Source organism: Paenibacillus glucanolyticus NBRC 15330 (assembly GCF_004000885.1).
Taxonomy (GTDB): domain Bacteria; phylum Bacillota; class Bacilli; order Paenibacillales; family Paenibacillaceae; genus Paenibacillus_AQ; species Paenibacillus_AQ glucanolyticus.
Genome location: NZ_BIMC01000021.1, coordinates 1 through 57,671 on the forward strand (window position 1 = coordinate 1; position 57,671 = coordinate 57,671).

A 57,671-nucleotide genomic window follows, 5' to 3' on the forward strand; every position below is an offset into this window, starting at 1 on the left:
GCTAACGTATCAACGTTTGCTTGTGTTACATTGACGTGTTCCATTTGTTCAGTTTTCAAGGAACTTGTTGGCTGCTTTGCCGATTAATCTCAATCAGCAGCGCAGGTTTATATCTTATCAAGTATTCAACTTGATGTCAACACTTTTTTTCGACACCGTTCGACAAGCTTCAAAAGCTTTCGTCAAAAGCGACAGTTAGTAATATACCATGCTGAAAGTGATATAGCAAGCTTTTTCATATATAATTATGCTACTTTTCTCATAACAACGTATCTATACGTATTTCGGTGTTTTAAGACTCCAAACTCCCCCCATTTATCTTTTATCCTTTACCAAAACCAATCGAATTTCAGACTCGCATTATTCTTCATTTCATCTCGAAATGTCATTGATTTCCTATTCAAAAGGTTTTAAGGTTAGTTCATCGCTTTTCTACAGCCCGACTACTTACATAAGAAAGGAGTTCGCCAAATGGCAGACAAAAGCATAACTCTCCAGAAACCCAAGGATACGCCAAGCCCTGCCCATGGAGAGGCACAACAGGCCACGGTATATAAAATACTGCTCGCTATCAGTTTTGTACATTTGTTCAATGATTCGATTCAGTCCGTGATTCCTGCTATTTTTCCTATATTAAAGGATAATCTCTTCCTTACCTTCACGCAGATTGGCTGGATCTCCTTCGCCATCAACTTTACGTCTTCCATTATCCAGCCGGTTATCGGCTACGCCGCGGATCGAAGGCCGACACCGATTCTGCTTCCGATCGGCATGTGCTTCACGTTTGCAGGCGTGTTCATTCTGGCCTATGCGCATACCTATGTCCTGGTGTTGTTTGCCGTTGTCCTGATCGGGCTAGGCTCTGCGACCTTCCACCCTGAAGGAATGCGGGTCGCCCATATGGCTGCAGGCATGCGAAAGGGACTGTCTCAATCCATTTTTCAGGTAGGGGGCAATGCCGGTCAGTCGCTGGCTCCACTACTTACGCGATATATCTTCGTACCGTTTGGACAGTTTGGCGCGATCGGGTTCACCTTCGTTGCCGCTGCGGGCATCCTCGTGCAATCTTATGTTGCCTATTGGTATCACGGTATGCTGAAGGCAGGATACACGTTTAAAAAGAGAGCCGCCGGGCGCATGCTCGATCCCGCCCGCCGTAAAAGCATTCGCAACGCAACGCTGGTGCTCGTCGTCCTTGTGTTTATCCGCTCCTGGTATGGCGCAGCCATCAGCAGCTATTATGCCTTCTATCTCATGGATGCTTACCAGATCAAGCTGGATAATGCTCAGATTTATATTTTCCTGTTTCTCGCTTCAGGAGCCATAGGCACTTTCTTCGGTGGACCTCTGGCAGACCGGTTCGGACGCAGAAACATGATTATGTTCTCGATGATTGGTACAGCTCCGATTGCTCTGATCCTTCCATTTGTCTCCCCGTTCTGGGCGGCCGTTCTGCTCGTGATCGGTGGGTTTGTACTTCTGTCGAGTTTCTCGGTTACCGTCGTCTATGCTCAAATGCTGCATCCGGGCAATATTGGCACGGTCTCCGGACTGATTACCGGGTTCGCTTTTGGCATGGGCGGTATCGGTTCGCTTGTACTCGGTAATCTTGGGGATGCCTGGGGAATCGGAAATGTCATGATCTCAATTGGTTTTCTGCCTCTGCTCGGTCTCCTTGCCCTGCTTCTTCCTGGCGATGACAAGCTGGACGAATGGTCCAGAGAATAACCCTCATATCGTAAAAAAGACACTCATCAACTGCACAGTACGTGCATGGTGAGTGTCTTTTTATTTGATTTTTCTAACGAGTTTGACGAACCAGTACAGAAATATCCATGGCAGTACGTACTTCGTCAGCCATTCGATGCTCATGCGAAGATCTTCCGCTTCCCTCCCGGGCTGAGTCAATCCACTTAAAACCCAAATGATTATAAACAACGGGAATAAGAGTATGGCCAGATAGCCGAATGTTTTTTTACTCTTCATGTCTATCCCTTCCGATTAAAGATTGACTAATCCATATAAAATATACCATGACACAATGAGAATATATAACCATATTTTACAGTTTAAAAAAGAAAGGAGCTGGCCCGGTTCTTTTTAAGACCCAGGACAACTCCCGTCGATTCTACCCTATCTTACTGCATATAATCACTAGCTCGTAGATCATCAGATTTTATTCAAATAATCCAGCAAGCGATACACAATCACGGATACCTGCGCCCGAGTGGAGGTTTCGTCTGGAGCAAAGCGGTTGCCGCTTACGCCCTTAACCAGACCCTCCTTCACAGCAAAGGCTACAGCCGCACGTGCATCCTCCGAAATCAGATTCGCATCGTTAAATGACAAGGAGCCTGCTTCGAAATCAATCTTCAACGCTTCAGCAATCATGACTACCATATCCTCACGGGTTAGCGGATTCTTCGCACCCGCTTCTGTGCTGCGTGTCTCCCAATCAATGCCTGTCTCAAAAATACGATCAAGCAGCGTCGCAAATTCGGCGCGGGTCACTGCATTGTTCGGAGAGAACCGGCCTGCACCGGTACCGTTCGTAATATGCTGTGAAGCCGCAACTTCGATCTCATCTTTAGCCCAGTGGCCTACGATGTCGCTGAAGGTTGCGTTATTCTCAGCGGCTGCATAAGATCCCGGTCCGTTGATACGGAACGTGATCGATCCGCGTGACGCCGATTGCAGCAATCCTGCGGATTGCAGGTCTCCTTTTTCCGACTGAACGTAAGCTCCAACCTTACGAGTATCTTTCACTTTGGCCGGGTCATAGTTCAAGGTCAACAGAAGCGGATGTTTGAACTTCGCGGCGTGTTTAACCGTAACAATGGAAGATACAGCGCTCAAGCTGTTTCCGGATCCTGCTTTGCTCGCAGTTACCGAGACCGTTAGGCTGACTCCGCTGGTCGTTGTGAAATCATCCAAGGCATCGGCAGGCACTGTCAGGGTAAAGCCGTTACCAGTTATAACAAGAGGCTTGCCCGATGCTTTCAGTTTATCAACGGTTGCCTTGCCCAGTGTAAGAGCTACATCGCTATATTTACTGAATTCAAGCTTGGATACGTCCAGCTTCACTTCCTTGCTGTCGCCAGCAATTCCAGCTGTAACCGCTGCTTCGGACAGGGCAGCTGTTGCAGACTCGGTGCCGTCCGCATTTTTCTTCGTAGTTACTTTGGCATCACCCGAAACTTCAGGAGCTGGAGTGGATGGTGTGCCTGTGGATCCGCCACCGGATGATGAGCCGCCGCCAGGATTACCTGGATCTGGAGTGCTTGGTACATTAACAGATACCGCAGCTTTTCCTTCCAATCCTTGATGGTCCTTAACCGAAAGCTCAACGTTGTATTTACCTGAGGACAGTCCATCTAACGCAATGTTAAATGCGCCATCCTGTTCGACGTCGAAGCTGCCTTGCTTGGCAACGGTCTTGTCGGCTTTTTTGACAACATAAGTGGCATCCAGCCATTCGCTGACATCAAAATCAATCGTCCATTCGTCCATTAAAGCCGGAACAGCCGTAACATAAAGATCGTTGATGGTTCCAGTTAATGCGAGAGGGGAACCACTGGAAGCCTGCACATCAGATTTTGTGTTAATGATAGGTGCTTTGGTTTTGACAAAGAACGGAATGGTTGCGTAATCGCCGTAAACGACCCTATTAGTACCGAGGGACTTAAGATCTACCGAGTACAGACCGTCTTTAATCAATTCAATTTCTTCGGTTGTGTAATTGAAGTACTCCCCATCAAATCCGAGCGTATATTCCGTATTGGCTTCGAAAAGAAACTCATCTGCACCAAAAATCTGCCCAATCAACCCGTCACCATCTGGTCCTGATTCAGGATTCAGGCTATCGTACAAATCAATGATGACAACTTGCATAGGATTATAAAATTCGAAACCTACAGACACTTCACCAAGCTCCCCCTGTTCATTCAAAGGAAAATGCGGCAGGTAGGTTTCCGTGTCGTTATAGACCTTCGTATATTTGACACCCGTCATTTCAAGATTAAAGTATGCTACAAAAGGTACAGAATAAGTGCGGGTACCGTTTACAAAGTTAATATAGCCCTGCTGTTCCGAAACTCGGGTAATACCGGCTGGTACTTCTAGCGTTACGATCAATTCTTTCTCCCCGCTTAAGTCAAAGGAGGATTGATCCACCGTAACCGCTACTCCCGGGGTCGATTGTGTTGTATGAACCTCAACCTCAAACGCTCCGCCAATACCACCAATCTGTTCAACCTTTATTTTCTTCTGAACGGTTTGAGCCGTTGCTCCCGTAAAATTACCGAAGTTAATGCTTCCGGTAATGTTGTCCTGCTCTTTACTTGTTCCGTTTTCCAAATAAGAGGTCTTATCCAGAACCTTGACCAGAGCTTCGGCCTGAATGGTATCAACTGCCTGAATACGTCCGGCTCCTTGATCCGTGACATCATAGGAATCCGTATCCAGCACTTTGGCATTGTTCATCAGTGCGACTTTCACATCAAACGGAGTCCAGTCACTGTGTTTCTCCAAGACGAGTGCGGCAAGCCCCGCTACGTGTGGAGCAGCCATGCTTGTACCCGTTAAACGGTCATAGGATTGACTGTAATCCGCGTCTGGATCGTTCTTCCCGTAAGCCGGAACGGATGATAGAATGCTTGTTCCCGGTGCTACAACGTCAGGTTTAATATCCAGCGTCTTTTTAGCCGGACCGCGGGAACTTGAGTCATTGATCTCGTCTCCGGCCGACTTGTTTCTCATAAAATCGGAAAAACTCACTTTGAGATCGGGGTTGGCGTCGAGCAGAGATTTGATGGCATCCCCATCTTCTTTACTCATACTAAGCGTCGGAATAAAGTTAAAGCTGTCACCAAGCAGGACGCCGATCGGTCCCGGATTTTGATTAAATACGATCGCTCCGATGGCACCTGCTGCCTTGGCATTGGCAATTTTATCTACGAATGCGAGTTCTCCGCGTTTAATCAACGCGATTTTGCCCGCCACGTCTTTGCCTGCAAAGTCCTCAGGTTTACCCAGGTCCGCATAAACGAGGCCAAACTCTCCGTTAAGGACTACTTCCGGATCCTCGGCGAGATTCCAAGCCATCAGTTCAAGTTTATACGTAGCGTCTACTACGCTCAAAGGTGCATTTGTGTCTGCTGCAGGAACAGCTTCTTCTTCGGCAGATTCAACAGGGACCGCATCCGCTGCCGGAGCTTCTTCGCCTGCTGCATTCGACGGGTTCTCATCCGTCACTGCCAGTTGGGCTATATCATCTGCTTGTACACCAGGCGGTTCTTCAGGAACAGTCGGTTGTTCAGGCTGAGCCCCAGTATCTACTGCGCTCTCATCCACGCTGATTGGCGCCGCAGGCGGTACAGCATCCGTGTAAAAATGCGTGGTTGCCGAAATTTCATCACTTGGCCCTGTAGAGTTACCTACGGTAATGGCAAATGCTGATGCCCCCGGGGATCCTACGGTCCACCGGTTCGGCCCCGAGTTGCCGCTGGAAACGACTGGCGTAACACCAGCCAGCGCAGCATTATTAATAGCTACGGACGTGACGTAGTCCGGATCATTGCGGGCATTGCCAAGCGAGAGGTTAATGACATCCAGTCCATCCTGAACTGCACGGTCGATACCTCCCAGTACCCAGCTGGACTTACCACTTCCATAAGGTCCAAGAACACGATAGGCGTATATATCCGCTTCCGGAGCGATACCCACAACGTCGAATTCACCCGCATCCCGGGCTGCGATGGTGCCCGCCACATGCGTTCCGTGTTCGGTCCAGTACGTGCTTCCTCTATCATCCACCTCTGGCGGATTGGTAGGATCGTTCTCCCAATCAAGCGGTGTCGTTTCATAAGGATCATTATCGTTATCCACGAAGTCATACCCACCCTTATAAGCATCCTTCAGTATAGGGTGAACGTAATCGATTCCCGTGTCGATTACACCAACTTTAACCCCTTTACCCGTATATCCCAGATCCCATACCTCTGGAGCGCCAATGAACGGGCCTGTATCCTTCATATGCGGGCTAACTTCACCTTTTGGTCCTGCCGTTACTTCCAGATCGGGATATACCCCGAGCACACCCGGGATCTTGAGAATGTCTTCAAGTTTATTGCTGTCCATCTCCAATGCTACCCCGTTAAAAGCATAGCTATATTGGTTTGAAACCTCATGATTGATATGGTTGGTGCTCAGATTGTCAATGAAGGTCTGCTGCTGCAGTTCTACCTTCTGCTCAACCCTTGCCTTCATGGAAGAACTAAATGATTTGCCCGCTATCGAGGAAATCCCCTTCGCCAGTGCAACCGGCTCAGCAGACAATTCAACGATGACATCAACTTGACCCGTCCCCAAACTTTCCAATTGTTCATCAAGCACAGGCGTCTTGGCAAGCTCAGCCCGATCCTGCAGAATCTGCTTTAATTGCAAAGCATCTTCCGCACTTAACGGGTTGTTCAGCAGTTGCTTGGACTCCGATGGAGCAGCAGCTGCCGGAATAACCAATGAAAGCATTAATATCAAACTTAATAATATGGACAACACTCGTTTACTCAAGACTTTGCTCCTCCCTACAACTCAATTTTCTGTTATAACAACAGGGTCTTAAAACTAGCAGTAAACGACTTCACTACCACCTCTTTCTATTGGATGACTGACCCATGGTAAATAACTTCTAGACCACAAAATTAGATTCCTCCATCCTTTTCTGTATGTTTTTGTTAAAAAAAGTCGATTTCATAGGAGGTTTTGACGAATGAGAGAAAACGCAATAGATTCAAGAAAAATCAAGCTTACAAGGGAAGTAAGAGAGGTTGAATCGAGCGAGTGAAAAAAAGAAAACCGAGGCTATTGATAGCCTCGGTTTATATAGGGTTTTATCTGCTTCTGCAAGATATATCCAGATTAAGATGTTATTCGTTCAGCAAGCGCACGAACTCTTCTTCATCCTCCAGGATGTCGATGCCGAGCTGCTGGGCTTTGGCCAGCTTGCTGCCGGCTTTTTCGCCTGCGATGAGGAGATCGGTTTTCTTGGACACGCTGCCGGTGACTTTGGCACCGAGTGCTTCCAAGCGTTCCGTCGCCTCTTCACGGGTCAGCAGATGAAGCGTGCCTGTCAGCACAACGGTTTTGCCGCTGAAATAGGAATCGCTGCTGACCGGCTTCGGTGCTTCCGGCGCTTGTGCTTGAACGCCCAATGAAAGCATCTTCTCGATACTCGCCTGCGCAAAAGGGTCGGCAAAGTATCCGGCGATACTGTCGGCCACGATGCCTCCTACGTCCGGAAGCTCGACGAGCTCTTCTGCGGTCGCTGCCATCACTCGATGCAGATCACGGTAGTGATCGGCCAGCATCTTGGTCGTGGATTTGCCGGTATTCGGAATACCCAGGGCGAAGAGGAACGATGCAAGATCCCGCTCCTTACTCTTCTCGATGGCGTCCAGCAGGTTCTGTGCTTTTTTCTCGCCGAATCGCTCCAGCTTCACCAAGCTGTCAAAAGAGAGGGTATACAGATCCGCAGGCTCCCGAACGCCGAGCTCCTCATACAGCTGAATGGCGGTTTTGTCGCTGAACGTTTCTATGTCCATGGCGTCCCTGGAAGCAAAGTGCGTAATTCTCGCCACGATCTGCGGTTTGCAGCCGGTCTTGTTGTTGCAGAACAGATGCGCCCCGCGCTGCTCCAACGGGAATCCGCATGACGGACACTCCACCGGGAACAAAATCTCTTCGCCGTCGTTCTCTTCCGTTACTTTTCCAAGAATTTCGGGAATGACGTCATTCGAACGGCGGATGAAGACACGTGAGCCCAGCGCGAACTTGAGGTTCTTGCGCTCAATATCCCCGATATTGTTCAGCGTGCAATTTTGCACGGTAACACCGGCAAGCTCAACGGGCTCCACGCGCGCGAGCGGCGTGATTTTACCCGTTCGTCCCACGTTCCAGGTGACCGACTGCAGTACGGTCGTAGTTTCTTCCGCTTCGAACTTGTAAGCGACCGCCCAGCGAGGGAACTTGTCGGTGTATCCCAGCGCCTCGCGGATGCGGAAATCGGTCACCTTCACAACCGCTCCATCGATGAGATAGTCCAGCTCGGAACGGCGTTTCTCGATATCGGCCAGCTGCTCCATCACATCATCAAACTGCTCAAAGTAGAAAATGTAAGGATTGACCTTAAGGCGGTTCTCACGCAGGAAATCCATCATTTCCTTGTGGTCGGCAAAAGTGATTCCATCCGAGTAGCCTACATTATAGAAGTAAGCGTTCAGCTTGCGCTCGGCCGTCACCTTCGGACTGAGATTGCGAAGCGCCCCTGCCGCCGCATTGCGCGCATTCTTGAGCGGCTCGGCTGCGGTTTGATTGTATTTTTCCAGCACCGACAGGTTCATGATACCTTCGCCCTGCACTTCAATCGTGCCCTCATCATAAGGAATCGTCAGCGGGACCGATTTGATGGTCTTCACCTGGGGCAGTATGCCTTCGCCTACTGCACCGTTGCCCCGTGTCGAAGCTTGAACCAGTTTGCCGTCCTGATAGGTCAGGTTCAGCGTTAACCCGTCAAACTTCAGCTCCAGCGCGTAACAAGGATTCGGCAGAGGATTGCCGGGATTCTTCGTATTGTAGTCATTGACCAGCCTGACCACCCGATCATGCCAGGTACGGAGCTGCTCGATGTTCTGAGCCTTATCGAGACTCCATAACGGAGCCAAATGACGGTGCGGGGCAAAACCCTTCAGAATCTCCCCTCCCACCCGCTGGGTCGGAGAATCCGGAAGCGTCGCTCCGGTCTCTGCCTCCAACGCTACCAGCTGATCGTACAGGGCATCATACTCCTTGTCGCTCACCAGCGGCTGATCCAGCGTATAGTAGTGGTAATTATAATTGTTCAGCTCCGTGATGAGCTTCCCCATCTTTTCCTTGAAATCCATACAGGGGCAATCCTCCTTCAATAATATAAGGGCATAACAGGTTGCGTTTCGTTCATGCTGATGCTCCTAGTTCTTCCCTTATTCCACCTTCGTAATCGGCGCGAAACCGGCAAGAAGACGTTTTACGCCAACCGGTGCCGGAAAAGCAATCTGCAGCTCCATGTCATTGCCGCTTCCCTTCACCGCCACAATGGTGCCGGTACCCCATTTGCCATGGGCTACTTTGTCGCCAGCTTTAAATTCCCCGCTGCCCGAAGCAGACGCTGGTCGGGATGCGGCACCGGTTGTCATGGTCACCCGGCTCTTCGGTGCGGCTTGAGCCGAAGCCGTCGATCCACTTAGGGAGAGGTCCACGCTGCGTCCACCGCCAAAGTTGCTGCCTCCGCCTCCGCCGAAGCCACGTCCTGCATAAGATCCGCCTACACTTCCGCTTCCACCGCGGCGGTAGCGGTCATGCGCCATCTGCGTGTCTTCCTTCAGCTCCTCCGGGATTTCCTCCAGGAAGCGTGAAGGCGGGTTCGCCGTCGTGCGGCCAAAGAGTGTACGCATACGCGCACAGGACAGGAACAGCTGCTTCTCGGCACGCGTAATGCCGACATAAGCAAGGCGGCGCTCCTCTTCCAGCTCTTCGTTATCCATGAAGGCACGGCTATGCGGGAATACCCCTTCTTCCATGCCGATAATGAACACCACCGGGAACTCCAGACCTTTGGCGCTATGCATGGTCATGAGCACGACAGCGTCGTCACGGTCTTCTTCGTCATCGTTCATCGAATCGATGTCCGCGATCAGCGCAAGATCCGTAAGGAAGGAGATGAGGGACTTATCCTCATTATTCTTCTCAAACTCTTGCGTAACCGACAGGAACTCGTCAATGTTCTCAAGGCGGGATCTGGATTCGATCGTATTCTCATTTTGCAGCTCGAGCCGGTATTCGGACATCTCCAGTATTTTTTCCGTAAGCTCGGTGACCGAGAGAAACTCGACCATTCGACTGAGGGCGGCAATCATGTCGTAAAAGCCCACCAGCGCATTGCGCGTCCGTCCGGCAAAACCGAGGTCGTCCACGATTTCCAGCACGCGGAAGATCGAGATGCCCCGCTCTCCGGCTGCTGCAGCCAGCTTCGCGACGGTGGTGTCACCGATGCTTCGTTTGGGCACGTTGATGATCCGCGTCAAACTGATATCGTCATCCGGATTCGAAATCAGGCGCAGGTAGGCGAGCATGTCCTTGATCTCTTTGCGATCATAGAACTTGATACCCCCGACGATCTGGTACGGAATGTCCGACTTGATCAGAATTTCCTCGATAACCCGGGACTGCGCATTGGTCCGGTACAGGATCGCATGATCCTGATAGTTCTTGCCTGCATTGATGTTCTTGCTGATTTCCGAGGTAACAAAATATCCCTCATCATGCTCCGTATCCCCCCGGAACACCTTGATCTTCGGTCCTTCACCTTGCTCGGTCCACAGATTCTTCGGCTTGCGGCCCGTGTTCAGGCCAATCACATTGTTGGCAGCGTTCAAAATGTTCGCTGTAGAACGGTAATTCTGCTCCAGCAGAATCGTCCGCGCCTCGGGATAATCCTGCTCAAAATTCAGGATGTTCGTGATGTCCGCACCGCGCCAGCGGTAGATGGACTGATCGCTGTCCCCGACCACGCATATGCGGTGATGGCTGTCCGCCAGCATACGGCAGAGCATGTACTGCGCCCGGTTGGTATCCTGATATTCATCTACATGAATGTACTGGAATTTGCGCTGGTAGAAGTCGAGGACCTCCGGCACTTCCTTAAACAGCTGGATCGTGGTCATGATCAGATCGTCGAAATCAAGCGAGTTGTTGCTCTTCAAGCGCTTCTGGTATTCGGTGTACACCTTGGCTACAAGGGATTCAAAATAGTCCCCGGCTTTCTGTTCATACTGCTGCGGGGAGATCAGCTCATTCTTGGCCGCGCTCATGGCCGCTTGAACCGCCTTCGGCTCGAATTTCTTCGGATCGATGTTATGATGCTTCATCACGTTCCGAATGACCGATAATTGGTCCGTTGAATCCAGAATGCTGAAATTGGAGGTAAAACCAATCCGCTCGATGTCTTTGCGCAGAATGCGCACGCACATCGAGTGGAATGTCGATACCCAGATATCCTGGCCTTCGCGGCCGACCAGCTTGGATACCCGCTCCTGCATCTCGCGGGCTGCTTTATTCGTAAAGGTAATCGCAAGAATGCTCCATGGTGCGGCTTTACGGGTGGCGATCAGGTAACCAATCCGGTGCGTCAGCACCCTCGTCTTGCCTGAGCCGGCTCCTGCCATAATGAGCAGAGGTCCGTCCGTAGCTTCAACGGCCTTCCGCTGCTCGGGGTTGAGACGCTTGACCGCCTCGTGTATGTCAATGGGCTGCATATTATTTTGCCTCCTAGATTTGTAGATTCAATAAAAGAGAAATGATTGCAAACAGAAAAGATAGCCGATCCGGTCAGCCCTTCACAGCCTTAACCGTCTCAAGCGCCTGCTCGAGATCATCGTACACTACGTTGCCTACAATGATCGTATCTGAAATAGAGGCAGCTTCCAGCGCTTGCTGGGCGTTGGTTATTCCGCCACCGTAGAACAAACGGGCATTATCCAGCGATCTTCGGACCGTACGAACGGTCTCCATATCTCCAAAGGCTCCGCTGTATTCCAGGTAAACAATCGGTAAATTCATCAGCTTGTCCGCGATCTGCGCATAGGCGGCGGCCGTGCCTGCTTCAATCGAAGTCTCTGCTCCGGTCAGCTTCGCCACCGCCGCATTCTCGTTTAATACGATATACCCTTCGGTCACAACCAAGTCCCACGGAATCATATAACCATAGCATTCGATTCCTTCACGATGCCGCCCCATGATCCAGGTCGGATCCTGTGTGTTCAAAACCATCGGGATCATGTACAGATCAAATCCGGGTACAACGGCTTCCAGATCGGATACTTCCTGTACGCACGGCAGCTCATAGCGCCTTACACGGGACAGAAGATCCACGGTATTTTCATAAGTGACTCCGGTTGAACCCCCAACCATAATGGCATCGGTTCCTGACATGCATACCACATCAAGGCTGTCGTCACTGATCTCCTTGTCGGGATCCAGCTTAAACACATGCTTCCAGGATAGTATCATCTCTTTCAAGCGTCATTCCTCCACGTTCACGGGTTACTATTATACTAAAATAAGTCTATGCTAGCACGGTAATCAAGTCAATTTATGTTCGTATAAAATGCGAACATTTTTTTGGTAATTGTGATGTGTGACCTAATGGCCGCGGTACTTACTGCTGTGAAGGGAATGAAAAAGCCCGTCCGAATTCACTAGAGTGAATCCGACGGGCGGAGGAGATTATATTGGCCTCATGTTTAGAGCAGGCTAATTAGTAGTCCCGCCAGCTGTTTAAGAGACGCTATTTTAACATCGTTTTGGCTGCCAACTCTTGCTTGCATCGCAGCATCACGAGCAGAAATCAGCTCCGTCAAGCCAGGATCATCATGAATTAGCTCATCGGCATCTTCAACAGCCTCTTCAATCAGGATATCCAGCGTTGGGACAATAATGGAGATGGTTTGTGCGATTGTCTGCTGCGACCCACGGACCAGCTTAACCTTTGCTTGATAAGTAACGTATTGATTTCCGTCATTGTAATTCTCAAGAAGGATAGCACCTTGATCTTGCTTAAGATATACGCTGCCAATCACGGTTGCTGGAGTTGTCATTTCCAGATCCTCAATGATCACTAAAGTATCATCCAATAGAGGATTATTTCGATCTGTAAGATAAACAGCCTCCCCAACCGTTGTAAGATAGGAAACTCTCGACTCTAACGATAGTTTGGCCTTCTCTTCGTTGAGAAGTTCAAGCTCTCCGTCTTTAATGTCCAGCGTATCGTAAGTCGTATCCAAAACTTGATTACTGCTTACATCAATAAACTCAGTTTTAAGTGTATATCTTCCCGCTTGCTTGAACTTCAGCTCATACTGGAGTTCAAGATTGGACACATCATATCCGTTATCATTTGAACCGTGGTAAGCCTCAATCGAATTATTCAATGAATTGGTCTGGAACGGTAACAAAGCTCCTTCACTTGACTTGAGTTCAATAAGAGCCGGGTTCAGCGGACCCTCAACAGAAAAACGAAGGAAGACCTTATCTTGCGTTGGATAATACCCTGTACCCAATGTAAGCTGTAAAGCGTTATCTACTAACTGATTTCCTTCAATGGATGAGTAAAAATTATAATCGATGGCTGGCTGAAGATCGGATTGAGGCTCATCCACAACAAGTTTGTTATGATCCGTGAAATTCAGTTCCGCACCGTTAACTTCCATATCGAATACATACCAGTATAACTCGTCTCCGCTTCCACTCGGGATATGATATGTTTTCACAGGCTGACCGCTATTCCCGCTGTATATCTCAACCTTAGCAGATGAATTACGCAGCGTTTCCGATCCGTTATATCCGTTTCTGGAGTAGTTGTGAATATAGAACTGATACTTGCCGTCTACGCGCTTGCGGATTGTCGTTGTCTCTGGGCCATAGGAGTCTGTATCATCATGGTCCAGATCCGCGAACTTTTCTCCTTGATAATAATATTCCCGGTCACCAAAATAAGTGTGGAATGATCTTCCATCAGGTGTTGGTCCAAGCAGATGGGAGTCTTCATCCCGCGGCTTCTCTCCCCATGTCAACACGATGCGAATCTCATCGTTTGCCGGGATTTTGATTGCAGTCGCATCTTCATTCCGGTTAAAGCTGTCACTTAGTGAGACGCCTACTACATAAGTCGTAATAAAGCCGGCTTTTGTGAGTTGTCCAGTATATACCCCGGCTGGCAAATTAGCGGTATATCGTCCATCTGCATTCGTAAGCGTCGACGTCGCAATGCTGCCCGTTGTATTGCCTAATCCTCTGCGGAAATCAATTCTCATACCTTCCACAGGGAGTTCGTTAACATCGGTTATTGTCCCTTCAAAGCCTTCGAGTTTAATGCTGCCTGTTAAACTTGTTGTGAATTTGGAGCTGCCTGCTGCAGGAGTAACATTAAGAACCAATGTATCACCATAGTGTTCATCCAGCGAAATCGGTGTAAATGTCAGTGTCTTAGTCGCGTTATTAAACGTAAAGTCCTCCAACTGATAAACAGCACCTGCAACCGTTGCGCTGATGTTAAAATCAATTAGTTCCAGAGACGGAACTGCATTCACAAACTGTAGTACTGCCTGTCCGTTACTCAATTGAATACGGTCCGTAACCGGCGGCTGGGTAGGATTAGGATTCGTTGTATTCCCGCTCTCTCCGGTTCCAGCGTTAGATCCAGAAGTAGAACCTCCGCTACCAACGCTTACGGTAACGTTATCCGCTAACACCAGACTGCCCGGGCGCTGAGTGAAGGATACGCCAGCAGCATTAACTTGAGCACTGCCAATGCTTCCCTGACCACTCACAGACGCTGCTGCATTAAGAATCAGGGATAGAACAGATGCGGAAGATCCAACATTCAGATTCGTGCCGGAAGCATTCGCCGCAACATTTAGCTGAGCTACAGAGCCTGAAGTAAGATTTACATTCAGCGAAGCTGCTGTAACATCCACTGTTTCAAACTGCCCTGCCAAAGTCACGTTGGAGCCAGATGGAATAAGATTGGACAATAACAGATCTTTAAACCCTTCACCTGTCAAACCTGTTTCTTCCAGTATCGCACCGGATTGCAGTGTAACCTGTGACACAGAGCTGCCACCTTCGGTAACGATACGGACACTGCCGTCCTTTTTGTTCACAATAACGGTAATAAGCACGGAGTCAACCACATGAATACTGTTTTTGCCTCCGCCTTTTATGGTTGTACTTCCCTTAACCGTTACCCCTTTAAGCGTGACGTCCCCTTCACCAACGCCTTCGCCAATGACAAGATTACCTTCTATGGTCATATTTTGAAGCGTGATATCCGAGGCATTAATATGTACGGATCCCGGAACGTTCTTGGTTCCTGTAACAGGACCGTATGTACCTGCCGTATCGTAACTCGTAACTTCCTGAGATTTAATCTCTTCAAGAGCACGATCGAGTACAGTAACGACTTCAGCACGGGATGCGCTTGCTGTCGGTCTGAACTTGCCATTGCTCCCATTCATGATACCGCTAGAAGCAACGGCTCCGATCGCTCCTTTGCTCCATGCCGGACTACGATCCGTGTCTGTAAATTTATTAGCTGCATCACTTGGCTTGAGCTCCATTAGTGAACTCAAGATGACAGCCAGTTCCTGACGTGTTACCTTGTTGTCTGGTTTGAAGGTTCCATTGCTGTAACCCTTCATATACCCCTGCAAAGCTGCCACGGACAAGTCATTATAGTACCATGATGTACTTTTGACATCGCTGTATGAAATGCCAGCCTTGGTCTCGAACTGAAACGATCGATTAACGACCGCTGCCAGTTGAGCTCTAGTTATTGGAGCATCCGGATTAATCTTTCCGGTTTGATCCCCATTAAGATAACCTTGTTCATTCCATTTCTGAAGTGTCTTGCTCGCCCAGTGTCCTTCAATATCACTAGCACTGGAAGTGGTTTTTGTTTCACTCTTTGCTGTTGCAGCGTAGGCTCCACCTAACGGAGACAGTATGAGGGTTATCCCTAATACAGCACTTAAAGCCTTCTGGTAAAATCCTAGTCTGTTACCCAAGTTGAATTCCTCTCTCTCACCTAATAATTTATTCATACTATAAGACTATTTGACTAAAAATCTATCAATTTATATCATTAGACCCAAATCATAATAGTCTTTAAGTTCTAATAACATTACCACTTCCAGTAAATAACACAAGCCAATTACTGGTATAAATAAAAAAATATGTCCTTTTATAGACATATTTTTTCAAATTCTGATATATGGTTATTGGCTAATACAAGTATCTCAAGCTGTTCTGCTCTATTTCCGGCTCGGTCAGCAAATCTGAGTATACACCATAAACACCCCATTTTTCATAATTGTTAACGGTATTGGTGTCGTTGATCGTATGCACATAAGTTACGGCCCCGGCTGCCTTCAGCTTTGCCACAAAATTCGGGCTGACTTTATACTCTGGCATGGTTACGGCGTCAATCTTGTTCTCCTGAACAAAGGCCGTGATCTCGGCAGGCGAATCCTGCGTGGCATAAAGCGTATAGATAATGGATTCAAAAGGATAGATCTCGTGGACCATATCAAGCATCGGTTCATTATAAATTTGGATAACGACTCGATCCAATAGTTCCGGGTCTCGCTGCTCGGCAGCATTCACGATCTCTGTCAGCAGGTGCTCAATATCCTTATCCTCCTGCTCCTTCGTATCCGTCACAATGTACATATCCGAATAGTGCTGCATCATGTCCATAATGGCCTCTATATCCATCGGTTGATATTGCTCCAGTATCGGCGTATTGATAAATTCCTCATGGGTTAGGCGGGCAGCTTGCTTATGATCCGGAAGTTTATCCTGCTGACCGAGCTGTTGGGTCATGCTCTCCGTCCACTCATGACGCGCAACAACTTTACGATCCTCAGTCAGCATCAAGTCAATCTCGAAGACACGAGTGCCCTTCTCGTAATTGGCAAGCATCGCTTCATAAGCATTGGTATACGGCTGCTCGCCGATACTTCCCATGGCATGCGCAATCAAGCGATAGGCCGTGAATCCCTGCGGTTCTTCTTCGTTCTCATGATAAGTGAGCAACAGAATACTGATGGCGGAAATTAAAATAAGGACAGCAATGATCCGTTTCATGGTATGCCCACCTTTTGCATAGTTGTTGCTAGTTAACTACCCTTTTGAATGGTTGGCAAAACAAAAAAAGCGCCATTCGGCGGCTGCCAAATGACGGAATGTTCTTTATGGATGCGGTAGTTATAGTACGCTAGCCCTTAGCCTTCAAAAGATGAATATACCATTTCAATCCTGCATTGTGATTAAACACACTCACTTTATCCAAGACGTCAAACCATCCGCAGCTTTCGATCTCTTCGATTTTATGTTCTACCATCGTATAATCCGGATCCTGGGTGTTCTTATGAGAATAAAGCGAAGATATGATGACCCCGTCCGGGGTTAGATAACGGGCATATTCAAGCAGCTTGCTTGGTGTGCTGGGCACGTATTGCAACGATTCGTTAAATACAATGACATCATAGCGTTTGTGTGGAACATAATGATTAATGTCTGCACAATAGAAAATGTGCCTCGAAGTTTTGCTGGATGCGATTTTGACAGCCTCTTCGGATAAATCCACGCCGGTGTAATTAGATTTTTCGCCCTCCAGGAGCATATCGTACAATATTCCGGCCCCGCATCCCATATCCAGGATTCCCTCGTCCGCAATATACTTTCTTATATAACCATACACGACCGAGTATCTGGCATATTCGGTGATGTCCGATAAATAATCCCACATGCGGGATCGGTACTCCTCGTCCCATTGCTGCTGGTTGCTTTCGATGAAATCCTGAACCTTCGCATTTTCCATTGGGATTCCCTCCTAGTATTGGATCTTTAGCTTCCACTTGCTAATACAATGACTGGATTGAAAACACGACAAATCGAAAAAATTTAGCGAACTCAAGAAAATCCTCTTCAGGCACGCGGTATAATAATGGCTGCTGCATGAGGTGCGGAGTCAGCGCTTGGAAGACGTTGGGTCATAGGCTGCACGGGCACCCTACGAAGAAACATATTCTCAGTGCGGTACCGCAGCAAGCCAACATTTCATTATAATAGTATTAAAGTTATATATTGTAAATATATCCGAGTAACTATTATCTGATGGGTGTGTTGCATTTCCAGCTTTTAAAAAATGAACCCATCGTCCTCTGGTATGTCATATTTTCACATGAAACGACAGTATTCGATATCTTTTCCTGTGATTCGTGCTTGGGATGTATTTATTTTGGCTACGTATCCGCTTCGTGGGACACAAGTAAAAAACGCCATTTGGCCCATGCCAAATGACGTCTTCATTGATTACAATCAGTATGCGTTCTTGAACCCGTTGCGGATCGTGCGCAGAATGATTTTGATATCAAACAGGATTGACCAATTCTCGATATAGAAAATATCGTGTTTGATCCGCTCCTCAATCGAGGTGTCACCGCGCAAACCGTTGCTCTGTGCCCACCCTGTGATGCCAGGGCGTACGTGGTGTTTCACCATGTACTTCGGAATCTCCTCTTTGAACTGCTCCACATAATAAGGACGCTCCGGCCTAGGACCCACCACGCTCATATGTCCGAACAGGACATTGAAGAACTGTGGCAGTTCATCCAGACTGGTCTTCCGGAGAAACGAGCCGAACTTGGTTCGGCGGGGGTCATTCTCCACGGTCCAGCCCGTATCCGTTGCCCCTTCCGGCAGCGGCTTCATGGAGCGGAATTTATACATATAGAAGTTCCTGCGGTTAAGCCCGACCCGCTCCTGCTTGAAGATGACGGGGCCGCGGGAGGTCAACCGGATTCCGAGGTAAATCCCGATCATTACTGGCAGGGTCAGGATAATCGCCACTAAGGAGAATACGATATCAAACGCACGCTTAAACAGTCTGTTTGCCGCAAGATCCAGCGGAATATCGCGTACGTTGATCATCGGCATACCCGCAAAGTTATCAAATACCGGCCTTGCCGGGAGGTAATCAAAAAAGTCGGGAATGATGAGCGTACGCACACCGGCTTTTTCACAAGCAGCAATGATTTCAGGATACAAGTGGTGTGCATTTAATGGAAGAGCCAGCACGACTTCATCCACAAGTTTCTCGTTTAACACCTTATGTAGATCGCCGACTGAACCTAGAATGGGTTTGAGCCTTCTGGCTTCGATCTCATCCCACTGCTGGTAATCATCCAGGAAACCGATGACTTCATAACCAAGCTCCGGGTATTGCTTTAGATTTTTGAAGAAGCGTTTGCCCAGCGTACCTGCACCCACGATGAGCACAAATTGGCGATTGTAGCCTTTTTCCCGAAAATGCTTGAGGGATTTCTTTAGGAAATAACGGTACAAGATGATAAAAGCGACGTTAAAGATCATGTAAATGGCGAGATACCATCGTGATATATCTACCTCTTTAACAAAAAACATGATACTTAAGAGAATGAACATACCGATGAAATGCATCTGGAAGATCTTTAAGAACTCGTCGGCAAAGCGCTTTTTCCGTTTCGGTGAGTACAAGGTAATCATGATGCCGACGACAACCGCAACCGCACCATAAACCAAGCTCCACATCCCGTAAGATTGGATGGGTAGCGGTTTTTCATACGGAAACCAACCACTCTCGAATTTCACCCACCATGCAAGCAGAAACGCCAGCTGGATAAATGCAAAGTCGGTAATCATATACAATTTAGTCAGAAAGCCTTGATTCTGCCGGATCATGATTTTACCTCCACTCCACCTGAAGCTTGCGTTATGGTTGCTGGACGAACGGGCTTGAGCCGGTTCGTAAGCAGGGACAGGAGCAATTTTAAACCAACGCCCGCATACACGGCTCCATTAACGAATATGTTGTATTTCTGCCGGTAATGCTTCCGATGAAAAAGAATCATCGCCCGATGGAACTCATAAATGATCTTGAACGGCCGACGCCGAGCGCTGCCGCCTTTATGATGGATAATCGTCGTCCGGGGGTAATAGTGAATTCCCCATCCCGCCTGTTTGATGCGATAGCACCAGTCAATGTCTTCCCCGTACATAAAAAACGTCTCGTCCAGTCCGCCCACCTGCTCGATCGTCTCGCGGCGCACCAGCATGAATGCCCCCACCAAGCAATCCACCGGGTACTCTACGTCCGGGTTCAAATATCCCAGCTGATACTGGTTAAACTCCGGTTTGTTCGGGAACAGCTTGCTCAATCCGAAGGCATAGTAAAAGGACGCCGAAGGCGTTGGGAACCCTCTTTTACAGGCCTTATCCAGCGAACCGTCCGGGAGGACGATTTTGCAGCCGGAAGCACCGATGATCGGATTATAGTCCATAAAAGCTACCATCGTCTGGATCGTATCCTGCTGGATAATCGTGTCGGAATTAAGCAGCAGCATATAGCGACCTTCCGCCACTTCCATCCCCTGATTGTTGGCTTTGGCAAAGCCGATATTCTCCGTGTTCTCGATCAGCTTGACCTGCGGGAATAACTCTCGGATGGTCTGAACGGACTCGTCCTTCGAGTTGTTATCTATGAGGATGATTTCGTATGTAAATTCGGTCTCCGATGCGTATACCGATCGCAAACAATCCACCGTCAGCTGACAGGTGTTGTAGTTCACGATTAAAATGCTTAAATCCATTGCATAACGTCTCCTGACAAATATAGTAATCTATCGACATTATAGCATAAAGACGCAGAACGGGCAGGAATAAAGAACTTCTATTGCTAAAATCTAGTTATTGATGGCTCTTTATATATAGCCCACAAGAATTAAAAAGCGAAAGAGTAACTGCTCTACAATGGATTGACGATATAATTTTGATTTTTGAAGAAAATCGATTTTTTCTCTAAGCCGTTCCCTGGGGGCAATAAAAAGTTCGAGCTGTTCTCTCTTACTGTCCTCCATTAAATGACCGTACACTCGATAAAACTCACTTGCTTGTTTGACAAGAAGATGCTCTCCTTTATGTTTTATGTAACTGCGATATTTCTGTTTTAGTTTGTTGAATAATGAGTTACTCCCACCTACAACATTATTCTCATGCTGGCGATACAGCATCGAAGGGTTCTTATCATACATTACATTGCCGAAACCAGATACCAAAAGGTAAAACCACCAGTCGTGCATGATGATCTTGGTGGGATCTATCTGATTACCCTCCATAAACTTATTCCTCGCTGCCTTATTTAACGTAATGGTTGCTCCGACAGCAATATTTTGCACCAAAGCATTGTAAAATGAAGCTTCCCTCAAAGGGAGCTTAGGCCAAGTACCGAGAGAATTTAAATCTTTATCGGCAAGCTCCGTAGATGTGAATACCATCCCTGGAACATGATCCGCTTGAGAACTTAACATAGTTACAGCACGCTCAATTTTTTGCTCCAGCCATACATCATCCTGATCGCAGAAACAGTAATAATCCGCATGGGGATCGGATTGCTGAACCAGCTCAAAAAAACTGGAAACAACCCCTAAATTACTTCCGACAATCACTTGGATTCGGTCAGGATAGGCTTTAACATATTCCTTTAATAATACTAGCGTTTGATCGGATGATCCATCATCTCGTACAAGAACAGAGATATGAGGATAACTTTGCCTTAAAATACTTTGTAGCTGGTTGGATATATAATGTTCTCCATTATAGGTAGACAGCAACACCTGAACCTGCTTCATTTTTTTATAACCTCCAAATAACTGCTAAATATAATATAAGGCCTGATCATACAGATCAGGCCGACAATTGCTATATTCACTTCAAGTATAGATCAGGGTGCTGCTTCATATCCACCATAAACTGCTTCAGTCCTTCGCCCCAATTCGGTAAATCATCTATTTGGTTTAGGCGGATAGCCAGGTGATCCATTGTTGAATTGGCTGGACGCGGAGCGGGACGCGGAAACTCAGTCGTCGTGCATGGCTGCAGCTCAGCCATGATCTCTAGTCCCAATTGTTCTCGTGCTTCTTCAAAAATAGCCTTAGTGAATTCATACCATGTACAAGAGCCGCTGTTGGAGGCGTGGTATAAGCCGTATTTTTCGGTGGAAATTAAGTTTACCAAGAACTGCGCCAGATCTACGGTGTAGGTGGGCGAACCTTTTTGGTCATTAACCACCTTCAGCTTAGGTTTTTCCTGACCTAGCCGGAGCATCGTTTTCACAAAGTTATTCCCGTGTAACCCAAATACCCAAGAGGTTCTTACGATAAACCACTTGGAACAGAAGTCCCGAATCATATCCTCACCTGCCAGTTTGGAGCGACCATAAATCGTTTGCGGGTCGGTGTCGTCGTACTCAACATAAGCCTTCTCACTAGTACCATTAAAAACATAATCCGTGCTGATATAGACTACGGCGGCACCTATCTTTTCGGCGGATACTGCGATATTTCGCGTACCTATCGCATTCACAAGATAAGCACCGTCTGTATCGGTTTCGGCTGCGTCTACAGCCGTATATGCTGCGCAATGAATGATGATATCCGGATTATGAGATGAAATAACCTGTTTGCATAGCTCCATATTCGTAATATCCAGTTCTGCTCTTCCACAGCCGATAACCTGATACCCAGCTTCAGCAAGAACATGCGTTACATCCTGGCCCAACTGACCGTTGGCTCCGGTTACGAGTACCTTCATTCAGCTTCACCCAACCGCTTCCCGTACTGCTGGGTCATATAATCCCGGTAAGCTCCAGACTGGATACGTGTCCACCAATCCTTATGGTTCAAATACCACTGAATCGTTTCCTTAATGCCTGTCTCGAAGTTATGCTTGGGCTTCCAGCCCAGCTCATTCATGATTTTTGTGGGATCAATGCCATAACGACGGTCATGGCCTGGGCGATCAGCAACATAAGTGATCAAGGATTCCGGCTTGCCGAGCTCTTCCAGAATCGTTTTGACGATATGCAGATTGGTCCGCTCGTTGTTCCCCCCGATATTATAAACCTCACCTATTTTCCCCTGATGAATAACCAGGTCGATCGCACTGCAATGATCCTCGACATACAGCCAATCGCGGATGTTGAGGCCATCGCCATAGACTGGCAAAGATTCATCATTTAGGGCACGAGAAATAATCAGAGGGATCAGCTTCTCAGGGAATTGATATGGACCATAATTATTCGAGCAACGGGTAATGTTAACCGGGAGACCAAAAGTCTCATGATAAGCCCTTACGAGCAGATCCCCGCCTGCTTTGCTAGCTGAGTAAGGACTGTTAGGAGCAAGTGGTGTCGTTTCAGAGAATAATCCCGTATCCCCGAGAGAACCGTATACTTCGTCAGTGGATACTTGAACAAACTTGGTCACGCCATATTTTTTGGCTGCATCCAGAAGAACCTGTGTGCCCATGACATTGGTGTTTACAAAGATCTCCGGTTCCAGGATGCTGCGATCCACGTGGGATTCTGCTGCGAAATTAACTACGACGTCAATGCCTTGTTGGAAAATCGCGTCTACTGCTGGTTTATCAGCGATATCTGCCTGTACGAATGAGTAGTTAGGATGGTGTTGAACGGATTTTAAATTTTCAAGGTTGCCCGCATACGTAAGAGCATCCATGTTGATGATCTGGTAATCGGGATACTGCTGAATCATATATAAAATAAAGTTACTGCCTATAAAACCGGCCCCGCCGGTAACAAGTAGTTTCATCCAAACTGCCCCCTAGTCAAAATTCATCTCTGCGTCTTTCAGCAGCGGGTGCTGCTGGTCTTTATCCGATAAAATCGGATTTGATGTTGGCCAATCGATCCCCAAAGCCGGATCCTTCCATAGTATGCCGCGGTCATTTTCGGGGGAATAATATTCGTCCACTTTATAAAGCACTTGAGTGTTAGGAACGAGCGTACAGAAACCATGTGCGAACCCCTTTGGCACTAAAAGTTGTCGCTTGTTGTGTTCGCTTAATATAACGCCAACCCATTGCCCGAAAGTAGGAGAGCTTTTGCAAATGTCTACGACTACATCATAAATAGCACCCGTTAACACACGAATGAGTTTCGTCTGAGCCTTGGGATTAAGTTGATAATGAAGGCCTCGTAACACGCCAGGTTCAGATGAAAGGGAGTGATTATCTTGAATGAAGTTATATCGAATACCGTGTTCTTGAAATAACCGTTCATTATAGCTTTCCATAAAAAAACCCCGGTTGTCTCCATGGCATTTTGGTTCAAGAACGATGGCTCCGTTTATTTGTAAAGGAGTTAACTTCATAATACTTTGTTCTCCAATCTATAATTTCAAATTTCCAAATTCATCCCCAAAAACAATGTCTTTAGCAAACTCATTCGCTCGCGCTAATGAAGCATGGGTCCCGGCATCCGTCCACCACCCCTGAAGAATGTCAAATGAGAGCTCTCCATTAGCAATATATGCGTTATTTACATCCGTGATTTCCAGTTCTCCACGGGCTGAGGGTTTCAATGTTTTTACAATATCAAACACTTTGTTATCATACATATAGATACCAGTTACTGCGTAATCACTCTTAGGTTCTTGAGGCTTTTCCTCGATTGAAACAATCTGCTTCTCTTTGATCTCAGGCACCCCAAATCGTTTAGGATCGGGCACATGCTGAATAAGAATCTTAGCTCCATCTTTCTGTTGACGAAAATTATTCACGAATGGGGAAAGATCATCTTCGAACACATTATCACCAAGAATAACCACCATTTGATCAATTCCAACAAAAGTTTCAGCTAAATTTAGAGCCTGAGCAATACCACCGGCTTCATCCTGAACTTTGTAGGTAAAGCTAACTCCCATATCTCTTCCACTTCCAAGTAAATTGACCACATCACCCATATGTTCCTTGCCTGTAACGATAAGAATATCATGAATATCCGATTGTTTCAGTTTTTGTACAGCATGAAAAATCATAGGATATTTACCTACCGGTAAGAGATGCTTATTTGTTACTTTTGTTAATGGATAAAGGCGTGACCCAGTGCCGCCTGCCAAGATGATACCCTTCATTAAAATTCCTCCTAAGAATTCTTAAATAAAAGCAGTTGAATTTCAGTTCATACTTTATCTCTTCCATCAAACGTGGAAATGATTTGATTTATTATTTTCTGTACTCTCTTTTACTAAATAGATTGGACGCCTCTTAGTTTCCATATATGTCTTAGAAAGGTATTGCCCTACAATACCCATGCAGAAAAGTTGTATTCCACCAATAAAAAAAATGATACAAACTAGTGATGGATAACCTGCAACTGGATCACCAAATAGAAGCGTTTTTGTGACTATCACTAAAATCATAATAAAAGAAACTAGACAAAAAGCAAACCCTACTATCGAGGAAATTGCTAGAGGGGTTGTTGTGAAGGCAACAACTCCTTCTAATGCATAAATAAAAAGCTTCCAAAATGACCATTTAGTTTGTCCGGCAGCACGTTCAACATTTTCATATTCTAACCATTTTGTTTTATATCCTACCCATGAAAAGATCCCTTTTGAAAATCTGTTGTATTCTGCCATTTCCAATATAGAGTCTACCATTTGTCTTGTCATAAGCCTATAGTCTCTTGCACCATCAACAATTTCTATTTTAGATATTTTATTAATGATTTTATAGAAGGTTTGTGCAAAAAAGGATCTTAATTTCGGTTCTCCTAATCTAGTACTCCTTCTAGTTGCTACGCAATCAAAACCCTCATGTGTAATGCCCTCATACATCTCGATTAAAAGTGACGGAGGATCTTGTAAATCAACATCCATAATTGCTATAAGACCATCCTTTGAATAAAATGCATTTTCAAGTCCTGCATAAATAGCAGCTTCTTTTCCGAAATTCCTTGAAAAGGATATATATCGTACTCTATGATCACTAATACTCAATGATTTTAAAATATTAATTGTATTATCTTTAGAACCGTCATCAATGAATAAAAATTCGAATTCGTGTTCATACATTATTTCCGCAATTTTTGATATTTCATCATAAAACAGCGGTAGTGATTCTTGTTCATTATAACAAGGAACAATAATCGATATTAAGCTCATTTTTTGTCATTTCTCCTCATGTTAAAAACAATTAGTTTACTAAAAATATAATTAAACATAATGACAACCAAATTTATGATTACTTTCGATGTAAAGTTATCTGAATTAAAAAAATCAATAAACACAAACATTAATGCCATATCAAGGACACCTGATAACAATCTACTTATGATAAAAAAGGTAAATTCTCTAGTGACAGAAGCATTACTTTTAAAGACATATAATCTATTAGAAACATAAGCAAAAAGGACAGATACTATCCAAGCTAAAGCATTACTTATTAAATAATCAATATAAAGATGTAACATATAATATGTAGCAATATTTATAATTGTCGTTAAGACACCAATTATAAGGTACATAATTATTTCTTTATATTTTACAAATAAAGAAATTAACCAAGACATTATAGAATTATTCCTCTCAACAAATATACATTTACTTCACTCTGTCATGCATGATAGCTCCTAGTTTGTTTACCCCTATTATTATTTATTTCGGCGTTATTTCAGCGAGGTAATCTCCACTAAAAATCATATTGAATTTTTATTTTGTTTTCAGTCATCAATAATATCACTTCTTATTTATTGTAGCTTCAAAATTATAAATAATTATGTATTTGAAATTTCAGATTCCTTGAATATATCCAGCACTTAATAATTATGATATAATTTGAAATTTTTATTTCGATATTATAAAGCACCGTTCTGGCCATATTAGTTTTTTTGAAAATACACTATATTTTCTAGATGATAGTATCCAAAATACTGGTTATTACCCATAATATAATCTTCTCTTGTATTTAGGATTCTAGATGTTTGAGTTTTATATGGCTCTACTTTTACCAATTCGGATTTTTCAGACAAATATAGAATTTGTGATTCTCGATAAATAGCCTCTCTATTAAATTCATAATAAGCAGTATAGATTTGATATCCTTTATATATAGAGATACAAATCAATACACTTAGAATAAACAAGTCATAAATTTTCTTTAAGCTTATTGATAAGTCTTTATATATTGTAGAAAGTATGTTAGTACTTGCTATAATAATGGTAGTAATGGGTAACAAGAAAGCTCTCTTCTCAACATACGGTACCATTACAAGTACTATAACAGAGGCAAAGGATAGTAATACAATTAACAACAGTAAATATATATTTTTATGTGATATGTTTTGTCCTTTTAGGGATTTAACTTTAGACCAAATAAAATATAACACTAACAATAATGAAAAAAATATTAGAATATTAAAGTTTGTATCAACAAAACTAATTATAGTTTTTTGAAATCGAATAAAATACGTACTAAAATTAATTTCAGTTATACCATAAGCCTTTTTATAATATTCCGACCTAATTCTTGTGGAGGGTGAGATTAGTAAATATATAATACCTAGCAAATATAAAGCTGAGCTTATATACATCCATAAATATATCTTTTGTTTTTTTAATTTTTTCACAAGAAAAACGATAAAAATAAAACCAACAAAGGCAACTATAGTGTTTTCATTGGTCATACCACTCAAGAAACTTATTATATAATAGAGAATTAATAATTTTGGGCAATTGGTGAAAACATTTTCATTTTGCGCAAGCATTCTTCTAAAGGGATAACCAAATAAAAGCAATATAACAAGACTCCACAGATAATTTGCAGATCCCGTTTCCCAAAAAAATATTTCACCAAGTGCAGGCATGAACAAAACAACTAAAACAAATATTACTAGAATCGAGAAAGTATCTTGTTTATTTTTCAGGATTAATTTTCTATTAAACGCATATAGAAAAATCAAGTATCCATAAATCATCGTTAATATACTGTTACAAATATTAAATATATCTTTGTTAAAGGTCAGAAACACAATAGCCAATTGCTCACCAATTCTAGCATTCCAAGTTGTGGATTGAATATAAACCCTATCCACTATCCAATGAATAGAGTTTAAAAAAGAGAAGTTCTCTTTAGAATAAAATGACGGTGATAATGCAAAATCCTCACCAATCATCGGAGTATTATAGTTTATAACAAGCAAGAAAACAAATATTGCCAATGCAATAAAAACAGGAAACATTTTTTTTGTTTTATTTAGCATAAAGTGCCCCCTACTCCCTAAAGCTCAAATGAATTGTTGATATTATTTATGAATTTTAATATATACATCTAATCCTTTATCTAGTTGATATCTCGGTTGATACTTCAGTTCTGCTTTAGCTTTTTCAATTGATAAAACATTTTGTTGAACATCTATTCTCCTTGCATCTTTATACTCAATGATTGCTTTCTTGCCTAATTTATTCTCGATTGAGGATACTAATTCTATTAGTGAAGTTCCCTGACCAGTTCCTATATTAAAGACCTCTTCCTTTCCTGTGTAGCCTATTGTCCTAATAAAAGCATCAATTACATCGTCTATATAAACATAGTCCCTTACTGTATCTCCTGACCCATAGATAGTAATTGGTTCACCTCTTTTTATCTTATTCATCAAAATAGTTACTGCCCCCACACTTTTATCTTCTCTTTGTTTTAAACCGTAAGGGTTTGAAATTCTTAATATAACATTGTCCATATTGTGAAGCTTATTGTACATTATCAAAACTTTTTCGATAGTTAGTTTAATAACGCCATAGTTATTAATAGGTTCGGTTTTATGTTCTTCATCAATAGGGATATACCGGCTTTGGCCGTATACTGTCCCACCAGAAGATGAATAAACTATTCTGTTGATCCCTTTCTTTCTTGAAATTTCAATTAATTTCAATGTTTGTATTAAGTCCACCTGATAAGCTTCTAAATAATCCAATTGTGATTCAGCAGGACTCGTTGAACTAATTAAATGAATAACAGTATCTATATTTTCAAGCGAGTTTTCTAAATCCGAGTCATTTCTAAAGTCACCAATAATATATCTCACATTTTTGATATCTCCTATTTCTTTTGCAAAAACCGATATCTCAAAATCATTTGACAAAGCTAGACTCTTTGTAAGGTTATACCCTATAAAACCGTTGCCCCCAAAAATTAAACATCTGGTTCTTCTCAATAAATTCAAACCCCCACTATTAATTAAATGTTTCCCTTGCTTTCTCACTCGTTCTGAGATTTTCGAACGTCATCATTCCCAGAGAAGGTGAAGTTATCAAATTGACATCGATGAGCCGGTGACTGGATAGAGGAACGGATACTTCTCCCCATTAGTAGAGAATCTATAAGTGTAATTGGATATCATATACACCCTTCGCTACTTCGTACTTCATTTATCGTTGGTTTATTTTAAGTTCCCTGTAAGTATTATAAAAATATAAATGGGCCTACTATCTGTAACTAGGCCTCGTAACGGGCTAGAACTTCGTTTGCATGGAGCCATATGCAATTAGCGCTCACTGTATATAGTATAGAAATCATTTTAAACTTCGCTTCATAATATAAACTAAGCGTTACAACACTACTTGCCACACAGCTCGAAACCAGTTAAAACGCGAAGCTTGTTGGTTACTCTTTTCTTATCAGAGTTGCCCTAGACAGTGCGCCGAAACAGTCAGTTGGTCCTAACCACCCTGGCCCCCGACCTGGCAGAGCAAAAGGATGGTCAGTATCCTCTTGTCAAGGAAATTTGAGCTACACTAGCTCAAATTCCGTCACAATGATGTTGAACATTTCCAAAAGTATCCTAAGCTTAATTTTCAGTAATCCATTCAGTGAACCAACCCGATGAAAGTTATCACTGGATTCCAAGCACTTCGCAGCTCGTTTGGATTCACTAGCACGCTTTAAATCTTCCTTTCAATTAATCACCACTTCGCTGATACCTATTTAGCACAATCTCCTTTAGGGGTGGGAACATACATAGCCTAATCAGCCAAACTTTATCTTCAAGTCTAAAATTCATACTCCAAATAGATCGTTCAAACCATTTCTGTATCACGCGTTGGATTAGCCCGGGTTCACAATACCTTCTAGCGAAGATTCATCAGGATTTGAATGTCGGCACGTTAATCATAATTTCAGCTCACTGCATCCCTTACACCACTATTTTCTCGGCTGTAGTCGTTCTTAGATAACGAGATCCCCTAAAACTCTTGACTTTTTTTACATAATAAGTAGTTACAAGGAAGATTCTAACATCTATTCGATCCAGAAATTTCGCCATTGGCCATTTATAAATCATTATAGAATTTTTATATCTCTAAGTACTTACGCAAGTGTGCTTGATAAGAATTCACTTTTGATTTTACTTCACTTTCAATAGCATAAGTATTGTTTATATATTCTTGAACTCTAAGAACTTCGTTATAATGAATTAAATTGTTCTCACTCTTAGTAACACTATTAGTGTGTCGTCTATGATAATTTAATGATTTATCCGAGAAAGAAATTTTCCCTTTCTCAAGTAACCAAATATAAAACACCCAATCTCCTGCAATCTTATATTCTAATAAAGAATCTATTATTTCAGAGATATCAAATTTTTTAAAAACCACACCAGATACATTTGGAATAGTATTTTTAATAGATAAAGCTTCAATTATTTCTAGTTGACCCTCTTGAATATAAGACTCTTTCCATTTCTTCTGGTCAATATCCTTGGTGTAGTCTAAATAATCATTTGCTAATATTTTTCCTTTTTGGTCTATTTGCTTAGATTGGGAATAGCTTATTACAACTTCATCGTCATATTCAAATCCTTTCATGACTTCTTCCAAAAAAAGAGGATCTGATAAATCGTCAGCTTCCGCAATCCAAATATACTCACCTTCAACTACTGACAATCCTCTTGCCCACTGCTTAAATACTGACCCTGAATTCATCTCATTATATATTTTTTTTAATCTGATACTTTTTTCTGTATAAAATTCTTCAATCACTTCCTTACTACTATCTGTTGAACAATCATCTAATATAATCAGTTCATATATGGGATAAGTTTGATTAACAATAGTTTTAAGTCTTTCAGACAAATAGTTAGCATAATTATAGTTTGGAACAATAACACTAAGTTTATTATAATGATGACCTAGTAAGTCAAGCAGTTTATAAATATAGTTCGTAAAATAAAAATCCTTTTCAATTAATAACCTTGCAGCTCTCCCCTTAGAGATTCTTGAACTTTCATCCCCAATTAGAGTAGTAACAGCCTCTGCCATTTGTTTAGTTTCTAAGTAATCAACTAGCAGGCCTGTTTCCTCTGTTACAATATCCGAAAAACCCCCAGCGTCTCTAAAGCCAATAACGGGTACACCTACATTCATAGAATCCATTACTACAGAAGGAAAAGGATCTTCACGAGAAGTCATTAAATATATGTCAGCACCTGCATAATAAATATCTATTTCGTTTGTAGCTTCTAAAAATATTACATTTCGTTTCAATTCTTCACTTATAGCAGTTACAAAATTCGGTTCGTGATTACCAACCCAAACAAAATAAATATTGGAACTGTCATTTCTAACAAAGGAGGCAACTTCTGAGAATAAATCTATCCCTTTTCTTTTATCTGCATATCCAACCCCTAACACAATAAATGCATCTGTTGGCAGATCGATTTTTTTTCTAAGTTGTTCCCTTGCACTTTTTATATCATCCTTAAAAACATTTGATTTATATAATCCTTGCGGTGAAATGACTTGTTTATTTTCATCTACCCTAACAACATTATTAAATTGATCACATACATACTGAGAAGGAAATACTACTTTCTCAGCAAAGAGAGCTATTTTTTTAGCCTTATCATTTGCAGAATATTGCTTAATAACACCTGGTAATTCATGAATAAGTGAAATAAACTTAATCCCGGAGTTATGCAATTCCTCACCGATTTCACCAGTGATTACAGTGTTACAAATTGCACTTCTAAAATTCCGCTTGAGCAATTGTTTATAAACGTCTTGTCTCTCTTGTACTGTTATACCGTTTGATAAGACATGTACATTCCCATATTTTCTAAATTCCTCTAGTAAAACCCCCCCACTTATAAAAATCACTTCAATCTCATAACCAAAATCTAAACTTAATGATTTAATTATGTTTAGGGAAAGTATCTGGGCTCCATTAAAATGAGCATCATGAGAGACATATATTAATTTTTTTTCTGATTTTGTTTTTTCTTCTACCATCGCACTTCTAGTAGCCTCGAGATATGCGTATCCATATTTACGGTCTGGTTCTAAATGTGCACCTTCCGCCCATTCATTCCAAGCATTGATAAATACAAATTTATCATCTTTAAAAGTAGATCTTGTATGTTGAATAACTTTTTTTAGCCATCTTTTATAAAGATCAGGAGATGAATTATGATAAATCGTTGAATTATTAGGCTTCCTTGCCGTATTGTCCCAGCTTGGACACACACCTTTATATAACTCATAATCTACTTCTAATAAGTATTTTTCTTCTTCTACGAATTTCTTATAGTCGAAAATTAATCCGTTATATTCTGGATTTAGTATATTATATCTCTCATTTATAAGTTCACTTCCATATTCATGAATAGAATGAGGTGGAAATTCAACTAATCCATCCAAATCAAACTGAGTTGGATGCTTAATTCCCCACGAAACTCCCATGATATATATTTCACCAATACCAACAGAGATGCAATAATCCCTCCATACTTTTGAAGTTTCTTTAAAATCCGGGAATAATGCCGGTCTATACACAAGTATTAATGGTTTCCCGTTTATCTTAATATACCGATCATCTCTTAAATATATCAAAAGGTCTTCAATAAAAGCTAAATTGTCCTCCTTTGTATATTTCTGCTCCATTAAGATATCACTTTCTTCTCCATCCCATCTTCTTGACCAATTTTCATTAGCCCAGCATAAACAAAAAGGCATATCGATATGCTTGTTCTCAAGCAGTTGATCTACAGGTCTTTCCAGCAATCTTTTTCCTGAAAACCAATAATGATAAAAACAAAATCCAAAGATTCCATAATGTTTGGCCAATTCAACTTGTCGCTCCATTACATCGATTAGCCTAAGATCATAATAACCGAGCTCCCCCGGTAAATGGGGCTGATAATGCCCAACAAACTGTGGTACAGCTTTTGAGACATTAGTCCATTCGGTAAAACCCTTACCCCACCATTCATCATTTTCTTTGATTGGATGAAACTGTGGGAGATAAAATGCTAATAATTTAATATCGTCCTCTTGAAAATCATATTTCGTATGATTAAATGGAACATATTCTGTAAGAGCTTGTTTTGGAATATCATAAATCTGGTTAACAAATTGGGTCACATCATCCTTATCTTTTAAGTCTATTTCCTGATGATTCACCTCTTTAGTGATGTTTCCTGATGATTCCCAAACTTTATACATTTGGGTATTACCAATAATGAATCTGAGATTACTATACACAAAATTCTTGGCCTTTTGTTTATACGCATTTGGTACAAGCAGATAAATTGATCTAACTACACGTTTTATGATGCTTTTCAATGTTTGTTTACCCTTTCTTAAAGGACTTGTTATCTTCCAGGACTTCGAATTCATTATTTCCTCCAATTGCACATGAAGCTCTTCGTTGAAATTGTTAATGCTACCAATATGCGACAATAAATGGTTGTTATGAGCTTCGATACTGATATTTTTGTTCTGCAGAGCAGAATTTTTTTGGTGTAAAAGTTCATGTTGTTTTTTAAGATCTTCAAAATTATTTCCGAGAATTTTTATATAGTCCTCGTTCTTTGTAATGTATTCTTCTAGCTCAATTATCTTATACTCTTGTTGTGAAATACATTCATTAAGCGTTATAATATTTTCTTTCAAAAAATCAATTTTATCTTTTTGCTGATCCCGTATTTTAAATGCAATTTCAAGATCATTTTTCAACTTAAAATTATCAATACTTAAATGGTTAAGAAAATTATCTATTTCAGTTTCTAATACATCTAAAAACATACCCTCAAATTCAATATATTGAATTCCTTCGGGTATTTCCCTAATCAAAAAAAAGGGATCGGTAGTATAAAAAGTAAATGTGTTTAGACCGCTCAGTAATCCATTTGACTCCAACGCATCTATACTCATTAGATTTTCATTTTTTTCATTTGTACGATACTTAACTGATAAAAGCTGAACACGCTTGATTTTCCCTTCTAAGGGATCCCATCTCAACTCATTTTTTTTCGTAGAAGGCAGTTCATATCCTGCTTTGAAACTATTTTCAGAAAACTCAAAAAAAGAAGGTTTGATTTTTTCTTCTTCTGAAAAACCTTCACCGCTATTTATATAAAGATATTGATGTGGAAATGATAGTTTGTTAATAAAAGAGTATAGTTCAATATCATTTTGAACATAATAATTCTGTAAATTTAACTTAACGGTATTCATTGAAATCTGGACTCTATCTTGCAAATCCGAACATACAGCAATTAAATATCTTGATTCTAGTTGTTCACTCTCAAATTTGATGAGTTCAATTGGATTTAAAAAATCAGTTATTGTAGAAGCGAGATGAAAACCTTGGTCATAGGTTTTCACATAAGAAAAATAATTATTCAAAAAACTATAAAACTCTTCCTTGTAAAATTCTCTAATATGAAATTCGTTTCGATAATTTCTTATGTCCGAATAAACCTTTTTATTGGGTGTAGAAATAATTAATGTTCCTGAATCCTTAAGAATTCGCTTAACTTCAGTTAAAAACTTATTTTGATTAACCTCATCAATATGTTCAATAGTTTCAAAAGAAACTATAACATCCACACTTTTATCTGGAAGATTAATATTCTCTACTGTACTTTTAAAGAATTCTATATTATTAGTTGAATATTGCTCGTTTGCATAATTAATTGCTTCTTCAGACAAATCTATTCCGTATACAAACTTTGCTTTTCTAGCCATTAAAGCAGAACCGTAACCTACCCCACAAGCAGCATCCAATACCACTTTATCCTTAATTAAGGGTTCCACATTAAGGTATCTGTGATAATGTTCCATTTCCATCTCTATACCTAAATTTGAATTACCAATAAACCTTTCGCCAGTAAATTCCAAATTTATCACCTGCTTATTAAATTGATTTGATTCTCAGAATACTTAGTAATACTCCACTCGTTCTCAAGTTCTATTAAAGCAAGATTATATCCAGAATTCTCAATGAATATTTCAACTGCATTTTGATATAGTGCAAGATAACTGTGACTATCCTGTGTACCGTGAGCAATAGCTGGACTAACTAAATACTTTCCTCTCTGTAACTTGGGTAATTTTAAGGTGAATATACATTCATAAATTGTATTTTCAGTGACCGCTTTGATAACTTCTTCATTTATATAGTTATTTGTGGAATATACTACTGTTCCCTTTTCTGTTTCCATAGTAATTCCAAATAGCACATTTTTAAACACTCCATGAAATTTCCCATACATATGAATATCATAACTTTTCTCCGCTTCTAAAACAGATGTCTGCATGCCGTTTTCATCTGTAATAAAAAAGGACACAATTTCTGCTTTACCACTACCTCCTACTTCGTACCTATAATTTAATTTAGGAATATCTAAGGTAATAGACCTATTTTCGCTGTCAACTGTTGCATACTTTTGATTGCTGTATATTGAGGTATTGTAATCTTGCAGCAAATTATATTGCTCATTATAATATCTAATACAAACTTCATCTTTTTCTCCGTAAGCAATCTGTTCACCATTCGAAATCCATAATACTCTATTGCAAAGTTTTTTAATGGAGCTAATATCATGGGATACAAATAGAATTGTTATTCCCCGTTGTTGTAACTCCTCCAATTTCTTGAAACATTTATTTTGAAAAAACATATCACCTACTGACAAAGCTTCGTCAATAATTAATATTTCGGGATCTACATTAATCGCGACTGCAAAGGCTAACCTCGCATACATTCCACTTGAGTAATTTTTAACAGGTTGATTTATGAAATCTCCAATATCTGCAAAATCAATAACATCCTGCATTTTAACGTTCATTTCCTGTTCGCTGTAACCCATTATAGTCCCACTCAGGTGAACATTCTGAACTCCAGTATACTCAGGATTAAACCCGGCTCCCAGCTCTAACAATGAGAAAATTTTCCCATCGGTAAATAATTCCCCGCTTGTCGGAGTCAAAACGCCTGTTATTATCTTAAGTAAAGTGGACTTTCCAGAACCATTTTTTCCAATTATGCCCACAGTCTCACCTTTATTTACATCAAAAGAAATATCACTTAATGCATAGAAATCTTTATGATATTTTTTTTTGAAAGGATTTAAAACTTCCTTTAATCTATCGCTTTGTTTGTCATATAGCTTATAGCTCTTCGATAATCCACTTACTTTAATAGATTTCTCAATCATATCATTCATGCCCCAATCTTATTAAATAACATCTGCAAAATGAGGTTTTGACCTTTTAAAAACAGTCCATCCAACAATGAGTAATCCTAGTGTTATAAACCAGAATAAAAAAGAATTATATGAAGGTAAAAATTCTCCATCAAAAAGTAAAGTACGGTACCCTTCTGTTACATAAAACAAAGGATTAATTTCAAACAGGAATTTTAAATTGTTTGGTATTAATTCTGTAGACCACATAATAGGGGTCAACCACATTCCAAATTGCAAGACTATTGCTACAACTTGATTTATATCTTTAACGAAAACAGATATCGATGACGTTATAAAGACTATTCCAATAATCAAAAGGATATTGCAGAAAGTGTAGTATAAAAAGCCCAAGATTTTTATTATATCTAAGCTACCGCCATAGGAATAATAAATTAATATAAAAAGAATTATGAAAGCAACGTGAACAAAAAACGCAGAAAAAATCTTCACAATCGGTAAAATCCCAATATTAAACTGTATCTTTTTTACCAAATAGTTATACTCATAAAAACAACTAGTAGCGCTATTTACTGCATCAGAGAAGAAAAACCAAGGAACTAATCCTAAAATAAGCCACAATGCAAAAGGAACATCATTTGACACAGCCCCAACCCTAAGTCCCACCTGAAATACAAACCAAAACACAAAAGTAGTCGCAATTGGTTGGACGAATGCCCAAATAATTCCTAAGTATGAACCTACATATTTTGATTTGAAATCGTTAATTGCTAATTTAAAGATTAATCTTCTATTGTTGTAAAGCTTACTAAACAGATTCAAGTCAATACCTCCCTAATCAATTTCTATCAAAATAAATGAGCCAGGCTTAGGCGCTGACCCTAACGTTTTTTCTAATATAATTTTAGAACAACAAAGTTTTTGAACTGATAAAAGTATGCTAGAATATTGTCGTATCTACAAGAAAAGGAGCTAAATACGTTGTCGAATCCAGTATACGGTAAAAAAGCCGCCGCGTCGAGGAACGGTGAGACGAGATCGGCTTTGTTTTGGGTGTTAATATCAGGAATTATTCTGTTTCTAGCTTGGACTCCTTTCCAAACGGCTCTATTTAACGGTCCAGAGCTACAATTCGAGAAACCTATATTCTGGGCTGCTATTCTAGCAACTCTACTATTATTTCTTTGGATTGCACAATTTTATAAGAGTATTCAACTCAAGGATGAAAGAGATTGGCTTGCTGTGGGTGTGTTATTACTACCTCTAACTTACATACTTTCACTCATCAGCGCTGCTTCCCATAGTCTCGCCATGAATATGATTATCATAAATTGTATTTATGCCATTATGTTTATCATTGGATTGTATGTACTCCGAGACAAATTAGGGAACCGAATCATTCAAAGTGCAATTATGGCTGTAGCATATCTTATTGTTGGTTTTGGTCTACTCCATTGGTTTGGCCAGGGCAAGACAGCGGGAGCCATTGCGAAATGGTTTTCCAATACCGTTTTTAACGGCACTTACACCCATGCGGTCATGACAGATTCTAACGGTCTTCGTCTGACTTCCGTATTCCAATATGCTAATACTTATGCAGCTTTTCTAATGGCTTTCTTGTTTGCAGCAGTCTTTTACGCTACGACATCAAAAAAATGGTACGGCCAAGCCTTTCATAGCTTTATGCTGGTGCCCATCATACTATCGCTGTTGCTAACCTTGTCTCGTGGCGGTCTGGTTATGCTACCGGTAGTATTTGTCCTGCTGCTCCTTTTCCTAAAACCGGCTAAACAATTATTGTGGATCTTGTACTGTGGTATAGCAGGTGTGACTTCACTGATCATTTCCAAACCGGTAACAGAACTGGGGTTGAGTTTAAATGAGGTCTTCAGCGGCAGTGGTGCCCTTAAGGGCTGGGCAATTTTGTTCGGTTCGTCCGCTATTGTAGGTCTCCTCGGATGGGTTATGCAAAGTTTTATCGCTCCTAAACTTGAACAAGTTTTAGGCAGTTGGTCCTCGAAAAAGACGTCCAACCTATGGATTCCGCTTGGTTCCGTTATAATTGGGGGCCTGCTGATATTCCTATTCAGTGGTACTGGTTTGAAAAATATACTGCCACAAAGCATTAGCATCAGACTCGAGAATATTAACTTTAATCAGCACAGTGTACTGGAACGTTTTACATTCTATAAGGATGCCATGAAGGTGCTAGCAGACTACCCGGTCATCGGAGCTGGTGGTGGTGCGTGGGCTTCACTTTATGAGCAGTACCAGAACAACCCGTATACAAGCCGTCAAGCGCACAACTTCTTTTTACAGTACTTGATCGAGGTCGGAATTGTCGGATTCGTGATCTTCATGTCGTTTATTCTGTATACTTTCTATAAGTATATTAGAGGTTATATTAAAAGCAGTGAAGAAGAACGCAATAGTCACTTCCTTTATCTCATCATCGTCCTTTCCATTTTGATTCATAGTATCTTGGATTTTAACTTGAGTTACGTGTTCATGGGAATTCTTGTATTCCTGGGACTTGGCGGAATGGCTGCGGTAATGGATAATAAACCAGTGAAAAAGTGGAGCCTTAAAGATTCAACTGCTAGAGGTGTATATAATGCACTTGTCGGGCTTTGCGCTATCCTCGTCATGATTACATCTATCCGGTATGTACAAGCCGCAGACTCAGGAATGGAGGCACGCAGAGTCGTTCAGGTCAGCACTTCCTTTGAGGAAATTAAAGCTCCCCTTGATAAAGACCTGAGCATACGCCCGAGCCATCCCGACTCGGTACTGTTAACCGCATCACTCTATCAGACCGTATATAAGCAAAATCAAGATGAGAATTTTTATAACGCATCGGTTGCACTGCTTAACAAAGCATTAAAAGATGAGCCTTATAACAAATCCATGCTCAAGAGCCTAATCGAAAGTTATGAAATGAAACAGGAACCCGAACGGGCTTATGAAGTACTTATTAACAACGCTCACAAATTTAAATGGGACATTACCTGGTCCGAACAAATTATCAATAAAGGTTATGATCTAGGCACGAAGGCCCTTGGCACTGGTGACACAGCAACGAAAGACAAGTACTTTAAACAAGCAACAGAAGCATTTGCCGAGGTTCAGACAGGTATTCAGCACTTAGCTACATTACCGGAAGGGCAACTGCAAGGACGCCCTTTTGAAAATACTCCCGACATGATTCTCCATGCAGGCAAAATGTACTTCATGATGAATCAGCCGGAACAGTCGGAAAATGCGCTTAAGAAAGGTATCCAGGATGACCTGTCTCCGACATCTGCGCAAGAGATCGTCAGATGGTACCTCGCTGCGCTCCAGAAGCAAGGCCAGAACGATGAAGTGTTGCTTGAGAAGTTAAAGCAAGTTGATCCGAATGCCGAGCAAAACGTCAAACAACTGTCAGATATTCAATTCTAAGTAAAATAGCGGGTGTGTTCGGTAGGTCAACATCTACCAAACACACCCGCTATTTTTTCCTCCTATAAGACTATCTCACTTTCTCCATTACTTTACCCATATAAGCTAGTAAGTCCTCTCGTAATTCCTCTCGCTGTAGCGCATAGTGAATACTGGTCTGAATAAAGCCCATTTTCTCCCCAACATCATGACGTATACCTTCAAAATTGTAGGCTAATATCGGACTCCGACGGGCTAGCACAGACAGAGCATCAGTCAGTTGGATCTCCCCGTTCTTCCCAACCTCCTGATTCTCCAGCAAGTCAAAGATCTCCGGTGGCAAAATATAACGGCCCATGATGGCCAGGTTGGATGGTGCCTCTGCACGGGACGGCTTCTCTACCAGCCTTGACGTTTCATAGATTCGTTCTGATTTCTGCTGGCCATCTATGATCCCGTACCGATCGACTTCGTCCCACTCGACAGGCTGAACGCCTACAATGGCGGATTGGTAGGTGTCGTACACCTTCATCATCTGCTTCAGGCAAGGCACCTCCGACTCCACGATATCGTCACCGAGCAATACCGCAAACGGCTCGTCTCCAATGAATTTGCGCGCACACCAAATCGCATGCCCAAGACCCTTGGGCTCCTTTTGCCTAATATAATGAATGTCTGCCATCTCTGAGGGTTTTCGGACTTCCTCAAGAAGGCCCCATTTCCCTTTCTCAGCCAAATTATGTTCAAGTTCAAATGAGGAATCAAAATGGTCCTCGATCGCCCGCTTTCCTTTACCCGTCACGATGATAATGTCCTCAATACCGGAAGCCACAGCTTCCTCGATGATGTACTGAATGGTCGGCTTGTCCACTATGGGGAGCATCTCTTTCGGCATCGCTTTCGTGGCCGGTAGGAAGCGCGTGCCGAGTCCCGCTGCCGGTATGATCGCTTTACGAATATTCATTTCTAACTATCGTCTCCATTTCCTTCATTTTCCCGAATGATGCTATTTTAACATGTTCTGAACGGTCATTCGACATTAAAACCGATTTTTGTCAAAGTCAGGCAGCTTCAGCGTAAAGGCCGAGAACGACTCCTTGGAGTCGGGGAGCACGACGGTCACTACCCCGTCATCAAAAACATGGCTCGGCAAGGCTGAGGTCGTCGCCTGGTACTTATCTTTCATATCGACCGGAAGCTCCATGAGCACCTTGCCATAATCCCTGCTAGTGATGATAACAGGAATTATTTCCCCGTATTCACGGTTAGTCTGCATGCGGATGCTCAAGCTCCGGTCATGATTAAGCACAACTTGCACATTCCCTAATACGGCGCGATCCGCCTCGGTCATCTCCCAAGCAAAATCTCCCACAAAACCACCGGATCCATCACCCGCCCGTTGAAGCCGCTCCACGATAGCCTGAAAGGCTTGAGGCTCCGTCTTCATAGCCGCCTCCGTCTTACGCAGCTCATCGCTGATTTGCAGTGTAGTGTTCATGACGTGTCTATTGGCCAGGGCAACCTTTAATCCCAGTTCCTTATTCCACTGTCCGAGCGGCAGGAACACCTTTCCGTCGACGACCACTTGCTTGTTCTGGCTGGCTGCAAGTTTGCTCGTTCGACTTTCCCGCTTGAACAGCAGTTCCTTACCCTTCACCTCATATTGGATATGGAATGCATCGGCGAACTCCTTCAGTGGAACGTAATACAGGCCGTTCATGTGGAACGCGGGCTGCCCTTCATAAGAAAGCACACCGTTACCGGATGTCACCGCGACCGGAAGCGTCAAATAGAATAGGCCCTCATACGAGAAGGAGTCCCAGTAGTTGACCCAATCCCGGTACTGGTCGTACTCGATTTTGAAATGTTTCCCTTCCGGGACGTAATAGAAGGACGGCGGATAGGCGCCCGGATTAGAAAAATAGTATTCGATGACATAGAGCTCATCCGATGCCCACCGAATCCCGGTAACATACGCTTTATATAAGGCGTCGTATTGCTGTACCAGCTTCAAGGTTTTAAGATCATACATGTACACTTTGCCGTTCTGCGTCTTGTTGACGCCTCCTGAAGGATCCGCAATGATCACCAAGTACTTGCCGCCGGGGGAAACAAAGGTTTTTACTTCCTTGACCAGCCCCTTATAGAGAGAGACGGTTTTGCCGCCGCTGCGACTTCCCTCCACGGTCCATTGGTAGGTACCGTTTTGGTAACTGTTCTTCCATTTAATCCTGGTCCCTCCGGCCATAAAACTCTTCGTGGACGTGGATTGCTTGGAATCATATGCCACCCGGTTCTCCGTGACTTTGACCGCGCTGCCCTTCCCTCCGCCGAATGTAACGTTATAACAGCCGGTCAGTTGGCTATTGGGGCAATATACACCAAAATTCTGTGAAGCCGGAGCCGGCGAGAGGCTGTAATCGGTTTCCGTCACATCCTCCGAAGTGATTAACCGCCCCCCGGACAGCTTTCGCTTGTTGTCCACCAGTGAGTAATACTGGATTCCGGTTTTTTCCGAATATAAGGAGTACAGGCCGAGCTGGGCTTCAAGCCCGACTCTTGGCCCCGGCTGGATCTCCTTCACTTTTCGCAGCGACAAGGTGGTGTAATCAAATTCATAAATAATAGTAACTTCACCTTTTCCTTGGACAGGGCTCTGTACCGCTACCGTATAGGCTTTGAGTCCTTGAGGCGTGTCCGCGACAACCCCATCCTGCATATTGAAACCGTTCGTGGACCAAAACCGGTAGTGCGACGGCAACAATGTCTTATCGGTAAAATCATATTCACTCACCTTTTTCATCCCGGTATCAAAGCTGATCCGGGTTGTACGGACCGTGACTTGATTCTGGGTTCCATCAAAAATGTAGGTTGCCCGGTGCCTTACCTTTTCCTTCCCATCGGCAGCAGCTGCCGACGTAATCCCCTTCTCTGGCAAAACGATCAGCAGGGCACATAGCAGCAGAAAAGCAATGCACCTTCTTCTTCTTGTGTTCGTGATCATGCTAAAGTCTCTCTCCCATCTCAAATCGTATATGAAGTAGCCAAGAAATGACTCCCTTGGACCTTTATCGGTTCTTGGTGCGACTTTGGAAAGCCAAGGCCGATATCTTGAGATAGAGAATTCGAGCATTTACCCATGGAACGGGCAGCCCATCACTTGTACAAAACTTCATTCGACAAAAAGCCAAAAAAGCTGATTGCTGATGATAGAAAGAAACGTCTACATCAATAATCTCGAAATTCACACTGATCCTGTTGGTGGACGTAGGGAACGCTAATCTCGCCGCGCAAAGCGCAGTTATAGAGATCGGTGGCCTCAAATTTGGGCGCAGTGCAGCTAAATATAATCCTGTTAAAAGTACACCTGCGATCGTGAGACCAGTGAGTGTACCGGAGTAAAGTGTATTTTCAAAGACGGTTTCATATATGGATTGCATCCCATACTTGACTACCACCATCACTAACACAAATTCAAGGACCAGCAACAACACCAGCTCCCGCCATGTCCAAGGGTCCTTCTGCTTCCAAGTCTCCGTTCTGCTCATCATCCATTCCTCCAGATTCTCTGTGATATAATTCCTCTATAGAGAGTGACGTGACGTCACCTGCAAGTTTTATGTTCAGGAGGAACGGCATGAATCGATGGACAACCGGGCAAGTAGCCAAACAGTGGAACATCTCGGTCCGAACGCTGCGCTACTATGATCAGATCGGTCTCTTAAAGCCAAGCGAGAAAGAGGATAACGGACGCCGTTACTATTCGGAAGACGACCTGTTTACGCTGGAAAAAATCACGCTTCTTAAATCGTTGGCGCTGCCGCTGGAGGAAATCCAAAATGTGCTGGACAAGTTATCCTACCGCGATATTTTGACTGCGCATCACAATCATCTGCAGGAACAGCTGTCTTTGTTACAGACCCATATTTCCAACACCACCTCCCTGATCCATATGATCGATCTGGAGGGTTCGCTCTCCTGGGAGCGAGTATCCCACCTTGTACAGAACGCACAAGCGAGCGCGAAAAAATGGACGGATTATTTCGAGGAAGAAGAGCGCGCCTTTCTACAGCAGGCACTCCCGAATCTCAGCCACAATGACCGGATGACGCAGCAGTACGTCTCACTGCTCCGGAGAATAGAGTGGTGCGTACAGCAGGCTATCCTGCCGGAATCCGATGAGGGATATAATATAGCCAGCGAATTAATGGCGCTGTCCAATGAAACTTTTGGCGGAGATGAAGACTTGATGGACAAGTTCTGGGAAATGCGAAAGCGTCCGGCAGAAGAATCCGGGCTGTATCCTGTCTCGGAAGAGGTGCTGGAATTTGTGGAGCGGAGCATTGCATATGTGGAAGAACGGAATAACATTAAAGAGTTGAGATAGGATAGAAGTTATATTCATATTCTCCAGACAAAAAAAGCACATGTCAGCCCAATCGCTGGCATGTGCTTATATATTTCATAAAGATATCTATTCCTTACTTCACCAACTGCCCCCGCGTTACCCCAAGCTGGTTGGTTGCCTTCAGCTTCTTCCATACCTGGGTACCGTTGATCTCGCCGCGCAGAGCGCGGTTGTAGAGATCGATGACTTCGTGGACTTGCTCCGGCGTCTCTTCGAGAAACTCCACGCGGTAGCTGGATACGCCCAGCTCCATGAAGTTCGCGAGATACTCGGCGCCGGACTGCTCGATGGCATTGTATACCGTGTTACGGCAGCCTTCGTCTACCCGAACCGGGTGGGACATGCCGATCCGGTCCTGCAGGGACACGCGGCTCTCTTCGCACGGACGACCGCAGTTCGTAAAGTCCGTTCCTTCGCTGAGGAACGTGCAGTACACGCAGTGCTCCGTATGGAACATCGGAAGATGCTGATGGATGACAATCTCCATTTTGGACGTGTCGGCCTTACCGAGAAGATCCACCATCTGCTGGATGTTCAGGTCATAGGAAGGCGTGACGGCATCGCATCCGGCTTCGACGAACAGGTCAACCGCCTTATGGTTGGCGATGTTCAAGGAGAAGTCGCCGATCAGCCGGGGATGCTTCGCCCCCGGGTTCTCCATCCGGTGGCGCAGGTAAAAATACAGCGCACCGGTGTTGCGCACCAGCACGGCGTCCGGCTGGAGGCGCAGGATGTTGTTGTGGTAGCCGTTCTCGCCCGGCATGTGAATGCGCGGCGTTGCCAGCGCAATCTGTTTGCCGGCTGCACGCACGGCTTCCACCGCTGCCGGGAACTGCTTGATGAACTCGAAGTCGGCGTAGATCATCTCAACGCCGGCCTCGAGTGCAGCCTGCACCTGCGGCAGGCTGCGGCACAGCGCGGTGAGCTTCGCCTCACCGCGGCCCACGGGCGTTGCGGGCACAGCCGCATCGCCATACACCGCCACCGCCCGTTTCACGTACACGGGCGGTTTAGGCCGCTCGCCGGCGAGCAGCTCCACCGCACGGCGGCGGATGCTGTTGAGCTCGCGAATCGGCACGATGACGTCGCCGTACAGGTCGACGTCCAGTGCCTCAAGCTGGAACACCGTTCCGCCCAGGCGGCCAAGCTGCTCCTCCAGGATTTCCTGGCTGAGCGGGCGCTTCTGGGCAATCTCCAGTTCCAGCTCCGAATCCACCTGGACCGTCGTGCCCTTCTGCACATCGGTCCACCAGGTTGACAGCAGCTGTCCGGGACGGCCGCTGACACGTACATGTACCGGGAATACCCGGTACGGCTTCTCCGTCTCGTACGTCTGACGGAGGCGCTTGTCCAGTGCCGGATCATTGGTCTTCCAGATCCGGTCGCCGACATGCAGCTTGCGCAGGTCCACGTCGCTCCGGCCGGGAACAATATCAATGATCCATCCTTCCTCCGCTTCACCCTCCAGCTTCACGCCCTTGCGCCGTACGTCGTAGACGCGTCCGCCTTCTTCTTTTTTCGTAGGATCTCCAGCATCGAACACGATGCCGTCCCCGCGTTTGAGCGGCGCATCCAGCTTGCAGACAACACCGTCGCGCAGAATCTGCTCTACCCGGCCGAGATACACGCCGCGGCTTTTTGGAAACGTACCCTCAACCAGCTTTTTATTGTTCGTTCCATCCAAGAAGCCATGCGTGAAGCCGCGCGAGAAGCTCTGCTGCAGCTCACGCACCTCTTCCTTGCTCGGTCTCGCATCTTCCCCGTCGAAATACCGGTCGATGGCCTTCCGGTACTTGCTCACGACGTTGGCCACATACTCGGGGCTCTTTAAACGGCCCTCAATCTTAAACGAAGTCACGCCCGCTTCGATCAGCTCCGGCATCAGATCAATGGCGGCCAGATCCTTTGGCGAGAGCAAGTAGGCGACGTCGCCCATCGGCTTCTGCTCGCCATCCACGATCAGATCATACGGCAGACGGCAAGCCTGCGCGCACTCGCCGCGGTTCGCGGAACGACCTCCCCACATTTCGGAAGTCAGGCACTGACCCGAGTACGATACGCATAGCGCACCATGCACGAATACTTCCATCGGCAGTTTTGCCTGCTCCCCGATCTTCTGGATTTGCTTCAGATTGTTCTCGCGTCCCAGCACGACGCGCTCCATATTAAACGGCTTTGTGAACTCGACAGCCTCCGGCGAAGTGATCGTCATCTGCGTAGAGCCATGGATCGGGAAGTCCGGCGAGATTTCGCGAATCATTTTCACCAGACCCAGATCCTGCACAATCACCGCGTCCACCCCGGCATCTACGCAAGCATCAATCAGTTCCTTGGCATCCTCCAGCTCGTTCTCAAACACCAGAATATTGAAGGTCAGAAACCCCTTAACCCCGTAACTGTGCAGGAAGGCCATAATTTCGGACAGCTCATCCATCCGGAAATTGTTCGCCCGTGCACGGGCATTAAACTTTTCGACTCCAAAAAAGATCGCGTCCGCCCCATTCGCCACGGCAGCCCGCATACAATCCCAATCCCCTGCCGGCGCCAGCAATTCCACGTCTTCTCTTTGTATTGCTTTCGTGTCCATCTATATCCTCCCAGACCGGTTCATGCCGGTATACTGTGTACTACTATTCTTTCATTGAAACCAACAAGCCATACTCTATTTTCATAGAACAGGAAGTTTCACATCTATATCAATTGGTTGTTAACACTTGAATAGCTCTTCAACTTATCTAGTGTACCAAAAGTCCGGCTTCTCTTCTACCTGCTAGCTTGATTTCCACACATTTGATAGTGCTGCCATAATCCGCATGGCGCTCAGTTTTGCACAAAACAAAAACAAGCCCTCCCCTTGGAAGGCTTGCCTCACATGACCTGCTACGACCGCTGCCTGGCATGATCACCGTGCGGGGCTAGTATTATCATCTCTTTCTTTTGCATACGGGGATTACTTCCTCTTTCCTCAACCAGGGATCTGGAATACTGCATGTTGATCTCCGTATCCTTTAGTCAGAGCCTTCTTAACATCACGGCGGTCGACAGCCATCCAAGCCTGCCTCGGACCACGCACCGTGCCGTACGCCAGGGAGCAGTTGCACACGATGTACAAAACTTTGGAACGGAACTCTCCCGTACCGTCAACCCGATCCAGGATTCCTTTGCCAGAGGTTTGCAGTGCAACGTCCTGCACCCAGGGTTTGCCGGTATACGTCCTGCACAAGTCCCCTACGCTTACTCCGCGCCCTCCAGCACAAAGTCCATGCTGGCCAATCGCTTGCCGTTCACCACAATGTGAAGGCGGTGATCACCGGAGTAGAAGCGGCGCGTCGAGATCGGCTTAAAGGATTGCTTTTTCTCGACCTTCCAGCTTCCCGGTGAATAGATCTTGTCCGAGCATTTATAGCGTTTCGGCGCAAGCTTGCCGTTTGCCTTCATATAATCAATCTCATAATCGATGCGCAGTGCCATCGGATTACCGGTTTCATTGACCACCTGAAAAACAAACTCCAGGTCGTCGCCCATCGCGATCACAGATCGCTTGATCCGAAGCTCGCGGACTTCAAGTCCCTCAAGCTCTTCCAGCTCCACATATCCGAAAATAGCCAATGCCCGGATGTCCCCTTTTCGCAGCAGAGAACGCAGCGCATGACGCACGATCCAATCCGTGAGAGGATGCTGGCCATACCACTTCGCGGCAATCTCAAGCACAAGCTCCGGGTGGTCCTTTGAGATATCGTTCAGGTGATTTGCCACGCTTTTTCTTACATAGAGGGAAGAGTCCTCTTTCAGCTGCTCCAGGATCGGCAGAGCCGGACGCGGATCCTTAATCAGCGCCGACAGCTGCGGGGCCCAGGGCAGGCGCGGTCTGCAGCCCTCGCTCGCCAATCTGCGCAGATGCTCATCCTCAGACCGAGCCCATGTCATCATCTGGGTCAGCATCCGTTCCTGATCCTGCATAATAAAGGGGCGCACGGCAAACTCCGCCGTAGAAGAATGCGTGAATACCGCCAAAGCCTCCATCGAGGTCTCCAGGTCTTCCATGCCATTAACCTCAACATAATCCGGAAAAAACACATATTCCACGCCTCTAAAATGCGGTGCCACCTGTTTAAGGATCTGCACAGCATCGGGGTAGGAAGCGGGCAGCGTGTCCGTTAAGGCCATCGTAATATGACGAATGCGCTGCTTGAACTCCTCCCGCTCCCAAGCTTCATCATGAACAAGCCCCATGAACCGGTTCACATCGAATGCCGGATAGGCTTCCTTTAACCGGTCGGTCACTTGTTGGAACAATGTATTCGAATATAGATCCTTCAGCGTTTCTCTCATATCAGTTCTCCCCAAAAAAATAATTTTACGATATTATGTCAACGTCTTATCGATTCCTGAAAACCCTTTATTTATGCGATGACCAGGGGATTCCAAGCCATCCTGAAATGAGCCCTTAGCCTCCATACACCCGTACCCAGCCTCTTCCCATTCCATATCATGTGGTGTAGGATGAAGTTGCACGCCTTTCGCTTTAGTGCGGTAGTCTGGGTGATTCCAGTTTACCAAATTTGGGGGGCGTTTTGCTTTACCCGAATTGTGATACCCCTTTTGTGGGAATGACCGAAGTTAAGATTTTGATGTTTATAAATAACCCAAGAGACCGTGAACAACTAATACATACACCATTATCTATTTAAAGATTGGAGGGGAAGCCCGAAGGATTACAACAAATCGCACATCAGGAGATGAAGAAGACATGGAAAGTTGGAAAAAGAATTTATGGATACTATGGTTCGGCTCCTTTATTGTTTCATCAAGCTTCTCAATGGTCATACCATTTCTCCCGCTTTTTCTGATTGAACTCGGCGTTACCAAGAATACGGAAATGTGGTCGGGACTGCTGTTCAGTTCCGCTTTTTTTGCGGGCGCCTTGTCCTCTCCCTTCTGGGGAGCTGTAGGGGACAAATACGGGCGCAAGCCGATGATTATCCGTGCAGGGCTCGTGCTCTTTGTCATCTATGTTCTGATGGCGTTTGTAACGAATGAGTACCAGGTATTGATTCTCCGCCTGCTGCAAGGCCTTCTCTCCGGCTTTATCCCGGGCGCTATCGCAATCGTCGGTACCAATACCCCTGAGAAAAAGGTCGGTTATGCCCTCTCGATGATGTCCACGGCAACCGCCACCGGCGGCATCATGGGTCCTATGATCGGCGGCACGCTGGCCTCCCTGTTCAGCAACCGAATGGCATTCGGATTGGCAGGGATGCTCTGCTTCGCAGCTACGCTGCTCGTCATATTCTGGGTCAAAGAAGAGACATTCGTACCCAGCAAGGAGCGCGTCTCCGTCATGAACACCTTCAAAGTCGCCGGACACAACAAAGCGCTCATGACCGTGCTCATGCTCACCGTTCTGACGCAGTTCTCCGTCATGACAATCGAGCCCGTACTGCCACTCTATATCGCTCAGATTGGCGGCTCTTCATCCCATACTTCGATGATTGCCGGCTTCGTCTTCTCCATCGTCGGGATCGCGAGCATCTTGTTTGCAGCTAGGTGGGGGCGCTTGGCCGATAAAATCGGATTCCAGAAGGTGCTCCTGATCGGCCTGCTGGCCGGCGGAGTCGGATCGCTCGCTCAAATCCTGTTCAGCAATATTTGGGCGTTCTCAGCCATCCGCTTTGCCTACGGTGCGTTCTTCTGTGCCGTATTCCCCGCACTCAACGGCCTTGTTGTCAAACATACGCCAAGCGAATTCCGCGGACGGGCGTTCAGCCTCAACCAGACGGCCAACCAGATTGGCGGCATGGCCGGACCGCTCGTTGGCGGTTTGGTCAGCGGCGTTTTTAACATTCACTCGGTGTTCCTGATGACCGGCGTCTTAATGCTGATTACAACCGGCATCACCTATTGGACGATGCGCCCTTCGCGCCAGCAGCCAGTAGAAAAAGGATCCCTCTCTTCATAATCCACTTGGACTGCGCACGCGTTAAGATCGATATGATGCATGCGCAGCACCTTCCGGACCTAAATAAAGCCTTGGTATCCCCTTATTTGCCCATATTACTTGTCTGCACTGCTGGACGCATTATCACTCGATTTCCTAGCTGTACGCCTATTCGCTTCCGCTGAGCTACACATGCATATGTCGGTCCGCTTCATCCCAAGGCACAGCATAACCGCTGCCCTTCGCACAAAAGATGGAGGAGGAGCTGTATTCAGGATCGGCATTCTTATCGTATCCTTTACGATCAATGACATCTGCCTCGTTATGACAACGGTCATAACCGCCGTAAACAAGGGATATCGAACCTCTTCCTTTGGTATAGGCGGCTAATTCCATACTGTAATTCATCATGGTCGATACAGGAGCTGACCCCGTGACCGTTACCTTGTCCCCTGATGTTTCCGGCGGCTCAAAGTTGGCTTTCGCCTGGGTCAGATCCGACATCAACCGTCCAATATGCTCCACATCCACCTTCACCTTGAAGTGATAGTAAGGCTCCAGCAGCCTATTGCTTGCTTTCTCCAGGCCCTGGCGAAGGGCTCGGTAGGTAGCTTCCCTGAAATCCCCGCCGTGTGTATGCTTGTTGTGCGCCCGCCCCTTGAGCAGGGTTATCTTGATATCAGTGACCGGAGAGCCTGTAAGCAGCCCGTGATGATCCCTCTCACCGACATGCTGGGCAACCAGATGCTGATAGTTGACCGGCAGAACATCGGGATGACAAGCATTGGCAAATACGATGCCGCTGTTGCGCTCTCCGGGCTCCAGCCGGAGATGCACCTCCGCATAATGCTTCAGCGGTTCGAAATGGCCGCAACCCACAACATCCTCTGTGATGGTTTCTTTGTATAGAATCTCCGGTTCACCGAATGAAATCCGGTATCCGAACCGCTCGAACACGATGCGCTCCAGTACTTCAAGCTGAATGATCCCCATCACGTGAATATGAATCGCCTGGGCCGGCTCGTCCCACTGCCCGGACAACGAGGGGTCCTCCGCATCCAGCAGACGAAATCCGCGCAGCATATCCTTGGGATGAATGGAGGATTCAAACAGCACCTTCGACTTCAATGTCGGTACAAGCTCGTATGCCGTCCGTCCGCTTAAAGCCCCGAGTCCGTCTCCTGCCGCAGCCGCAGAAATACCCGTCACCACAAACAGATCACCCGCATGCACCCGGTCGGTATTCATGACCCGTCCCCCGTTGATCAGGCGGATAAACGTCACCTTCTCCCGGATCATCTCGGCTCCGGACACATAAACGATTTCATCCCGCACCTGCAGCGTTCCGCCCATGGCTTTGATATAGGTCAGCCTCGTTCCCTGCTCATCATGGCGAATCTTATATACCCTCCCGGCAAAATCCGCCCCGGGATCATAATCCGTAACGGTCAGCAGATCCAGCTGATGCAGAAAATGAGTCACCCCCATATTCTGCAGAGCAGAGCCGCTGAAGCAGGGGAAGAGTTGTCCTTCCCGTATCATCGCTGTCATCGTATCCAACCACTGCGAAACCTCATATCCCTGCTCCATATAGAGCTCCAGCAGCTTCTCGTCCCGCTCTGCAATCGCCTCTATAAGAGAGGACTGCATCACGCCTTCGTGCAGCACATCCTCCTCTGTGATCATGCAGGCGTCCTCGGTAAGCTCATGTCGAATCTCTTCAAGCACACGCGGCACATCCGCGCCCACCCGATCGATTTTATTAATAAAAAAGAACGTAGGCACCCCATGCTTGCGCAGCAAATGCCATACCGTCTCGGTATGACCCTCGACACCCTCCACGGCACTGATGACAACAATCGCGGCGTCCATTACCCCAATGGCCCGCTCCATTTCCGGGGAGAAATCGACATGACCCGGTGTATCGATCAAATAATAGATAGAGCCGTTGAACTGCATGGTCGCCTGATCGGCGAATACGGTGATCCCGCGTTCTTTTTCAATATCATGACTATCCAGAAAAGCGCTCTGATGATCCACGCGGCCGCGCTCCTGGATGGTATCGGTCATATATAACAGCTGCTCTGCCAGCGTGGTTTTCCCCGCATCCACATGAGCGAACATGCCTATTGTTTTTTTCATCCGCTGTTTCCCTCTTCTACAAGCCGATTTCATTGATTATAAATACACTCACTATTTTAATTTTAACATATCGAACCGCAAAAACGGCACATATGTTCTATGTGTCACCAAATAATTTGGCGACATCCCCGCTGTCTATATCAAAACAGCTGCCCCTCTGCACCCCATGGATGCAGCTGGACAGCTATAAATGATGCCGATAATGAACCCTATTGCAATAAAAGGATCAGATGAGTTCCTTCATGTCTTCTATCATTTCACCAGTTCAAATGATGACAGCGCACGTTCAATCGCGGCTTTCTGCACGTCCGTTGCATTGGCATCGTTCAGCGTTGTCGTAATCGTGTAGGCAATGTTCCCGCTCTCAAAGACGATTTCCTGTGTGGTGAAACCTACACCGTTCTTGACCTGATGTACCTTGAACGACACGGCTGGGACACCGGCGTAAGTGATATTTTCAACCCCAAGCAGCTTCACCTTGGTTCCCGAGGCTGAGCTCGCTTCGTTATAATATCGCTTCAGATTGCTGACGATGTATTCTGCAGCGACGTCCCTTTGTGCAATAATCTCAAATCCGCCCCCGGCAAAACCATACTCCACGCTTCCCTGCTCGAACTGATCGTTCAGCGGCTCCCAATACCTTGGGATATCGATATGATAGCGATAAGCTTGAGAGTTTTTGGTTCTCATTTTGGATTTATCCGTCAGATAGCCTTCCTCGCCAATACGGCCGAAGTTCTCCGGCACGACCTCATAATCGATTTCAATCGATTCCAGAACCTTCTTCCAGTTGGAAGCCGCCCGCTCCTGGCCATCCGGTACCGCGTACTCCAGATAATAACGATAGCCGTTCTTCTGAATCATCACTTCATACTCGGTTACCCATTTATCGCCGAAGTTGTACCGTACCTCCTGAATCTGTCCTTTTACACCCGATATTTCAACAGGCGTAAGTCCGACATATTCGTATGCATCCTTGACAAAGGATTCCGGCAGCCAGTCTTTAAGCCGCTGCGCCCAAGCCGACAATGTAGAGTCGGCCCCCGTCGGAGCGGATGTCACCGAAACGGACAGGTAGCCCTCTCCCTCCCCGCCATACAGCATTTCCTTGTTGTTGATCTCCCAGCCTGCAGGAACGCCGAACCATATTCCGTATTCCTCACTTCCTGCTTCCCGGAGACCATTGACGATGGTCGATACATCTTTTGCTGATTTGTCCCCCGCATTATAGGTCGTTCTGAATGAGCCCAGCAAGCCCGCATGTTTGTCCATATCCTTGTAGTGAACCGCTTCTGCATCGGCAAAATACAGCTCATACACGCGGTCGTTGGCATAATACTGCCGCCCTTCCCATAAGACGCCGTCCACATCGCGGGAGATGACTCTGGCGTATCGTACGGTTCCGCCGGAGACCGTCTCCTGGTGAAGCACAACATCCCCGGAGTCGTTTACTTCCTTCAGAAGACGTTCCAGCAGGTCATCGGGACTTTGCTTCACCTTCTGGGAGGAAGCATGGATTTCCAAGTAGTAACGGCCCGTCGCGTCATTGAACGCGGCTCCGCTCTCGTCGTCCGTCCCTCTTCCAACCATCATCCAGGAGGGATAATTCATACTCCATTCATAATAACTATTCCCGATCCGGGTCTTTCCCGTGGTATTGTTGATTTCGCCTTCGCCCTGCTTCTCTTCCTTATCCATAACCATGAGGCTAATGGACAGCTTGCCTTGGGAAGAGCTTACCTTGGCGCCAATCCCTGCCGCAACCGGGCGCAGAGGCACCATCAGCGTGCCGGCTACCATCGTTGGTTCTGCCGGAAGCTGCACCTTTTTCCCATCGATCCAAGCCGTCTTGTTGTCGATCACGAGCACAACGGTATGCGAGCCTTGCAGCAATCGAACCCGATTCTCCCCTTCGAGCCTGATCTCGCTGCCAAAAGCTTTCTTGAACACGCCAAGCGGCACCATGAGCACCCCCTGTTTCAATTGGGGTTTGGCAATCGTGTAGGCTGTGCCATTCACCGAAGCTGTACTGCTGCCGCTCTGCACCGTCAATACCCGCTTCTCGGGAACCACGTCATCCCCCCATACCGGAAGTGACAGCGACGTAAATAACATGAAAGCCACTACCGTACCCGCTGTAAACCGCCGCAGACGCCGGCTTGACTCCGTGCTTGCTCTCTTAACCATTACTCAGCCTCCCCAACGCTTGACGAAACAGCTTGGCTTCCATCCTGGCTGAGCGTCAGTTTAAGATTTACGATATCCCCGTCACGCTGCATCAGCAATTGAACATGCTGGCCCGGCATGAAGGACTTTAACCGTTCGTTTATATCCACAACGGAATATACGCGCTTTCCGTTAATTGCGTATAACACATCGTCTTCTTGAATCCCGATTTTGCGTGCCTCTGCAGACAGCACCTTGATAACCGTCAGTGGGTCATCTGAAGGAAGCCCCACAATGGCCGACCAGCTCTCTTCCAGCTCCAACCCGAGTGCCGCTCTTCTCACTTCACCATATTTCAATAAGTGATCCGTCACATAACGAACGGTTTCCGCCGGAATGGAGAAACCCATATTTTCAATGCCGACCGCGGCGAATTTCTTGCTGTTGATCCCGATAACCTCGCCCTTCAGATTAACCAGCGGGCCGCCGCTGTTTCCAGGGTTGATCGCTGTATCGGTCTGAATCAGACGGTAAGAACCGTCCACGCTGCGGTTTAGACCGCTAACCACACCGACCGAGGCTGAATTCCGCAGCGAGAATGAGATCGGGGTGCCGATGGCAACCACGGTTTCCCCCACCAGCGCATTTTGCGCGGTAGCGGCAAACTTGGCCGGCTTCAAGGACTTGGCATTGATTTTGACCAAGGCAATGTCGCTCATCGGATCACTGTATACGCCCTTGGCTTTATAGGATTTGCCGTCGGAGGTCACAATCGTGATGCCGGTTAGACCATCCACTACATGGGCATTCGTCACAATCCAGCCGTCTGACTTCCAGATGACCCCCGTGCCATGAGCGAGGTTATATCGATCGTCCACTTCCCCGCCTCCTGATGCAGCCTTCCCGATAATGCCAACGACCGACGGCGACATCAGGCTGATGACCTGTGGCACCGCGTTTTGTTCATATGTACTTTTGTTCTTTGATGCTGCAGCTGCCGCAATATCGGTATCCATAACGACACCGCAGCTTCCCGCCAGAATCACGGCCCCCAGCAGAACAGCAGCTGATCGCTGCTGCCAATGTATATTCTTCAATTGTTCGGTTCCTCCCCCGGTTCCATCCTCTATCCAACTTGTACTCCTCAATTTATCATGTTTTTCCATATACAGCCATTGCTTCTAGACCTATTTCTTTTTTATTTTCTTGCGGATTGTGTAACTTTCCCTCGAAGCAACAAAAAGACGCCTTCATCCTGCAAGAGCAGAAGGGCGTCTTGTTTGTATGTATTTCCTTCGTCAAATGAAGCCGCTTTAATAACGTACGAAATGCAGCCTAATTGTTAAACCATCCCGTAATCATGGCATAGTCAGAATACAGGAACACAAATAAGCTGACGAGGCCGAAAGCGATTGCGAATTTATTTTTTTGGCGGGCCATCAGCAAGCGAACCACACCAACCAAGATCAAAATCGTAAACAAAATCATAAAGATATCAAATGTCTTGAATGTTGCGCTCGCATCCGATGCTGCTGCAAGGATCATGAAACGTACCTCCTCGTGGGTTTGTTCTCGGGCAAATTTACATATCTTCTTATATGTTATCCATGTGCCCGTCCAGATGCAAGCCCTCTGTCCCCAAAAATGAAAAAAAGTCATAAAATTTTCTCATTTTTAACCAAATTGTCAGACTTCAGTATGACTTTCATCATGGCTGTGGCCCGTTATTTTAGGGAATGTAATCGGGTTGGGGCTGCTTGGAGCTCTCAAGCGGCACATCTGCAGGATCAAGATGATGTCCTCCATCGTCCTCCGTGACCGACTCCGGTTCGGCTGTCATTTCCTCTTCCAAGTCATCATTAGGCAAGGCTACGGACGGGTCCGTGATCGTGATCCGATCCTCCGGATCCTTTTTGACATCGAGGGCAACCTCATTGGACGGTTCACTGCTTACGTTCAGTCCGTTAACAGCGACCACATAAATGGTATACCTGCCAGACGGGCCAGCTAACATATTGAGATTTGAGATGAGATACGCACGGTTATCTAACAGATCATCATTTAAGCGTGATCTCGATCCGTCGGTTCCTATGTAGTAAACATTATATTTAACGCCTTCCTGTGCATCTGACCAGGTTAGACTAATGGATTCCTCTTCCTCATTTAGAATAGCCTGAAGACCCGATACTTTATTCGGCCGGCTCGAAACTTCGCTGGAATAACCGCTCTTGCCGATCCTATTGACAGCTTCTATGACATAGAAGGTCGGCTCCTGATGAGTTGCGTTCAATATCACATAAGAACCCGCCTCCACATTCGCTCCGTCTGCCAATAACGTATAGCCTGCCCCCGGCTGTGCACTGGAATAGACGTTGTAGGTCTCGCCCTGTCGCTGAGTCCAGGTCAATTGAACCTGACCATTCACATCATGAAATTTCACATTATTAGGAGCTGAAGGTGGTGTTGTCGGCAGCTGTGATTGTAACGGCCCCTGCGATTCCGTTCCCGATTGCGGTGAATGTGGCTGCGCACCTCCTGAAGGTACTTCTGCTGCTTCTCGGGAAGGCGTCGCAACTCCATAGATGATCGGTAGCGTATCCTCTGATTGAGTCTCCTGCTCTTTCTCTGGCTGAGAATCCAGCTCTTCCTCGGGAGTATCTAACTCGCTCTCGGGGGCATCCAGCTTGATCTGCTCTGCCGCTTGCAGCCATTTGAAGGTTGCCGCGGCGGCGGCTTCCCTTGTAACTGTCCCCTTGGGGCTAAAACCATTTGCGGTTTCCGGGAAGAGACCTAGTTCCAGCGCAAGTGCTGTAGCATCCTTTGCATATTCGCTAATCGAAGGATCATTAGTCTTCTCCTGCAAGGTTCCCTCATGCAAAATTTCCTTGCCGGTAATCTCTTGCAGGGCTCTCTGGCATAACACGGCCATATCCTGCTGTGTCAGCGGTTGTCCCAGTCCAAACCTTCCGTTTCCGACTCCCATGACGAGTCCCTTATTCACCGCAGCTTCTATAGCGGAGAAGGCATAATGATCGTTAGACACATCCTTAAATGTAGCCCTCTCGGGAGGATTGCCTGTACTCAGATTTAACGCATTTACGATCATGATAACAAAATCCTGCCGGCTCACGCTTTCTTTCGGATTGAACTCCTCGTACCCGTCACCTTGGAGCAGCCCGCTGTCTGCTAACCGGAGAATGGCATCCTTTGCATAGGATGGATCGATATCTGAAAAAATAACGCCTGCTTGAGCACTAGTGGATGAGTTTATGTATAAAGCACTTGCTGCCAGAGCAATCAGCATGGAATAGGTGTACCTCTTCATACAATCCCCCCATTAATCAAAATCACCAAGATCATACCATATCCTGGAACGGGATGGTATTGGAGGAATATATGAAAATACACAGTATATTCCTTCACCGACTACTCCATTCTCTAAGCTGCTCTTGGATAAGAAAAAAAGAGCCCCCGATTATTCCATCGGGTGCTCCTTCTCAGACAACCTCTTGTTCATTGGCTGAAGTTATTTGTTGATATCAATGCCAGCGCAATCCCCTTCAGCATGGGAAGAAAGCCGAACTACTATGAACGCGCAGCCTCAACCTTGTTCAGTTCCTTGGTTC

General features: G+C 45.2%; 38 protein-coding genes and 1 pseudogene (1 of these 39 running past the window's edge). 4 read left to right on the forward strand and 35 right to left on the reverse strand.

Features of this window, described 5'->3' with window-relative positions; all coding sequences use genetic code 11:
* Positions 1–471: 471 nt before the first annotated feature.
* On the forward strand, positions 472–1,728 hold the full coding sequence (locus tag PGL02S_RS23065) for an MFS transporter (RefSeq protein WP_036642522.1): 1,257 nt from the start codon (positions 472–474) through the stop codon (positions 1,726–1,728).
* A gap of 60 nt (positions 1,729–1,788) precedes the next feature.
* Here the strand turns inward: PGL02S_RS23065 and PGL02S_RS23070 are convergent, their stop codons facing one another.
* The 23 genes and pseudogenes from PGL02S_RS23070 to PGL02S_RS23175 form a co-directional block, all read right to left on the reverse strand.
* Positions 1,789–1,986, reverse strand: coding sequence for a hypothetical protein (locus PGL02S_RS23070; RefSeq protein WP_036642523.1), 198 nt, complete (start codon positions 1,984–1,986; stop codon positions 1,789–1,791).
* A 183-nt stretch (positions 1,987–2,169) separates the two neighbouring features.
* Complete coding sequence (locus tag PGL02S_RS23075) at positions 2,170–6,570, reverse strand: S8 family serine peptidase (RefSeq protein WP_036642525.1); 4,401 nt, start codon at positions 6,568–6,570, stop codon at positions 2,170–2,172.
* A gap of 356 nt (positions 6,571–6,926) precedes the next feature.
* Positions 6,927–8,939 carry an NAD-dependent DNA ligase LigA gene (ligA, locus tag PGL02S_RS23080; RefSeq protein ID WP_036642527.1) on the reverse strand — a complete coding sequence of 671 codons (2,013 nt, stop codon included), beginning with the start codon at positions 8,937–8,939 and terminating at the stop codon, positions 6,927–6,929.
* Positions 8,940–9,017: 78 nt separating this feature from the next.
* Positions 9,018–11,348, reverse strand: a complete 2,331-nt coding sequence (pcrA, locus tag PGL02S_RS23085; RefSeq protein WP_006212976.1) for a DNA helicase PcrA — start codon at positions 11,346–11,348, stop codon at positions 9,018–9,020.
* Between the two features lie 73 nt (positions 11,349–11,421).
* Positions 11,422–12,111: a heptaprenylglyceryl phosphate synthase gene (gene pcrB / locus PGL02S_RS23090; RefSeq protein WP_036642528.1), complete on the reverse strand. Its 690-nt coding sequence runs from the start codon at positions 12,109–12,111 to the stop codon at positions 11,422–11,424.
* 224 nt (positions 12,112–12,335) lie between these two features.
* Positions 12,336–15,656, reverse strand: coding sequence for an S-layer homology domain-containing protein (locus PGL02S_RS23095; RefSeq protein ID WP_036642530.1), 3,321 nt, complete (start codon positions 15,654–15,656; stop codon positions 12,336–12,338).
* A 217-nt stretch (positions 15,657–15,873) separates the two neighbouring features.
* Entirely contained in the window at positions 15,874–16,737 is an 864-nt protein-coding gene (locus PGL02S_RS23100; RefSeq protein ID WP_006212979.1) for a phosphatidylinositol-specific phospholipase C/glycerophosphodiester phosphodiesterase family protein, read from the reverse strand.
* Between the two features lie 130 nt (positions 16,738–16,867).
* On the reverse strand, positions 16,868–17,473 hold the full coding sequence (locus tag PGL02S_RS23105; RefSeq protein WP_036642532.1) for a class I SAM-dependent methyltransferase: 606 nt from the start codon (positions 17,471–17,473) through the stop codon (positions 16,868–16,870).
* A gap of 500 nt (positions 17,474–17,973) precedes the next feature.
* Positions 17,974–19,374, reverse strand: coding sequence for an undecaprenyl-phosphate glucose phosphotransferase (locus tag PGL02S_RS23110; protein WP_036642533.1), 1,401 nt, complete (start codon positions 19,372–19,374; stop codon positions 17,974–17,976).
* Positions 19,371–20,282, reverse strand: a complete 912-nt coding sequence (locus tag PGL02S_RS23115) for a glycosyltransferase family 2 protein (RefSeq protein WP_036642535.1) — start codon at positions 20,280–20,282, stop codon at positions 19,371–19,373. Before PGL02S_RS23115 ends, PGL02S_RS23110 begins: the two co-directional genes overlap by 4 nt.
* A gap of 111 nt (positions 20,283–20,393) precedes the next feature.
* Entirely contained in the window at positions 20,394–21,320 is a 927-nt protein-coding gene (locus PGL02S_RS23120) for a glycosyltransferase family 2 protein (protein ID WP_036642538.1), read from the reverse strand.
* A 76-nt stretch (positions 21,321–21,396) separates the two neighbouring features.
* The gene (gene rfbD, locus PGL02S_RS23125) at positions 21,397–22,281 is read right to left on the reverse strand and encodes a dTDP-4-dehydrorhamnose reductase (protein ID WP_036642543.1); all 885 of its coding nucleotides are present in this window, start codon (positions 22,279–22,281) and stop codon (positions 21,397–21,399) included.
* On the reverse strand, positions 22,278–23,300 hold the full coding sequence (gene rfbB / locus PGL02S_RS23130) for a dTDP-glucose 4,6-dehydratase (protein ID WP_036642544.1): 1,023 nt from the start codon (positions 23,298–23,300) through the stop codon (positions 22,278–22,280). Before rfbB ends, rfbD begins: the two co-directional genes overlap by 4 nt.
* Before the next feature lie 12 nt (positions 23,301–23,312).
* Positions 23,313–23,861: a dTDP-4-dehydrorhamnose 3,5-epimerase gene (gene rfbC, locus PGL02S_RS23135; RefSeq protein ID WP_036642545.1), complete on the reverse strand. Its 549-nt coding sequence runs from the start codon at positions 23,859–23,861 to the stop codon at positions 23,313–23,315.
* A gap of 18 nt (positions 23,862–23,879) precedes the next feature.
* Complete coding sequence (locus PGL02S_RS23140; protein WP_036642547.1) at positions 23,880–24,623, reverse strand: sugar phosphate nucleotidyltransferase; 744 nt, start codon at positions 24,621–24,623, stop codon at positions 23,880–23,882.
* A 66-nt stretch (positions 24,624–24,689) separates the two neighbouring features.
* Positions 24,690–25,655 (reverse strand): glycosyltransferase family 2 protein, encoded by a 966-nt coding sequence (locus tag PGL02S_RS23145; protein WP_036642549.1) that lies wholly within the window; start codon positions 25,653–25,655, stop codon positions 24,690–24,692.
* Complete coding sequence (locus PGL02S_RS29150; protein WP_036642551.1) at positions 25,652–26,062, reverse strand: GtrA family protein; 411 nt, start codon at positions 26,060–26,062, stop codon at positions 25,652–25,654. Before PGL02S_RS29150 ends, PGL02S_RS23145 begins: the two co-directional genes overlap by 4 nt.
* A 309-nt stretch (positions 26,063–26,371) precedes the next feature.
* Positions 26,372–27,751, reverse strand: a complete 1,380-nt coding sequence (locus PGL02S_RS23155; RefSeq protein WP_036642553.1) for a DUF6056 family protein — start codon at positions 27,749–27,751, stop codon at positions 26,372–26,374.
* Positions 27,752–27,793: 42 nt separating this feature from the next.
* Positions 27,794–28,750, reverse strand: coding sequence for an NAD-dependent epimerase/dehydratase family protein (locus tag PGL02S_RS23160; protein ID WP_164762889.1), 957 nt, complete (start codon positions 28,748–28,750; stop codon positions 27,794–27,796).
* A 1,087-nt stretch (positions 28,751–29,837) separates the two neighbouring features.
* Positions 29,838–31,772: a glycosyltransferase gene (locus PGL02S_RS28915; RefSeq protein ID WP_036639916.1), complete on the reverse strand. Its 1,935-nt coding sequence runs from the start codon at positions 31,770–31,772 to the stop codon at positions 29,838–29,840.
* A gap of 21 nt (positions 31,773–31,793) precedes the next feature.
* Positions 31,794–34,613, reverse strand: a pseudogene (locus tag PGL02S_RS28920) (glycoside hydrolase family 99-like domain-containing protein); the annotation flags it as partial.
* Between the two features lie 56 nt (positions 34,614–34,669).
* Positions 34,670–35,983 (reverse strand): ABC transporter ATP-binding protein, encoded by a 1,314-nt coding sequence (locus PGL02S_RS23170; RefSeq protein WP_051449191.1) that lies wholly within the window; start codon positions 35,981–35,983, stop codon positions 34,670–34,672.
* 21 nt (positions 35,984–36,004) lie between these two features.
* Positions 36,005–36,793, reverse strand: a complete 789-nt coding sequence (locus tag PGL02S_RS23175; RefSeq protein WP_036639845.1) for an ABC transporter permease — start codon at positions 36,791–36,793, stop codon at positions 36,005–36,007.
* A gap of 159 nt (positions 36,794–36,952) precedes the next feature.
* Between PGL02S_RS23175 and PGL02S_RS23180 the strand changes: the two genes are divergently transcribed.
* Complete coding sequence (locus tag PGL02S_RS23180) at positions 36,953–39,412, forward strand: Wzy polymerase domain-containing protein (protein ID WP_036639847.1); 2,460 nt, start codon at positions 36,953–36,955, stop codon at positions 39,410–39,412.
* Positions 39,413–39,482: 70 nt separating this feature from the next.
* Here the strand turns inward: PGL02S_RS23180 and galU are convergent, their stop codons facing one another.
* The 3 genes from galU to PGL02S_RS28485 all read right to left on the reverse strand — a co-directional run bounded on the left by galU (position 39,483) and on the right by PGL02S_RS28485 (position 42,939).
* The gene (gene galU / locus PGL02S_RS23185) at positions 39,483–40,355 is read right to left on the reverse strand and encodes a UTP--glucose-1-phosphate uridylyltransferase GalU (protein ID WP_036639849.1); all 873 of its coding nucleotides are present in this window, start codon (positions 40,353–40,355) and stop codon (positions 39,483–39,485) included.
* Between the two features lie 75 nt (positions 40,356–40,430).
* Entirely contained in the window at positions 40,431–42,395 is a 1,965-nt protein-coding gene (locus PGL02S_RS23190) for a hypothetical protein (protein WP_036639851.1), read from the reverse strand.
* Between the two features lie 64 nt (positions 42,396–42,459).
* Positions 42,460–42,939: a hypothetical protein gene (locus PGL02S_RS28485; RefSeq protein WP_036639854.1), complete on the reverse strand. Its 480-nt coding sequence runs from the start codon at positions 42,937–42,939 to the stop codon at positions 42,460–42,462.
* Between the two features lie 89 nt (positions 42,940–43,028).
* Between PGL02S_RS28485 and PGL02S_RS23200 the strand changes: the two genes are divergently transcribed.
* The gene (locus PGL02S_RS23200) at positions 43,029–43,778 is read left to right on the forward strand and encodes a MerR family transcriptional regulator (protein ID WP_036639856.1); all 750 of its coding nucleotides are present in this window, start codon (positions 43,029–43,031) and stop codon (positions 43,776–43,778) included.
* Positions 43,779–43,872: 94 nt separating this feature from the next.
* Here PGL02S_RS23200 and PGL02S_RS23205 read toward each other — a convergent pair whose 3' ends face one another.
* From PGL02S_RS23205 to PGL02S_RS23215, 3 genes are all read right to left on the reverse strand, one after another.
* Positions 43,873–46,386 (reverse strand): U32 family peptidase, encoded by a 2,514-nt coding sequence (locus PGL02S_RS23205; RefSeq protein ID WP_036639858.1) that lies wholly within the window; start codon positions 46,384–46,386, stop codon positions 43,873–43,875.
* Positions 46,387–46,764: 378 nt separating this feature from the next.
* Positions 46,765–47,022: a hypothetical protein gene (locus PGL02S_RS23210; RefSeq protein WP_036639860.1), complete on the reverse strand. Its 258-nt coding sequence runs from the start codon at positions 47,020–47,022 to the stop codon at positions 46,765–46,767.
* A gap of 11 nt (positions 47,023–47,033) precedes the next feature.
* Positions 47,034–48,131 (reverse strand): DNA alkylation repair protein, encoded by a 1,098-nt coding sequence (locus tag PGL02S_RS23215; protein ID WP_036639863.1) that lies wholly within the window; start codon positions 48,129–48,131, stop codon positions 47,034–47,036.
* 418 nt (positions 48,132–48,549) lie between these two features.
* Between PGL02S_RS23215 and PGL02S_RS23220 the strand changes: the two genes are divergently transcribed.
* Positions 48,550–49,758 (forward strand): MFS transporter, encoded by a 1,209-nt coding sequence (locus tag PGL02S_RS23220; protein WP_036639866.1) that lies wholly within the window; start codon positions 48,550–48,552, stop codon positions 49,756–49,758.
* A 165-nt stretch (positions 49,759–49,923) separates the two neighbouring features.
* Here PGL02S_RS23220 and PGL02S_RS23225 read toward each other — a convergent pair whose 3' ends face one another.
* The 6 genes from PGL02S_RS23225 to uvrA all read right to left on the reverse strand — a co-directional run.
* Positions 49,924–51,879 (reverse strand): GTP-binding protein, encoded by a 1,956-nt coding sequence (locus PGL02S_RS23225; RefSeq protein ID WP_036639869.1) that lies wholly within the window; start codon positions 51,877–51,879, stop codon positions 49,924–49,926.
* Positions 51,880–52,131: 252 nt separating this feature from the next.
* Complete coding sequence (locus PGL02S_RS23230) at positions 52,132–54,066, reverse strand: copper amine oxidase N-terminal domain-containing protein (protein WP_036639872.1); 1,935 nt, start codon at positions 54,064–54,066, stop codon at positions 52,132–52,134.
* Positions 54,066–55,142, reverse strand: coding sequence for a S1C family serine protease (locus PGL02S_RS23235; RefSeq protein ID WP_036639875.1), 1,077 nt, complete (start codon positions 55,140–55,142; stop codon positions 54,066–54,068). The genes PGL02S_RS23230 and PGL02S_RS23235 overlap by 1 nt, the downstream gene beginning before the upstream one ends.
* A 238-nt stretch (positions 55,143–55,380) precedes the next feature.
* Complete coding sequence (locus PGL02S_RS23240) at positions 55,381–55,590, reverse strand: hypothetical protein (protein ID WP_006213009.1); 210 nt, start codon at positions 55,588–55,590, stop codon at positions 55,381–55,383.
* Positions 55,591–55,774: 184 nt separating this feature from the next.
* The gene (locus PGL02S_RS23245) at positions 55,775–57,370 is read right to left on the reverse strand and encodes an S-layer homology domain-containing protein (protein ID WP_228030139.1); all 1,596 of its coding nucleotides are present in this window, start codon (positions 57,368–57,370) and stop codon (positions 55,775–55,777) included.
* A 260-nt stretch (positions 57,371–57,630) separates the two neighbouring features.
* Positions 57,631–57,671: the 3' portion of an excinuclease ABC subunit UvrA gene (gene uvrA / locus PGL02S_RS23250; protein WP_006213011.1), read on the reverse strand. The gene runs 2,830 nt beyond the window's last position; the window shows 41 of its 2,871 coding nt (coding positions 2,831–2,871); its start codon lies off the right edge, out of view; it ends in the stop codon at positions 57,631–57,633.

Excerpts from the sequence above, each read along its gene's own strand:
- PGL02S_RS23065 (WP_036642522.1), top strand. The coding sequence starts at position 472 with ATGGCAGACAAAAGCATAACTCTCCAGAAACCCAAGGATACGCCAAGC.
- PGL02S_RS23070 (WP_036642523.1), bottom strand. The coding sequence starts at position 1,986 with ATGAAGAGTAAAAAAACATTCGGCTATCTGGCCATACTCTTATTCCCG.
- ligA (WP_036642527.1), bottom strand. The coding sequence starts at position 8,939 with ATGGATTTCAAGGAAAAGATGGGGAAGCTCATCACGGAGCTGAACAAT.
- pcrA (WP_006212976.1), bottom strand. The coding sequence starts at position 11,348 with ATGCAGCCCATTGACATACACGAGGCGGTCAAGCGTCTCAACCCCGAG.
- PGL02S_RS23100 (WP_006212979.1), bottom strand. The coding sequence starts at position 16,737 with ATGAAACGGATCATTGCTGTCCTTATTTTAATTTCCGCCATCAGTATT.
- PGL02S_RS23105 (WP_036642532.1), bottom strand. The coding sequence starts at position 17,473 with ATGGAAAATGCGAAGGTTCAGGATTTCATCGAAAGCAACCAGCAGCAA.
- PGL02S_RS23110 (WP_036642533.1), bottom strand. The coding sequence starts at position 19,374 with ATGATCCGGCAGAATCAAGGCTTTCTGACTAAATTGTATATGATTACC.
- PGL02S_RS23115 (WP_036642535.1), bottom strand. The coding sequence starts at position 20,282 with ATGGATTTAAGCATTTTAATCGTGAACTACAACACCTGTCAGCTGACG.
- PGL02S_RS23120 (WP_036642538.1), bottom strand. The coding sequence starts at position 21,320 with ATGAAGCAGGTTCAGGTGTTGCTGTCTACCTATAATGGAGAACATTAT.
- rfbD (WP_036642543.1), bottom strand. The coding sequence starts at position 22,281 with ATGAAGGTACTCGTAACCGGAGCCAACGGTCAGTTGGGCCAGGATGTA.
- rfbB (WP_036642544.1), bottom strand. The coding sequence starts at position 23,300 with ATGAAACTACTTGTTACCGGCGGGGCCGGTTTTATAGGCAGTAACTTT.
- rfbC (WP_036642545.1), bottom strand. The coding sequence starts at position 23,861 with ATGAAGTTAACTCCTTTACAAATAAACGGAGCCATCGTTCTTGAACCA.
- PGL02S_RS23140 (WP_036642547.1), bottom strand. The coding sequence starts at position 24,623 with ATGAAGGGTATCATCTTGGCAGGCGGCACTGGGTCACGCCTTTATCCA.
- PGL02S_RS23145 (WP_036642549.1), bottom strand. The coding sequence starts at position 25,655 with ATGAGCTTAATATCGATTATTGTTCCTTGTTATAATGAACAAGAATCA.
- PGL02S_RS29150 (WP_036642551.1), bottom strand. The coding sequence starts at position 26,062 with ATGTCTTGGTTAATTTCTTTATTTGTAAAATATAAAGAAATAATTATG.
- PGL02S_RS23155 (WP_036642553.1), bottom strand. The coding sequence starts at position 27,751 with ATGCTAAATAAAACAAAAAAAATGTTTCCTGTTTTTATTGCATTGGCA.
- PGL02S_RS28915 (WP_036639916.1), bottom strand. The coding sequence starts at position 31,772 with ATGGTAGAAGAAAAAACAAAATCAGAAAAAAAATTAATATATGTCTCT.
- PGL02S_RS23170 (WP_051449191.1), bottom strand. The coding sequence starts at position 35,983 with ATGATTGAGAAATCTATTAAAGTAAGTGGATTATCGAAGAGCTATAAG.
- galU (WP_036639849.1), bottom strand. The coding sequence starts at position 40,355 with ATGAATATTCGTAAAGCGATCATACCGGCAGCGGGACTCGGCACGCGC.
- PGL02S_RS23190 (WP_036639851.1), bottom strand. The coding sequence starts at position 42,395 with ATGATCACGAACACAAGAAGAAGAAGGTGCATTGCTTTTCTGCTGCTA.
- PGL02S_RS28485 (WP_036639854.1), bottom strand. The coding sequence starts at position 42,939 with ATGAGCAGAACGGAGACTTGGAAGCAGAAGGACCCTTGGACATGGCGG.
- PGL02S_RS23200 (WP_036639856.1), top strand. The coding sequence starts at position 43,029 with ATGAATCGATGGACAACCGGGCAAGTAGCCAAACAGTGGAACATCTCG.
- PGL02S_RS23205 (WP_036639858.1), bottom strand. The coding sequence starts at position 46,386 with ATGGACACGAAAGCAATACAAAGAGAAGACGTGGAATTGCTGGCGCCG.
- PGL02S_RS23215 (WP_036639863.1), bottom strand. The coding sequence starts at position 48,131 with ATGAGAGAAACGCTGAAGGATCTATATTCGAATACATTGTTCCAACAA.
- PGL02S_RS23220 (WP_036639866.1), top strand. The coding sequence starts at position 48,550 with ATGGAAAGTTGGAAAAAGAATTTATGGATACTATGGTTCGGCTCCTTT.
- PGL02S_RS23225 (WP_036639869.1), bottom strand. The coding sequence starts at position 51,879 with ATGAAAAAAACAATAGGCATGTTCGCTCATGTGGATGCGGGGAAAACC.
- PGL02S_RS23230 (WP_036639872.1), bottom strand. The coding sequence starts at position 54,066 with ATGGTTAAGAGAGCAAGCACGGAGTCAAGCCGGCGTCTGCGGCGGTTT.
- PGL02S_RS23240 (WP_006213009.1), bottom strand. The coding sequence starts at position 55,590 with ATGATCCTTGCAGCAGCATCGGATGCGAGCGCAACATTCAAGACATTT.
- PGL02S_RS23245 (WP_228030139.1), bottom strand. The coding sequence starts at position 57,370 with ATGAAGAGGTACACCTATTCCATGCTGATTGCTCTGGCAGCAAGTGCT.